The organism is Kitasatospora sp. NPDC094016 (genome assembly GCF_040304045.1).
GTDB lineage: Bacteria > Actinomycetota > Actinomycetes > Streptomycetales > Streptomycetaceae > Kitasatospora.
In genome coordinates, this window is sequence record NZ_JBEOUK010000022.1 from 1 (window position 1) to 57,671 (window position 57,671).

Annotated in this window: 42 protein-coding genes, 1 tRNA gene, 1 other RNA gene, 1 pseudogene and 1 riboswitch (1 of these 46 running past the window's edge); of the genes and pseudogenes, 37 read left to right on the forward strand and 8 right to left on the reverse strand. The window is 72.9% G+C overall.

Annotation, left to right across the window (positions count from 1 at the left end):
- Positions 1-90: 90 nt before the first annotated feature.
- Together ABT015_RS20710 and ABT015_RS20715 are read right to left on the reverse strand one after the other, a co-directional pair.
- Positions 91-1,314 (reverse strand): winged helix-turn-helix domain-containing protein, encoded by a 1,224-nt coding sequence (locus ABT015_RS20710; RefSeq protein WP_350881071.1) that lies wholly within the window; start codon positions 1,312-1,314, stop codon positions 91-93.
- Between the two features lie 56 nt (positions 1,315-1,370).
- Positions 1,371-1,943: a GNAT family N-acetyltransferase gene (locus ABT015_RS20715; RefSeq protein WP_350881073.1), complete on the reverse strand. Its 573-nt coding sequence runs from the start codon at positions 1,941-1,943 to the stop codon at positions 1,371-1,373.
- Positions 1,944-2,185: 242 nt separating this feature from the next.
- Here ABT015_RS20715 and secA point away from each other — a divergent pair, with 242 nt between their 5' ends.
- On the forward strand, positions 2,186-4,948 hold the full coding sequence (gene secA / locus ABT015_RS20720; RefSeq protein ID WP_350881075.1) for a preprotein translocase subunit SecA: 2,763 nt from the start codon (positions 2,186-2,188) through the stop codon (positions 4,946-4,948).
- A gap of 155 nt (positions 4,949-5,103) precedes the next feature.
- Here secA and ABT015_RS20725 read toward each other — a convergent pair whose 3' ends face one another.
- On the reverse strand, positions 5,104-5,544 hold the full coding sequence (locus ABT015_RS20725; protein ID WP_350881078.1) for an Rv3235 family protein: 441 nt from the start codon (positions 5,542-5,544) through the stop codon (positions 5,104-5,106).
- Between the two features lie 359 nt (positions 5,545-5,903).
- Here ABT015_RS20725 and ABT015_RS20730 point away from each other — a divergent pair, with 359 nt between their 5' ends.
- The 14 genes from ABT015_RS20730 to ABT015_RS20795 all read left to right on the forward strand — a co-directional run bounded on the left by ABT015_RS20730 (position 5,904) and on the right by ABT015_RS20795 (position 24,293).
- Entirely contained in the window at positions 5,904-7,067 is a 1,164-nt protein-coding gene (locus tag ABT015_RS20730; RefSeq protein ID WP_350881080.1) for a patatin-like phospholipase family protein, read from the forward strand.
- 90 nt (positions 7,068-7,157) lie between these two features.
- Positions 7,158-7,667: a DUF6912 family protein gene (locus tag ABT015_RS20735; RefSeq protein ID WP_350881082.1), complete on the forward strand. Its 510-nt coding sequence runs from the start codon at positions 7,158-7,160 to the stop codon at positions 7,665-7,667.
- Positions 7,668-7,752: 85 nt separating this feature from the next.
- Positions 7,753-8,412, forward strand: a complete 660-nt coding sequence (locus ABT015_RS20740; RefSeq protein WP_079135844.1) for an HAD family hydrolase — start codon at positions 7,753-7,755, stop codon at positions 8,410-8,412.
- A gap of 151 nt (positions 8,413-8,563) precedes the next feature.
- Positions 8,564-10,189 (forward strand): L-glutamate gamma-semialdehyde dehydrogenase, encoded by a 1,626-nt coding sequence (pruA, locus tag ABT015_RS20745; RefSeq protein WP_350881255.1) that lies wholly within the window; start codon positions 8,564-8,566, stop codon positions 10,187-10,189.
- Between the two features lie 283 nt (positions 10,190-10,472).
- A complete protein-coding gene (locus tag ABT015_RS20750) occupies positions 10,473-15,419 on the forward strand; it encodes an NAD-glutamate dehydrogenase (protein ID WP_350881084.1) in 4,947 nt (1,648 codons plus the stop codon).
- A gap of 434 nt (positions 15,420-15,853) precedes the next feature.
- Entirely contained in the window at positions 15,854-17,164 is a 1,311-nt protein-coding gene (locus ABT015_RS20755) for a histidine kinase (protein ID WP_350881086.1), read from the forward strand.
- Positions 17,161-17,571 carry a roadblock/LC7 domain-containing protein gene (locus ABT015_RS20760; protein WP_350881088.1) on the forward strand — a complete coding sequence of 137 codons (411 nt, stop codon included), beginning with the start codon at positions 17,161-17,163 and terminating at the stop codon, positions 17,569-17,571. The genes ABT015_RS20755 and ABT015_RS20760 overlap by 4 nt, the downstream gene beginning before the upstream one ends.
- Positions 17,568-17,942, forward strand: coding sequence for a DUF742 domain-containing protein (locus ABT015_RS20765; RefSeq protein WP_350881090.1), 375 nt, complete (start codon positions 17,568-17,570; stop codon positions 17,940-17,942). Before ABT015_RS20760 ends, ABT015_RS20765 begins: the two co-directional genes overlap by 4 nt.
- Positions 17,917-18,507, forward strand: coding sequence for a GTP-binding protein (locus ABT015_RS20770; protein WP_350881092.1), 591 nt, complete (start codon positions 17,917-17,919; stop codon positions 18,505-18,507). Before ABT015_RS20765 ends, ABT015_RS20770 begins: the two co-directional genes overlap by 26 nt.
- Positions 18,508-18,596: 89 nt before the next feature.
- Complete coding sequence (locus ABT015_RS20775) at positions 18,597-19,982, forward strand: cytochrome P450 family protein (protein ID WP_402454973.1); 1,386 nt, start codon at positions 18,597-18,599, stop codon at positions 19,980-19,982.
- Positions 19,983-20,305: 323 nt separating this feature from the next.
- On the forward strand, positions 20,306-21,439 hold the full coding sequence (locus tag ABT015_RS20780) for a cytochrome P450 (RefSeq protein ID WP_350881259.1): 1,134 nt from the start codon (positions 20,306-20,308) through the stop codon (positions 21,437-21,439).
- Positions 21,436-22,395 carry an enoyl-CoA hydratase/isomerase family protein gene (locus ABT015_RS20785; protein ID WP_350881094.1) on the forward strand — a complete coding sequence of 320 codons (960 nt, stop codon included), beginning with the start codon at positions 21,436-21,438 and terminating at the stop codon, positions 22,393-22,395. Before ABT015_RS20780 ends, ABT015_RS20785 begins: the two co-directional genes overlap by 4 nt.
- Positions 22,396-22,528: 133 nt before the next feature.
- Positions 22,529-23,368 carry a hypothetical protein gene (locus tag ABT015_RS20790; protein ID WP_350881096.1) on the forward strand — a complete coding sequence of 280 codons (840 nt, stop codon included), beginning with the start codon at positions 22,529-22,531 and terminating at the stop codon, positions 23,366-23,368.
- Between the two features lie 70 nt (positions 23,369-23,438).
- Positions 23,439-24,293 carry a hypothetical protein gene (locus ABT015_RS20795; RefSeq protein ID WP_350881098.1) on the forward strand — a complete coding sequence of 285 codons (855 nt, stop codon included), beginning with the start codon at positions 23,439-23,441 and terminating at the stop codon, positions 24,291-24,293.
- Positions 24,294-24,431: 138 nt separating this feature from the next.
- Here ABT015_RS20795 and ABT015_RS20800 read toward each other — a convergent pair whose 3' ends face one another.
- Positions 24,432-27,371: an FtsK/SpoIIIE domain-containing protein gene (locus tag ABT015_RS20800; protein ID WP_350881100.1), complete on the reverse strand. Its 2,940-nt coding sequence runs from the start codon at positions 27,369-27,371 to the stop codon at positions 24,432-24,434.
- Between the two features lie 320 nt (positions 27,372-27,691).
- Between ABT015_RS20800 and ABT015_RS20805 the strand changes: the two genes are divergently transcribed.
- The 3 genes from ABT015_RS20805 (at position 27,692) to prfB (ending at position 32,289) form a co-directional block, all read left to right on the forward strand.
- On the forward strand, positions 27,692-29,608 hold the full coding sequence (locus ABT015_RS20805) for a serine/threonine-protein kinase (protein ID WP_350881102.1): 1,917 nt from the start codon (positions 27,692-27,694) through the stop codon (positions 29,606-29,608).
- A gap of 228 nt (positions 29,609-29,836) precedes the next feature.
- On the forward strand, positions 29,837-31,096 hold the full coding sequence (locus ABT015_RS20810; RefSeq protein WP_350881105.1) for a serine/threonine-protein kinase: 1,260 nt from the start codon (positions 29,837-29,839) through the stop codon (positions 31,094-31,096).
- Positions 31,097-31,176: 80 nt separating this feature from the next.
- On the forward strand, positions 31,177-32,289 hold the full coding sequence (gene prfB, locus ABT015_RS20815) for a peptide chain release factor 2 (protein ID WP_350881107.1): 1,113 nt from the start codon (positions 31,177-31,179) through the stop codon (positions 32,287-32,289).
- A gap of 65 nt (positions 32,290-32,354) precedes the next feature.
- On the opposite strand, the gene ABT015_RS20820 is transcribed toward prfB, so the two are convergent.
- Positions 32,355-32,549, reverse strand: coding sequence for a hypothetical protein (locus tag ABT015_RS20820; protein ID WP_350881109.1), 195 nt, complete (start codon positions 32,547-32,549; stop codon positions 32,355-32,357).
- A 349-nt stretch (positions 32,550-32,898) separates the two neighbouring features.
- Between ABT015_RS20820 and ftsE the strand changes: the two genes are divergently transcribed.
- The 8 genes from ftsE to ABT015_RS20860 all read left to right on the forward strand — a co-directional run bounded on the left by ftsE (position 32,899) and on the right by ABT015_RS20860 (position 41,839).
- Positions 32,899-33,588 carry a cell division ATP-binding protein FtsE gene (gene ftsE, locus ABT015_RS20825; RefSeq protein WP_063349173.1) on the forward strand — a complete coding sequence of 230 codons (690 nt, stop codon included), beginning with the start codon at positions 32,899-32,901 and terminating at the stop codon, positions 33,586-33,588.
- Positions 33,589-33,674: 86 nt separating this feature from the next.
- Positions 33,675-34,586, forward strand: a complete 912-nt coding sequence (gene ftsX, locus ABT015_RS20830) for a permease-like cell division protein FtsX (protein ID WP_350881111.1) — start codon at positions 33,675-33,677, stop codon at positions 34,584-34,586.
- Positions 34,587-34,696: 110 nt separating this feature from the next.
- On the forward strand, positions 34,697-35,833 hold the full coding sequence (locus ABT015_RS20835; protein ID WP_350881113.1) for a S41 family peptidase: 1,137 nt from the start codon (positions 34,697-34,699) through the stop codon (positions 35,831-35,833).
- Between the two features lie 43 nt (positions 35,834-35,876).
- On the forward strand, positions 35,877-36,353 hold the full coding sequence (gene smpB / locus ABT015_RS20840; RefSeq protein WP_350881115.1) for an SsrA-binding protein SmpB: 477 nt from the start codon (positions 35,877-35,879) through the stop codon (positions 36,351-36,353).
- Positions 36,354-36,438: 85 nt separating this feature from the next.
- Positions 36,439-36,820: a transfer-messenger RNA gene (gene ssrA / locus ABT015_RS20845) on the forward strand.
- Positions 36,821-36,948: 128 nt separating this feature from the next.
- Positions 36,949-39,252 (forward strand): HelD family protein, encoded by a 2,304-nt coding sequence (locus ABT015_RS20850; RefSeq protein ID WP_350881117.1) that lies wholly within the window; start codon positions 36,949-36,951, stop codon positions 39,250-39,252.
- Between the two features lie 323 nt (positions 39,253-39,575).
- On the forward strand, positions 39,576-41,048 hold the full coding sequence (locus ABT015_RS20855; protein WP_350881119.1) for an NAD-dependent malic enzyme: 1,473 nt from the start codon (positions 39,576-39,578) through the stop codon (positions 41,046-41,048).
- A gap of 509 nt (positions 41,049-41,557) precedes the next feature.
- Positions 41,558-41,839: an HU family DNA-binding protein gene (locus ABT015_RS20860; protein WP_030059737.1), complete on the forward strand. Its 282-nt coding sequence runs from the start codon at positions 41,558-41,560 to the stop codon at positions 41,837-41,839.
- 120 nt (positions 41,840-41,959) lie between these two features.
- On the opposite strand, the gene murA is transcribed toward ABT015_RS20860, so the two are convergent.
- Positions 41,960-43,300, reverse strand: a complete 1,341-nt coding sequence (gene murA / locus ABT015_RS20865) for a UDP-N-acetylglucosamine 1-carboxyvinyltransferase (RefSeq protein WP_350881121.1) — start codon at positions 43,298-43,300, stop codon at positions 41,960-41,962.
- A 298-nt stretch (positions 43,301-43,598) separates the two neighbouring features.
- Between murA and ABT015_RS20870 the strand changes: the two genes are divergently transcribed.
- From ABT015_RS20870 to ABT015_RS20895, 6 genes and pseudogenes are all read left to right on the forward strand, one after another.
- Entirely contained in the window at positions 43,599-44,183 is a 585-nt protein-coding gene (locus ABT015_RS20870) for a YqgE/AlgH family protein (RefSeq protein WP_063349180.1), read from the forward strand.
- A gap of 61 nt (positions 44,184-44,244) precedes the next feature.
- Positions 44,245-44,529: a DUF3039 domain-containing protein gene (locus ABT015_RS20875; protein WP_063349181.1), complete on the forward strand. Its 285-nt coding sequence runs from the start codon at positions 44,245-44,247 to the stop codon at positions 44,527-44,529.
- Positions 44,530-44,661: 132 nt separating this feature from the next.
- On the forward strand, positions 44,662-46,272 hold the full coding sequence (locus ABT015_RS20880; protein ID WP_350881124.1) for a beta-N-acetylhexosaminidase: 1,611 nt from the start codon (positions 44,662-44,664) through the stop codon (positions 46,270-46,272).
- Positions 46,273-46,582: 310 nt separating this feature from the next.
- On the forward strand, positions 46,583-47,449 hold the full coding sequence (locus ABT015_RS20885) for an FAD binding domain-containing protein (protein ID WP_350881261.1): 867 nt from the start codon (positions 46,583-46,585) through the stop codon (positions 47,447-47,449).
- 71 nt (positions 47,450-47,520) lie between these two features.
- Positions 47,521-47,965 (forward strand): annotated as a pseudogene (locus tag ABT015_RS20890) ((2Fe-2S)-binding protein); the annotation flags it as partial.
- A 649-nt stretch (positions 47,966-48,614) separates the two neighbouring features.
- Positions 48,615-50,942, forward strand: a complete 2,328-nt coding sequence (locus ABT015_RS20895) for a xanthine dehydrogenase family protein molybdopterin-binding subunit (protein ID WP_079135849.1) — start codon at positions 48,615-48,617, stop codon at positions 50,940-50,942.
- A gap of 96 nt (positions 50,943-51,038) precedes the next feature.
- Here ABT015_RS20895 and ABT015_RS20900 read toward each other — a convergent pair.
- A tRNA-Cys gene (locus ABT015_RS20900) sits at positions 51,039-51,110 on the reverse strand.
- An 84-nt stretch (positions 51,111-51,194) separates the two neighbouring features.
- Positions 51,195-51,260: riboswitch (guanidine-III (ykkC-III) riboswitch) on the forward strand.
- A gap of 43 nt (positions 51,261-51,303) precedes the next feature.
- On the opposite strand from ABT015_RS20900, the gene ABT015_RS20905 reads away from it, so the two are divergent.
- Together ABT015_RS20905 and ABT015_RS20910 are read left to right on the forward strand one after the other, a co-directional pair.
- Positions 51,304-51,618 carry a DMT family transporter gene (locus tag ABT015_RS20905; RefSeq protein WP_350881126.1) on the forward strand — a complete coding sequence of 105 codons (315 nt, stop codon included), beginning with the start codon at positions 51,304-51,306 and terminating at the stop codon, positions 51,616-51,618.
- Between the two features lie 106 nt (positions 51,619-51,724).
- On the forward strand, positions 51,725-53,182 hold the full coding sequence (locus ABT015_RS20910; protein ID WP_350881128.1) for an MFS transporter: 1,458 nt from the start codon (positions 51,725-51,727) through the stop codon (positions 53,180-53,182).
- A gap of 3 nt (positions 53,183-53,185) precedes the next feature.
- On the opposite strand, the gene ABT015_RS20915 is transcribed toward ABT015_RS20910, so the two are convergent.
- Entirely contained in the window at positions 53,186-54,472 is a 1,287-nt protein-coding gene (locus ABT015_RS20915) for a polysaccharide deacetylase family protein (RefSeq protein WP_350881130.1), read from the reverse strand.
- A gap of 404 nt (positions 54,473-54,876) precedes the next feature.
- Between ABT015_RS20915 and ABT015_RS20920 the strand changes: the two genes are divergently transcribed.
- The 3 genes in view from ABT015_RS20920 to ABT015_RS20930 are tightly spaced (each overlapping or abutting the next) and all read left to right on the forward strand, a layout consistent with a single transcriptional unit that may run on beyond the window.
- A complete protein-coding gene (locus ABT015_RS20920; RefSeq protein WP_350881132.1) occupies positions 54,877-55,521 on the forward strand; it encodes a class F sortase in 645 nt (214 codons plus the stop codon).
- Entirely contained in the window at positions 55,518-56,834 is a 1,317-nt protein-coding gene (locus ABT015_RS20925; RefSeq protein WP_350881134.1) for an alpha/beta hydrolase, read from the forward strand. Before ABT015_RS20920 ends, ABT015_RS20925 begins: the two co-directional genes overlap by 4 nt.
- On the forward strand, positions 56,831-57,671 hold the 5' end (the start) of the coding sequence (locus ABT015_RS20930) for a phosphatidylglycerol lysyltransferase domain-containing protein (RefSeq protein ID WP_350881136.1). The gene runs 1,700 nt beyond the window's last position; only the first 841 of its 2,541 coding nucleotides appear in the window; the start codon lies at positions 56,831-56,833; its stop codon lies beyond the right edge, outside the window. The genes ABT015_RS20925 and ABT015_RS20930 overlap by 4 nt, the downstream gene beginning before the upstream one ends.

A 57,671-nucleotide genomic window follows, 5' to 3' on the forward strand; every position in this document is an offset into this window, starting at 1 on the left:
ACAGCTACCTCGCAGGCCTCCACCTCCGTGGCGCGATGATCTGGATCAAGGACCTCACCCGGACCCGTTGATCACGACCGAATACGCGCCCTAGCTCGCGAGGAGTTTTTCGAGGGCCGGGCGCAGCCGTTCGTCCGGCAGGGCCTCGACCCGGACGCCGTCGCAGCCCACCCAGGCGGCCGCCTCGCGCAGGGCCGCCGCCAGCGCCTCGACGTGCCGGGCGCCGTGCCCTCGCCCGCCGTCCAGCGAGACCTGACGGGCCACCAGGGTGCGCCCCTCCCGGGCCGGGTCGACCCGGCCCACCAGCCGGCCGCCGGCCAGCAGCGGCATCGCGAAGTAGCCGTGCACCCGCTTGTGCTTGGGCGTGTAGGCCTCCAGCCGGTGCGTCATGCCGAAGATCCGCTCGGTGCGCGCGCGGTCCCAGATCAGCGAGTCGAACGGCGAGAGCAGCGTGGTGCGGTGGCGCCCGCGCGGGGCGGTGGCCAGTGCGGCCGGGTCGGCCCAGGCCGCCGCCGAGGCACCGCCCGGGCCCCAGCCGGCCACCGCGACCGGGACGAGCCCGCAGTCCGCGAGGACCGGGTCCAGCTCCTCGGCGCGCAGCCGGTGGTAGTCCGACAGGTCGGCCCGGGTGGCCACGCCGAGCGCGGCCCCGGCCTGGGCGACCAGGGTGCGCACGCACTCCCGGTCGGTGCGGTCCTGCCCGAACAGCGCCTCGGGGATGGCCTGTTCGGCCACCGCGTAGACGCGCTTCCAGCTCCGGCGCTCGGTGCAGACCACGTCGCCGAAGGCCAGCGCCCGCTCCACCGCGATCTTGGTGTCCGACCAGTCCCACCACTCGGCGGTCTTCTTGGCGCCGCCCAGCTCCGTGGAGGTCAACGGGCCCTCGGCGCGCAGCTTGTCGAGTACGTGCCGGTACGTCTCGGGCGTCACCTGGTGGCCCCAGAGGTGGCCGCGCTCGCGGTAGCGGCGGCGCCGGAACGCGAACAGCGGCCACTCCTCGACCGGCAGGACGCAGGCCGCGTGCGACCAGTACTCGAAGCTCGTGCCCGCGCCCCAGTACGCCGCCTCGACGGCCGGACGGCCGACCGCGCCGAGTCGGGCGTACGGCACCAGTTCGTGCGAGCGGGCCAGCACCGAGATGGTGTCCAGCTGGACGGCGCCCAGGTGCCGCAGCACCCCGCGCACCCCGGCCCGGCGGTCCGGCGCGCCGAGCAGGCCCTGGGCGCGAAGGGCGATTCGGCGGGCTTCGTCGGCGCTCAGGACGGTGGCGGGCGGCGGGCCGGCGGGGGAGCCGGCGGCAGACAGGGCGGTCATGTCGGCGAGGGTAGTCCGGGGTACCGACAGCGGGTCGGGGTGCGCCGGGGCAGCGGTCAGGGCCGGAGGTCCGGGAGGTCCGGGAGGTCCGAGGCGAGCAGCGAGGCGATCCAGGCGTCGTGGAAGGTGCCGCGCTGCTCGGCGTACGAGCGCAGGGTGCCCTCGAAGCGGTAGCCGACCTTCTCGGCCACCGCGCGGGAGCCCTCGTTGCCCACGTAGGCCTGCCACTCCAGGCGGCGCAGGCCGAGCTCGACCAGGCCGTGGCGGGCGACCGCGCGGGCGGCCTCGACCGTGTAGCCGCGGCCGCGGAACTCCTTCGTCGCCCACCAGCCGACCTCGGCGGAGCCCGGGTCGCCGGGGCGCAGCACGAGGCCCTGGGTGCCGACCAGGGCGTCGGAGCCGCGCTCGAACACGCACCAGATCCGGTTCTCGCCGGTGCGCCAGCCCTGCGCGGCGAGGTCGCGGACGAAGTACTCGGCGTCCTCGCGCCGGTACGGGCTCGGGACGACCGTCCAGCGCTGGATCTCGGCGTCCTGGCAGGCGGCGAAGACGGCGTCGATGTCCGACTCCCGCGGGGCCCGCAGGACGAGGCGGTCCGTGGTGAGGGTGACGGTGCGGGGCTCTTCCATGGGCGGATTATTCCGTGGAAAGAGGAATTCGGGCATCCGAATATCGGGCCGACCCCTCGATCCGCTGACCGGTTTGTCCCGGTGGGCGGTGCTATCGGATCAAGTGCTCGCGCGGGTGACACGGGAATACCGTGCTGACGCACCTCCCGGGGCATTGGACTCCTCGCATACGATGGCCCGTGCGGTGGGGTGAACCCGCCGTGCAGTCGTCCAGTGCCAATACAGGCAAGGAGCCCGCCCAAGTGTCCGTCTTCGACAAGATCCTGCGCGCCGGCGAAGGCAAGATCCTTCGCAAGCTGCAGCGGATTGCTGCCCAGGTCAACTCCATCGAAGAGGACTTCGTCAACCTCACCGACGCCGAGCTGCGCGCGCTGACCGACGAGTACAAGCAGCGGCTCGCGGACGGCGAGACCCTGGACGACATCCTCCCCGAGGCGTTCGCCACGGTGCGCGAGGCCGCCAAGCGGGTGCTCGGCCAGCGGCACTACGACGTTCAGCTCATGGGTGGCGCGGCCCTGCACCACGGGTACGTCGCGGAGATGCGCACCGGTGAGGGCAAGACCCTCGTCGGCACCCTGCCCGCGTACCTGAACGCGCTCACCGGCAAGGGCGTCCACCTGATCACCGTCAACGACTACCTCGCCGAGCGCGACTCGGAGTGGATGGGCCGGGTGCACCGCTTCCTCGGCCTCGAAGTCGGCGTGATCCTCGGCAACATGACGCCCGCCGAGCGCAAGCACCAGTACTCGATGGACATCACGTACGGCACGAACAACGAGTTCGGCTTCGACTACCTGCGTGACAACATGGCCTGGTCGAAGGACGAACTCGTCCAGCGCGGCCACAACTTCGCGGTCGTCGACGAGGTCGACTCGATCCTCATCGACGAGGCCCGCACCCCGCTGATCATCTCCGGCCCGGCCGACCAGGCGACCAAGTGGTACGCCGACTTCGCCAAGCTGGTGCTGCGCCTGAAGATCGACCGCGACTACGAGGTCGACGAGAAGAAGCGCACCGTCGGCATCCTGGAGGAGGGCGTCACCCGGGTCGAGGACTACCTCGGCATCGACAACCTCTACGAGTCGGTGAACACCCCGCTGGTCGGCTTCCTGAACAACGCCATCAAGGCGAAGGAGCTGTACCGGGCGGACAAGGACTACGTCGTCATGAACGGCGAGGTCATGATCGTCGACGAGCACACCGGCCGCATCCTGGCCGGCCGCCGCTACAACGAGGGCATGCACCAGGCGATCGAGGCGAAGGAGGGGGTGGAGGTCCAGAACGAGAACCAGACGCTGGCCACCATCACCCTGCAGAACTTCTTCCGCCTGTACGACAAGCTCGCCGGCATGACCGGTACCGGCACCACCGAGGCCGCCGAGTTCCACCAGATCTACAAGCTCGGTGTGGTGCCGATCCCGACCAACAAGAACCCGCTGCGCATCGACCAGCCCGACCTGATCTACAAGTCGGAGCCGGCCAAGTTCGCCGCCGTGGTCGAGGACATCGCCGAGAAGCACGAGAAGGGCCAGCCGGTGCTGGTCGGCACCGTGTCGGTGGAGAAGTCCGAGTACCTGTCGCAGGAGCTGCGCAAGCGCGGCATCCCGCACGAGGTGCTGAACGCCAAGCACCACGAGCGCGAGGCGCAGATCGTCGCGCAGGCGGGCCGCAAGGGCGCCGTGACCGTCGCCACCAACATGGCCGGCCGCGGTACCGACATCATGCTCGGCGGAAACTCCGACCACCTCGCGGCGGCCGAGCTGGCGCAGCGCGGGCTCACCCCGACCGAGACCCCGGAGGAGTACGAGGCCGCGTTCCCCGCCGCCCTGGAGAAGGCCAAGGCCTCGGTCAAGGCGGAGCAGGACGAGGTCAAGGAGGCCGGCGGCCTCTACGTGCTGGGCACCGAGCGGCACGAGTCCCGCCGGATCGACAACCAGCTGCGCGGCCGCTCCGGCCGTCAGGGCGACCCGGGCGAGTCCCGCTTCTACCTGTCGCTGGGCGACGACCTGATGCGCCTGTTCAAGGCAGGCATGGTCGAGCGCGTGCTGTCGATGGCCAACGTGCCCGAGGACGTGCCGATCGAGTCCAAGATGGTCACCCGGGCGATCGCCTCCGCGCAGACCCAGGTCGAGCAGCAGAACTTCGAGATCCGCAAGAACGTCCTCAAGTACGACGAGGTGCTGAACCGCCAGCGCGAGGTCATCTACGGCGAGCGCCGCCGCGTGCTGGAGGGCGAGGACCTGCAGGAGCAGGTCGGCCACTTCATGGACGACACCGTCGAGGCCTACGTCAAGGCGGCCACCGGCGAGGGCTTCGAGGACGACTGGGACCTGGAGAAGCTCTGGACCGCGCTCAAGCAGCTCTACCCGGTCACCCTGGACCTGGAGGAGCTGGAGGAGGAGGCCGGCGGCCCCGCCGCGATGACCTCCGAGTTCCTGGTCAAGGTCGTCCAGGAGGACATCCAGGCGCAGTACGGCGCCCGCGAGGACCAGCTCGGCGCCGAGATCATGCGTGAGCTGGAGCGCCGGGTCGTGCTGTCGGTGCTGGACCGCCGCTGGCGCGAGCACCTCTACGAGATGGACTACCTCCAGGAGGGCATCGGCCTGCGGGCCATGGCGCAGCGCGACCCGCTGATCGAGTACCAGCGCGAGGGCTTCGACATGTTCACCGCGATGATGGAGGGCATCAAGGAGGAGTCCGTCGGCTACCTGTTCAACCTGGAGGTCCAGGTCGAGCAGCAGGTCGAGGAGGTCCCGGTCGCTGACGCCGAGGTGCTGCTCGACAAGCTGGAGAAGGACGCCGCCCGCCCGGAGATCAAGGCCAAGGGCCTGGAGGCCCCGAAGCCGCAGCGGCTGCACTACACGGCCCCCTCGGACGAGGTCGGCGGCGGTGTCATCGAGGGCGACTTCGAGGACCTCGCGCCGGAGGACGAGGGCGACGGGCTGACCCGCGCCGAGCGCCGCAAGGCCGCGAAGTCGGCCAAGGGCCGCCGCCGCAAGGGCTGAGCAGGCCGCAGGACGCCGCACAGGGCGCCGCTCCCGGACGGGGGCGGCGCCCTGTGCCGTTCCCGTCCTTCCCGTCCTTCCCGTCCGCCACGCGGCCGTGGGGGCCGCTGTGGCCGCCCTGGCCGCTGCGACGGCCGTGGTCGTGACGGCCGTGGTCATCGGGCCTCCACGGCGGTGCACTGCCACTGCCCGGCCTGGCCGCGCTGCTCCAGCCGGAAGGCCACCATGTGGTGCCGGCGGCCGAGGTCGACCCGGACGCAGGCCTCGACCGCGTCGGGCGAGGGCGACCGGTCGTGCACCGGGCCCAGCCGGGGCCGGTCGGCGGCGCCGCCGCGGCGCAGCGCGCCGGCCCGGACCAGGGAGGCGAGCTGCCCGTAGCCGTCCAGGCTGGTGTGCCGCATCAGCTGGCCGGAGGGCCGGGCGCCGGTGAGCACCTCGACCAGCTGGTGGGCGAAGCGGGAGGCCAGCGCCCGGGGGTCGTGGCCGGCCGGGCCGGTGCAGGCGGCGCGGGGGTGGCGCGGGCGGCGCCCGGCCGGGTCGTGGGCGGCGGTCGTGCGCGGCCGGCGGTGCGGGCGGGCGGTGAGCGGTGCGGTCACGGCGGGCTCCTCGACACGGTGGTGCGGGTGCGGACGGGTCCTTGCTAGCGGTGGGCCGCGTCGGGCGGCAAGGGCTTTTGCCGCTGCTCCCGGAGTGACCGGCAAGTTCACCTATCCGAGTGAATCGGGCAGTGCGGTGACGGGCCCGGCGCGCGGTCGTGCGGTGCCCGATTGACGTGCGTGGGCGGGCCGTACGGTCCGAAAGGGGACGGTTCGATGCGCCGGACCGGGTGGCCCGAATCGCCGCCCCCGTTGCGGTGCCCGGCCGTCGGCGCGCACCATCGGAGCCTGATCGGGAACCGCGCGGAGCGGGACGGGCCGAGCGGCCACGACCGCACCCACGACGACGGGCGGTCGCGATGACGACACGGGTAGCGGCGGTTCCGGCCCCGGCGGCCGCGGGCACCGCCCCGCCGACCGGGGACGGACCCCGGCGCGGCCTGGTGCTGGGCGGCGGCGGGATGCTCGGCGCGGCCTGGACGGTCGGCGCGCTCTGCGCCGTCGAGGAGGCCACCGGCTGGCGGCCGGGCCGCGCGGACGTGCTGCTCGGCACCTCGGCGGGCTCGATCCTCGGCGCGATGCTGGCCGGCGGGGTCCGCACCGAGCAACTGCGTGACCACCAGCGCGGCCTGCCGATCACCGACGGCCCGCTGGCCGGGGTGGACTTCGACTACGACACGGCCGCCGGCGGCGCGTTGCCGCCCCGCCCCGGGGCGGGCATCGGCTCGCCCGGCCTGCTGCGGGACGCCGTCCGGCACCCGCGCGAGTACCCGCTGCTGACCATGGTGTCGGCGATGGCGCCGCCCGGCCGCGGTTCGCTGGCCCCGGTCGGCGAGCTGGTGCGCGGCCTGCTCGGCCCGGGCGGCTGGCCGCCGCCGGGCGCCGACGGCGAGGCCGACGCCGATGCCGGGGCGGGGGCGCTGCGGGTGGCGGCCGTGGACTACCGCAGCGGCCGCCGGGTGGTCTTCGGGGACCCGGACGCCCCGGCGGTCGCGGTCGCCGACGCGGTGATGGCCTCCTGCTCGATCCCCGGCTGGTTCGCGCCGGTGCAACTGAACGGCTCGGCGTACGTGGACGGCGGCTGCTGGTCCGCCACCAACGCCGACCTGCTGCTCGGCCGCGGCCTGGACGAGGTGTACGTGCTCGCCCCGATGGCCCTGCGGCTGAGCCCCCGTGCCGACCGCGCCGACCGCGCCGACGGCACCGACCGCGCCGACGCCGGCGGGGTCGCCGGCACCAGCGGGCTCGCGGGCTCCCTCGCCGCGCTGCGCGAGTGGCGCGCCCGGGACCGCCCGCGCGGCGTGCTGGCCCAACTGGTCAGCCGCTACCGCCGGGCCGTCACCCGGCAGCTGCTGCGCGAGGCCGTGCTGCTGCGGGCCGAGGGCGTACGGGTGCGGCTGCTCGCGCCGACGCCGGCCGACCTGGCCGTGATGGGCCCGAACATGATGGACCCGGCCCGCCGCGACGCGGTGCTGGAGAGCGCCCTGCGCACGTGCGGTGAGGCCCTGCGGGCCGCCCGCTGAGTCGGGCCGAGGTGATCACGCCCGGCCCGGCGGCGCTTATTCTTGGGGCGCTGGAAGCTGTGCCGCTGGACGAACCGGAGAGTGCCACCGATGCGCGTGTACGTGCCCACCACCCTGAACGGCCTGGCGGCGGCGCACCCGGGTGGTGCCCTGGACCAGTCCGCGGCCTACGCCGTGACGCCCGCGCTGCGCGAGTGGTACGTCAGTGACGACCTGGAGGAGCTGGAGTACGCGGCGCTGAACCGGGCCGCGCAGTCCTCCCTGCGGCTGCTGGCCGCCGACCCGGACGCCCCGCGCCGCCGGGTCGTGGTGGCCCTGGACGTGGCCGACTCGGCCGTCCGGCCGTTCCCCGGCGACGAGTACCAGGACCAGGCCTCGCTCGGCCGGGTGGTGCTGGCCGGCCCGCTGCCGCTGGCGAAGGCGGCGGCGGTGCACGCGGACGTCGCCGACGGCGAGGTGGTCGAGGACGTCGCGGCGGCGGTGGCGGCGGTGGCCGCGGCCGACGCGGGCGACCAGGACGCCCAGTTCACCGTGGACGGGGCCGAGGACCACGACCTGCTCTGGTTCGCGACCCAGGAGATCTCCGCGCTGCTGGCCTGAACGGCCGGCCGCGCCCGAGCGGAGCGGCAGGGTGCGTGAGCCTCGTCCTACCGGCGTGTCGGTGGTCGGGGCTACCGTTTCGCGCGTGGCTACACACATCGTTTGGGACTGGAACGGCACGCTCTTCCACGACATGGAGGCGGTGCTCGGCGCGAGCAACGCCGCGTTCGCGACCATCGGCGTCGGGCCGATGACCATGCGGGAGTACCGCGAGCAGTACGAGATCCCGATCCCCCGGTTCTACGAGCGGCTGCTCGGCCGGATGCCGTCCCAGGAGGAGTGGCTCCGGCTGGACGAGGCCTTCCACGACCGCTACCGGGAGCTGAGCCCGGCCTGCGGGCTGACGGACGGCGTGCACGAGCTGATGGACGGCTGGCGGGAAGCCGGGCACAGCCAGTCGCTGCTGTCGATGTACGAGCACGAGAAGCTGCTGCCGCTGGTCGACGCCTTCGGCCTGACCGGCCGGTTCCTGCGGGTGGACGGCCGCAGCGGCCCGTCCGGCGGCCAGAAGGCGGAGCAGCTGGCCCGGCACCTGGCCGCGCTCGGCGAGCGGGTGGACCCGGCCCGTACGGTGCTGATCGGCGACGCCGCGGACGACGCCCGGGCGGCGCTGGGCGCGGGTGCGCGCGCGGTGCTGTACACCGGCGGCTCACACACCCGGGAGAAGCTGGAGCCGCTCGGGGTGCCGGTGGTGGACAGTCTGGCGGAGGCGGTCGAGCTGGCCGGGCGGCTGGGGCGGGGCTGACCGTCGGTGGTGGGCGTGGCGGGCGCCACGTCCGCCGTCCGCGTGTCTGAGCGGGCGGATCGTGCGGCCGCTGGTCAGGCTGGACCAGGGCCTGTCCGGTGGGATCGGGCCCTCCCACCGGAGCAGTCAGCAGGACGGAGCCGCCATGCCGATCGACGCAGTCACCGAGGTGCCCCTCCCGGTCAACGAGCCGGTGCTGGGGTACGCGCCCGGCAGCCCGGAGCGGGACCGGCTGGTCCGGCGGCTGGACGAGCTGGCGGCCGAGCAGATCCCGTTGCCGATGACCATCGGCGGCGAGCAGAGGTTCGGCGGCGGTGAGCGGATCGACGTCGTCCAGCCGCACCACCACGCCGCCAAGCTGGGGGTGCTGGGCAACGCCACCCGGGAGGACGCCCGCGCGGCGGTGGACTCGGCGCTCGCGGCGGGCCGGCAGTGGCGGTCGCTGTCCTTCGACGACCGGGCGGCGGTCTTCCTGCGGGCCGCCGACCTGCTGGCCGGGCCCTGGCGGGAGACCCTCAACGCGGCCACCATGCTCGGCCAGTCCAAGACCGCGCAGCAGGCCGAGATCGACTCCGCCTGCGAGCTGATCGACTTCTGGCGGTTCAACGTCCGGTTCGCCCGGCGGATCCTGGCCGAGCAGCCGATCTCCGCGCCGGGCGTCTGGAACCGGGTGGACCACCGCCCGCTGGAGGGCTTCGTCTACGCGATCACCCCGTTCAACTTCACCGCGATCGCCGGCAACCTGCCGACCGCCCCCGCGCTGATGGGCAACACCGTGGTCTGGAAGCCCGCGCCGACCCAGACCCTGGCCGCGCACTACCTGATGCGGCTGCTGGAGGCGGCCGGTCTGCCGCCCGGGGTGATCAACCTGGTCACCGGCGACGGCGTCCAGCTGTCCGCGGTCGCCCTCGCCGACCCGGCGCTCGCCGGGCTGCACTTCACCGGCTCCACAGCCACCTTCCAGTCGCTCTGGCAGACCATCGGCGCCAACATCGGCGGCTACCGGGCGTACCCGCGGATCGTCGGCGAGACCGGCGGCAAGGACTTCCTGCTGGCCCACCGCTCGGCCGACCCGGCGATCCTGAAGGCGGCGCTGGTCCGCGGCGCGTTCGAGTACCAGGGCCAGAAGTGCTCGGCGCTCTCCCGGGCCTACCTGCCGCGCAGCCTCTGGCAGAAGATCAAGGACGAGCTGGTGGCCGAGGTGGACGCGCTCACGGTGGGCGACGTCACCGACCTCTCCAACTTCATGGGCGCCCTCATCGACCGGCGCGCCTTCGAGAAGAACCGGGACGCCATCGAGCGGGCCAAGGCCGATCCGACGATCGAGCTGGCGGCGGGCGGCCAGTACGACGACGCGATCGGCTGGTTCGTCCGGCCGACCGTCCTGGTCTCCTCCGACTACCGCAACGAGATCTTCCGGACGGAGTACTTCGGTCCGATCCTGGCCGTCCACGTGTACGAGGACGCCCGCTGGGAGGACGTGCTGCGCCGGGTCGACTCCGGCGCTCCGTACGGCCTGACCGGTTCGGTGATCGCGCAGGATCGTTACGCCATCGCCCAGGCGGTCGAGGCGCTGCGGTTCACCGCCGGGAACTTCTACATCAACGACAAGCCGACCGGCGCGGTCGTCGGCCAGCAGCCCTTCGGCGGCGGCCGGGCCTCCGGGACCAACGACAAGGCGGGCGCCGCCCAGAACCTCCTGCGCTGGACGTCGGCCCGCGCGATCAAGGAGACCTTCGTTCCCCCCACGGACCTGCGGTACCCGCACATGGGCTGAGAGTGAACGGAAGGCTCCGGTTTGGACATGGTGTCCAGGACGGACCGATCATCCTGCGGGTTTGCGCCTCCCTGTCCCTGTCCACCTTCGATTGATCCGGTTAGGCTGGCTGGCGTCGTCGGGTGGCTCCGCAGGACGAATCGTCCTACCCGCTGTGAAGGCATTTCATGCGCGCCATGAAGCCTTTTCAGTTGGAAGGTGCGGCAGGATTGCGAGTGACCCGTCGGTGTACACCCACACACCACCGAGTCACGCAACGGCGCGCGACAGGAGCCAAGAAGTCATGCAGACCAAGCTGGACGCAGCCAAGGCCGACCTGCTCAAGAAGGCAGCAGCAGCCGCTGAGAACAGCCAGGTGGGGGGAGCGGCGCCGGGGGAAGGTCTGAGCAACGGCGCTCTGACCGCGTACCTGCACCACTACTACCTCCACACCGCGCCCGAGGACCTGGTCGACCGCGACCCGGTCGACGTCTACGGCGCGGCGGCCTCCCACTACCGGCTGGGCCTCAAGCGCCCGCAGGGCACCGCCGAGGTGCGGGTGTACACCCCCTCGGTCGAGGAGAACGGCTGGTCCTGCGGCCACACCGTGGTCGAGGTCGTCACCGACGACATGCCCTTCCTGGTCGACTCCGTCACCAACGAGCTGTCCCGCCAGGACCGCGCCATCCACGTCGTGATCCACCCCCAGCTGGTCGTCCGCCGTGACATCACCGGCAAGCTGCTGGAGATCCTGGACGTCGACGCCTGCTCCCGCAGCCAGGCCGCCGGCACCGAGTGGCCCGCCGACGCGACCGTCGAGTCGTGGATGCACATCGAGATCGACCGCGAGACCGACCGCGACGACCTGCGCGCGATCGAGACCGACCTGCGCCGGGTGCTCGGCGACGTCCGCGAGGTCGTCGAGGACTGGAGCAAGATGCGCCAGAGCGCGCTGCGCCTGGCCGACGAGCTCGCCGAGGAGCCCCCGACCGGCCTGGCCGAGCAGGAGGTCGGCGAAGCCTGGGAGCTGATGCGCTGGCTCGCCGACGACCACTTCACCTTCCTCGGCTACCGCGAGTACGACCTGGTCGAGCACGAGGGCGAGGAGGTCCTGAAGGCCGTCGCCGGGACCGGCCTCGGCATCCTGCGCTCCGACCCGCACGGCCACGACGACCACCACCACCCGGCCAGCGAGGCCTTCGGCCGCCTCTCCGCGCCGGTCCGCGCCAAGGCCCACGAGAAGAAGCTGCTCGTCCTCACCAAGGCCAACAGCCGCTCCACCGTGCACCGCCCGTCCTACCTGGACTACGTCGGCGTCAAGAAGTTCAACGCCGCCGGCGAGCCGATCGGCGAGCGCCGCTTCCTCGGCCTGTTCTCCTCCGCCGCCTACACCGAGTCGGTCACCCGCATCCCGGTCGTGCGCCGCAAGGTGCAGGAGGTGCTCGAAGGCTCCGGCTTCTCCAGCGAGAGCCACGACGGCCGCGACCTGCTGCAGATCATGGAGACCTTCCCGCGGGACGAGATGTTCCAGACCGCGGCCTCCGAGCTGATCTCCATCGCCACCAGCGTGCTGTACCTCCAGGAGCGCCGTAAGCTGCGGCTCTTCCTGCGCCAGGACGAGTACGGGCGCTACTTCTCCGCGTTCATCTACCTGCCGCGCGACCGCTACACCACCCGGATCCGGCTGCTGCTCACCGACATCCTCAAGGAAGAGCTGAACGGCGCGACCATCGACTACACGGTGTACGCCACCGAGTCGGTGCTGACCCGCCTGCACTTCGTGGTCCGCGTCGCCCCCGGCACCGAACTGCCGCAGCTCACCGACTCCGACATCGAGCGGATCGAGAACCGCCTCGCCGAGGCCGCCCGGTTCTGGATGGACGGCTTCCACGACCAGCTGCACACCGAACTGGGCGAGGAGAAGGCCGCCGAGCTCGGCCACAAGTACGCCAACGCCTTCCCCGACGGCTACCGCGCCGACTTCCCGCCGCGCACCGCCGTCGCCGACATCAAGCAGATCGAGTCGCTGCACGGCGAGGGCGACTTCCGCCTCAACCTGTACCAGCCGGTCGGCGCCGGCGACGACGAGCGCCGCTTCAAGGTCTACCGGGTCGGCGGCCCGATCTCGCTCACCGAGGTCCTGCCGGTGCTCCAGCGCCTGGGCGTCGAGGTGCTGGACGAGCACCCGTACGCGCTGCGCCGCTCCGACGACACCACCGCGTGGGTGTACGACTTCGGCCTGCGGCTGCGCGAGGCCACCGAGCTCACCGACGAGGCCCGCGAGCGCTTCCAGGAGACCTTCGCCGCCACCTGGACCGGCAAGGCCGAGAACGACGGCTTCAACGAGCTGGTCCTCACCGCCGGGCTGACCTGGCGCCAGGCGACGGTGCTGCGCGCGTACGCCAAGTACCTGCGCCAGGCGGGCTCCACGTTCTCCCAGGACTACATGGAGGACGCGCTCCGCAACAACACCCACACCACCCGGCTGCTGGTCAACCTGTTCGAGGCGCGGCTGAGCCCCAGCCACCAGCAGGGCGCCGCCGAGCTGACCGAGGGCATCCTGGAGGAGCTGTCCGGCGCGCTCGACGAGGTCGTCTCGCTGGACGAGGACCGCATCCTGCGCTCCTTCCTGCACCTCATCACGGCCACCCTGCGGACCAACTTCTTCCAGCACGACGGCTCCGGTGACTGGCACTCCTACGTGTCGATGAAGTTCGACCCGAAGGCCATCCCGGACCTGCCGGCCCCGCGTCCCGCGTTCGAGATCTGGGTGTACTCGCCGCAGGTCGAGGGCGTGCACCTGCGCTTCGGCAAGGTCGCCCGCGGCGGTCTGCGCTGGTCCGACCGGCGCGAGGACTTCCGCACCGAGATCCTCGGCCTGGTCAAGGCGCAGATGGTCAAGAACACCGTCATCGTGCCGGTCGGCGCCAAGGGCGGCTTCGTCGCCAAGCAGCTGCCGGACCCGTCGGTCGACCGGGACGCCTGGCTGGCCGAGGGCATCTCCTCGTACAAGACGTTCATCTCCGCGCTGCTCGACATCACCGACAACCTGGTCGCCGGCGAGGTCGTCCACCCGGCCGACGTCGTCCGCCACGACGAGGACGACACCTACCTCGTCGTCGCCGCCGACAAGGGCACCGCGACCTTCTCCGACATCGCCAACGGCGTCGCCGAGTCCTACGGCTTCTGGCTGGGCGACGCGTTCGCCTCCGGCGGCTCGGCCGGCTACGACCACAAGGGCATGGGCATCACGGCCCGCGGCGCCTGGGAGTCGGTCAAGCGCAACTTCCGCGAGCTCGGCGTCGACACCCAGACCGAGGACTTCAAGGTCATCGGCATCGGCGACATGTCCGGCGACGTCTTCGGCAACGGCATGCTGCTCAGCGAGCACATCCGCCTGGTCGCCGCCTTCGACCACCGCCACATCTTCCTCGACCCGAACCCGGACGCCGCCGCCTCCTACGCCGAGCGGCGCCGGCTCTTCGAGCTGCCCCGCAGCTCCTGGGACGACTACGACAAGTCGCTGATCTCGGCCGGCGGCGGCGTCTTCCCGCGCACCGCCAAGTCGATCCAGCTCAGCACGCAGGTCCGGGCCGCCCTCGGCGTCCAGGACACCCGGCTCACCCCGGCCGAGCTGATGAAGGCGATCCTCCAGGCGCCGGTCGACCTGTTCTGGAACGGCGGCATCGGCACCTACGTCAAGGCCTCCACCGAGACCAACGCCGAGGTCGGCGACAAGGCCAACGACGCCATCCGCGTCAACGGCGACCAGGTCCGGGCCCGCGTCATCGGCGAGGGCGGCAACCTCGGCTGCACCCAGCTCGGCCGCATCGAGTACGCCGCGGTCGGCGGCCCCGAGAGCACCGGCGGCTGGATCAACACCGACGCCATCGACAACTCGGCCGGCGTGGACACCTCGGACCACGAGGTCAACATCAAGATCCTGCTCAACCAGGTCGTCGCCGACGGCGACATGACGGTCAAGCAGCGCAACGTCCTGCTCGCCGAGATGACCGACGAGGTCGGCCACCTGGTGCTGCGCAACAACTACGCGCAGAACGTGGTGCTGGCCAACGCCGTCGCCCAGGCGCACAGCATGGTCAACGTCCACTCCCGGATGATCAACCGGCTGGAGTCGGCCGGCCAGCTCGACCGGGGCCTGGAGTTCCTGCCCACCGAGCGCCAGATCCGCGAGCGCCAGCAGAACGGCCGCGGCCTCTCGCAGCCCGAGATGTCCGTCCTGCTCGCGTACACCAAGATCACGCTGGCCGAGGAACTGCTCGCCACCCCGCTGCCCGACGACCCGTACTTCCACACCGCGCTGCACGACTACTTCCCGAGCGCGCTGCGGGCCCGGTTCGCCGACGCGATCGACAACCACGCGCTGCGCCGCGAGATCATCACCACCCTGATCGTCAACGACACGATCAACCGCGGTGGCTGCACCTTCGCCTTCCGGCTGAAGGAGGAGACCGGCGCGACCTACGAGGAGATCGCCCGGACCCACACCGCCGCCAGGGCCGTGTTCGACCTGGAGGACATCTGGGCCGAGATCGAGGGCCTGGACAACGAGGTCACGGCCCGGGTCCAGACCAAGATGCGGCTGCACTCGCGGCGCCTGGTCGAGCGCGCCACCCGGTGGATGCTCAACAACCGCCGCCAGCCGCTCGACATCGCCGGCACCATCGAGTTCTTCCACGACCGGGTCGACCAGGTCTGGGGCTCGCTGCCCAAGCCGCTGCGCGGCGACGACCTGGTCTGGTTCGAGGCCGTCTACAACGAGCTCGCCTCGGCCGGGGTGCCGGAGGAGCTGGCCACCCGGATCGCCGGCCTCTCCTCGACCTTCCCGACCCTGGACATCAGCGAGGTCGCGGACCGCTCCGACAAGGACGTCGCCGAGGTCGCCGAGCTCTACTACGACCTCGCCGACCGCCTCCAGATCACCCACCTGCTCGACCGCATCATCGAGCTGCCCCGCACCGACCGCTGGTCGTCGATGGCCCGGGCCGCGATCCGCGAGGACCTCTTCGCGGCGCACGCGGCGCTGACCGCCGACATCCTCGCCTGCGGCCCCGAGGGCGCCACCCCGGAGGAGCGCTACGGCGCCTGGGCGGACCTCAACGCCACCCTGCTGAACCGCGCCAAGAGCACCCTCGACGACATAAGGGGTTCGGACAACTACGAGCTGTCCAGCCTCTCGGTCGCGATGCGCGTCATCCGCACCCTCCTGCGCACGGGTTCCATGCGCTGACGGCAGGCGGCACGGCAAGGCGGCGGGCCCGCGTCCACGGACGCGGGCCCGCCGCCTTTCGTGTCCGCCTTTCGTGTCCGGCCGACGGGCGGTGGATTCCGGACGGTGACGGAATCGTCACGCTGCGCACTGGTCGGGGCTTGGCCGGGATATGTCCCCGCGATTAACGTCGCGCTACGAAGTCCGCCGAGCCCCAACGGAGTTCCCGGTCGACCGTGGAACTTCGCCCCAACTGCCCTTTTTGGTAGCTGTTCTGACCTGCCAGGAGTTGCAGTAGGCTGACCCCGCGATAGGCGTCGCCGCAGGTCCCGTGCCGGAAAGCACCGCGATGTGATGTGACATCAGGTGTCTTTCGGAGGGGGTTCAGGCCGCCAGTCCCATTCGCGCCTCGGGGCCCGGACCGGCTCCACACGGTGCCACCTGAAGAGAGTTTCATGACGTCATTTGTGCAGGAACCCTTTTTCTGGGTCTTCATCGTGGTGATGCTCGTAGCCGTCGGAGCGGCCCTCCAGGCCCGCAGGACGAACCTCGCCCTGCGGCGGCGAAACGTTTCCCTGGAGGAGGCCGGCGCCCTGGCGCAGCGGCAGCGCGACGAGTTCGCCGTGCTGCACGACCACCTGCGGAACCAGCACGCTTCCGAGCTGACGGACGTCCGCCGCGACGCCGAGGAGGACACCAAGGCCGTCCTCAAGGCGGCGATGCGGACGCTGCAGGGCCTGGCCGACGAACAGCAGGTCGTCATCGACAAGGTGCAGCGGAAGTACGGCGACAGCCCGCAGATCCTGGCCGACCTGATGACGATCGACCACACCAACAGCCAGTTCGGCCGGCGCGCCCAGGGCATCGCGGTGCTCTGCGGCGGCTGGCTGGGCCGCCGGGAGAGCGTCGCCTCGGTCTACGACGTGGTTCGCAGCGCCCAGGGCCGGATCCGGCACTTCGACCGGGTACGGATCCACTCCCAGGTCAGCGTCGCGCTCGTCAGCAAGGTCGTCGAGCCGGTCGCCGTCGTGCTGTCCGAGCTGCTCGCCAACGCGACCAACTACTCCGCCCCGGACACCCCGGTGGAGGTCAGCGTCCAGGCCGTCCCCACCGGGGTCTGCCTGATCGTCGACGACGCCGGCCTCGGCATGGGCCAGGAGGAGAAGGACCGCGCGGCGGTGCTCCTGAACCCGGGCGCGCCGATCGGCCTCACCAGCCTGGGCAACCCCCCGAAGTTCGGCTTCGCCGTCTCCGGCATGCTGGCCGCCCGCTACGGCTTCCGGGTCTCCGTCGACTCGGTCTCCCCGTACGGGGGCGTGCGGGCCGTGGTGCTGCTGCCGGCCGAGCTGCTCAGCAGCGAGGTCGCGGCCCCGGCCCCGGCCACCGCCGTGCACGGCGACCACCAGACCGCGCACGGCGACCACCAGGGCGCGCGCGGCGACTATCAGGCCCCGCCGGCGGAGCAGCCCGCGCAGGCCTGGGCGCAGGCCCCCGGTCAGCGGCTCGTGTCGCTGCCCGAACCGGCGACGCCCCTGGCCCCGGTGCCGGCGGCGGTGACGGAACCGGAGATGACCGCGGACGGGCAGCTGCCCCGCCGCCGCCGCCACCGCCCGGTGTCGGTCCTCCCCTCCCCGCAGGACCCCGGCCGGGCCGAGGCGCCGGTGCGGAGCCCCGGCCAGAACACGCCGTCCCGCCTCGGCGCGTTCCAGCGCGGCACGCTGTCCGGGCGTAACACCACGAACACGGAAGGAACCGAGATCCAGTGAGCCGCGATCTGTCCTGGGTGCTCAACGACGTACTCCAGGTACCCGGCGCCCGGCACGCCATCCTCGTCTCCGCCGACGGCCTCCTGCTCGAACGGTCCAGCGAGATAGGCCGTGACGAGGCGGAGACCAACGCCGCCGCGATGAGCTCGATGCAGTCGCTGAGCCGCGCGGTCGCCCCGTTCGTCGGCGGAGACGGCGCAGGCGCCGGGGTCTGGCGCCAGACCCTGCTGGAGTACGACCACGGCTGGATCTTCCTGATCGCGGCCGGCAGCGGTGCGTACCTGGCCGCCTCCACCGCCCCCGACGTCGACATGGAGGCGATGTCCTTCCGGATGCAGCAGCAGGTGGGCGCGCTCGGACGGGCGATGTCGGCGGCGCCGCGCCAGAGCACGCTCAGCGGCTCATGACGGCCGGCGGCGAGGAACAGCGGGTCACCGGCGGCTTCATCCGCTCCTACGTGATCACCGGCGGGCGCGAGTTACCGAGTGCGGAAGCCCTGTCTCTGATCACCTTGGTCACCGTCGCGCCCGAGCAGGACCTCCCTGCCCTGCCGAGCCCGGAGACCCGGGCGATCTGGGAGCTGTGCTCCGGCGGCTACCTCTCGGTGGCCGAGGTCGCGGCCCGGCTGGAGCTGCCGGTGGGAGTCGTGAGGCTGCTGCTGACGGACCTGATCCATGAGGGACGGCTGCTGTGCCGGTCGGCCCCGCCCCCGGCCCAGGCCCCGGATCCGAGACTTCTAGAGAAGGTACTGCATGGACTTCAACGCCGGTTCGCCTGAGGACATCTACGTCCCGGGCGCGGTGACGACCGCGGTCAAGATCCTGGTCGTGGGGCACTTCGCGGTCGGCAAGACCACGCTCATCGGGGCCTTGTCGGAGATCGCCCCGCTGAGCACCGAGGAGAGCATGACGCAGGCGTCCATCCGCGTCGACGACCTCCGCGGCGTACCGGACAAGAAGACCACGACCGTCGCCCTGGACTTCGGCCGGCTGACCCTCGGCGACGACCTGGTGCTGTACCTGTTCGGCACGCCGGGGCAGCAACGGTTCATGCAGCTCTGGGAGGACATGGCGCGGGGCGCGCTGGGAGCGCTGCTGCTGGCCGACCCGACCCGCCTCGCGGACACCTTCCCCGTCATCGACCTGATCGAGCAGTACGGCCTGGAGTACGCCGTGGCGGTCAACAGCTTCGACCGGCAGGACGAGTACACCGAGGACCAGCTGCGCGAGGCACTCGACCTGCTGCCGCACACACCGGTGGTGTTCTGCGACGCGCGGGACCAGCGTTCCTCGGCCAACGCCCTGCTGACGCTCGTCCGGCACCTGCTCGACCGCGCCTCCTGACCCCCGCGCCTCCTGACCTCCCCCACGCCTCCCTCCCCTCACGCCTCCCGGGTCCGCACCCGCCCGGGGCCACCTCCAAGGAACGACCCATGGATTCTCCGCAGCGCCCCGGCCCGCAGTCGCCTCCGCAGGGCTGCCCGATGCACGTCGGCGTGAGCACACCGCTCTACGGGGAGATGTTCTCGTCCGACCCCGGCGCGGTCTACGACAAGCTGCGCGCCAACGGCCCCGCCGCGCCGGTGGAGTTGGCCCCGGGGGTCGAGGCCACCCTGGTCACCTCGCACGAGGCCGCCCTGCGGGTGCTGCAGAACCCGGGGATGTTCGCCCGGGACTCGCGGCGCTGGGCGGCGCTCAACGAAGGACGGGTGCCGCTGGACAGCCCCGTCCTGCCGATGATGTTCTACCGGCCCAACTGCCTCTTCACGGACGGCGCCGAGCACCTGCGGCTGCGCAAGGCCGTCACCGAGAGCCTGGGTCGGCTCAACGACAACCGGCTCAACCGGCACGTCGAGCGGATCGCCGGCTACCTGATCGACCAGTTCAGTCCGCTGGGCCGGGCCGACCTGCTCAACGACTACGCCAAGCTGCTGCCGCTGCTGCTGTTCAACCAGTTGTTCGGCTGCCCGGCCGACATCGGCGACCGGCTGACCCGCAGCATGTCCGCGCTCTTCGACGGCCTCGACGTGATCCAGGCCAACGAGGAACTGACCGCCTGCCTGATGGACCTGGTCGCGCTGAAGCGCCGCCAGCCCGGCGACGACATCACCTCGTGGCTCATCCAGCACCCGGCCGGCCTGCGGGACGAGGAGCTCAAGGACCAGCTGGTCATGCTGATGGGCGCCGGCGTCGAGCCCGAGCGCAACCTGATCGGCAACGCGCTGCTCCTGCTGCTGTCCGGCGAGGGCCGCTCCGGACTGCGCATCGAGGACGCCCTCGACGACGTGCTGTGGAACAACCCGCCGATCGCCAACTACGCCACCCACTACCCGATGCAGGACCTCGACGTGGGCGGGGTGCCGATGGACGCGGGCAGCCCGGTGGTGATCAGCTTCGCCGCCGCCAACAGCGACCCCGCGCTGACGGACGCCCGGCTGACCCTCAGCAAGGGGGCCCACCTGGCCTGGGGCGCCGGTCCGCACGCGTGCCCGGCCAAGTCCCCGGCCCAGCTGATCGCCCTGAGCGCGATCGAGTGCCTGCTCAACGCCCTCCCGGACGTCACGCTCGCGGTGCCCGCGGAGAGCGTGGAGTGGCGGCCGGGCCCGTTCCAGCGCGGCCTGGTCTCGCTGCCGGTGCGGTTCAGCCCGGCGCCCGCCCGGACCACGCGGCCGGCCGCGGGAGCGGACACCGCGCCGGGCGGATCGCCGGTCGGCGCCGAGGCGACGCAGGCGTACCCGCAGGCCGGCGCCCCCGCGCCGGGCCGGGCCGGGCAGAAGAAGGGGTGGTGGAGCTCCTTCCTGGACGTCTTCCGGGTCTGACACGCCCCGGGCTCCGATCCGACGCGCCGTCGGAAGCCGTTCCGCCACCGCGGCGTGAACGGAGTCCGACGGCGGTGCGGGTACGTGACGGGGGCAACACGGATCGACGCTTGAGCGCGCTGTTGCTGGGTAGATCGCCGCCGTACTGCCCGCCCGCGCGTTAGGAGCCCCGTGTGACCGCCATGTTGGAAGCCCGCCCCGCGGAACCGGTGAGCCCGGACGGAAGGGTGGTCGACCGCCGCGCCGCCGTGCCGCTCCTGCGCAGGCTGCGGTCGGCCGAGGGACTCGCCGACCCGAGCCCGGTCTACGACGGGCTGCGGGCGCTGGGAGACCTCGTCCCGGCACCCTGGGGCGGCTACCTCGTCACCGGGTACGACGCGTGCGACCAGGTCCTGCGCGGCCGGACCTGGCTCGTCCCCGACTTCGCCTGGCAGGAACGGCAGACCGGGACGGAGCGCTGGGAGGCCGTCGCCACCCAGGAGATGAGCCGGACCCTCTCCCGGCTCAACGCCCCCGAGCACACCCGGCAGCGGCGCAGCCTCGGAAACCTCTTCAACCACGCCACCCTGCGGGACATGCAGCCGGAGATCGAGGCCGACGTCACCGGGCTGCTCGACCGCCTGGCCGAGCGAATACGGACGGACGGCGAGGCGGACCTCTCCGCCCTGGTCAGCGAGCAGCTGCCGATCGGCACCGTCGGGCGCTGGCTGGACATCGCCCCGGCGGACCACCCGCACATCCTGACGATGACCCACAACCAGGTGCACGCCCAGGAGCTGCTGCCCACCAAGAGCCAGCTGGCGGTCTCCGAGCAGGCCACCATGGACCTGCGCGAGTACTTCACCCGCCTCGTCCGGGAGCGCCGCGACAACGACGGCGACGACGTGATCGCCGGTTGGATCCGCACCTGGGACGCGCTGGAGTCCGACCGCGAGGCCACCGACCGGATGGTCTACCAGCTCACCATGTTCGTCACCATCGCCTCGCTGGAGACCACGGCGACGCTGCTCTCCTCGCTGGTGTGGTCGCTGCTGCGGTCGCCCGGCCGGTGGGAGTGGCTGCGGGAGCGGCCGGAGCACATCGACGACGCGATCGACGAGGCGCTGCGCCACGACCCGCCGATCCGCGTCAACAGCCGCGTCGCGGGCGAGGACACCGAGCTGGCCGGGGTGTTCCTGCCCAAGGACACCATGGTCCACGTGATGTACGGCGCGGCGAACCGCGATCCGCGCCGCAACCCGGACCCGCACACCTTCGACGTGCTCCGCCGGGGCACCCACCTCACCTTCGGCGGCGGCGCCCACTACTGCCTCGGCGCGGGCCTGGCCAGGCTGGAGGCGCGCGCCCTGCTCGGCCAGTTGCTGCGGCGCTTCCCGACCCTGCGGGCGGTGAGCCCGCCCGAGTACGCACCCCGGATGGTCTTCCACCGGGTGACGTCCCTGAGAGTGGCCGCATGAACGTGTCCCCGCAGGTTCCCCAGGTTCCCCAGGTTCCCCAGGTCCCGCAGTACCCGCCGCACGCGGCGCAGCCGTCGTACCTCCCGTACCCGTACCCGCACCCCGAGCCCGTCGCGTCGAACGCCTCGCCGCCCGGCGCATCACCCGGCGCATCGCCCGCCCCGGAGCCCGTTCCCGCGCCCGCGGCGGCCCGTACGGTCCGTACCGAGCGCCAGGGCCCCGTGCTCCACATCGAGCTGGACAGCCCGGCGACCGGGAACGCCGTCACCTCGGCCATGCTGGACGAACTCCTCGCCGTGCTGGCCGTACCCGACCCGGCCGTGCGCGTGATCGTGCTGTCCGGGGCCGGCCGGGACTTCTGCCTCGGCGGCGACCGCGACGAACTCTTCGCGGGCCTGGACCAGGACCCGACCGGCGGCGGCATACGGAGCTACGGGGAGAAGGCCCGCAGGGTCTGCGACGCCCTCACCAACAGCTCCGCCGTGACCGTCGCCCGGGTCCAGGGCCGGGCCACCGGCGCCGGCTTCGCCCTGGCGCTCGCCTGCGACCTGCGGGTCGGCGCCGACAACGCCGTCTTCCGGCTGCCCGAGCTGGCCCTGGGCCTGCCCGTCGCCTGGGGCGGCCTGCTGCCCCGGCTGCTCCACGAGGTCGGTGCGGCCAGGGTCCGCGAGATCATCCTCACCAGCCGCCCGGTCGGCGCGGTGGAGGCGCGGGAGCTCGCCATCCTGCAACGCGTCGTCCCCGAGCAGGACCTGGACGGGGCGGTGGCCGAGTGGGTCAGGCCCGTCACCCGCCGCCCCGAGGCCGCACTGCGAGTCACCAAGACGCTGCTCGCCTCCCACGCGGCGGCCACCCGGCTGGCCGACGCCTCCGTGCTCGACGCCGAGTTGATGGCCTCGGTCCTCGCCGCCGCCCACTACACCCGCGGCCTCGCCGCCCAGCCCCCGGCCCACTGACCGGCAGCTGCCGTCCGCCGCCTTCGGACGGCGGCGGACGGCGGGGTGACCAGTCGTCGGCCGTTCACGGCGACGTCCCTTCCGCCGGTGTGGAAACCGATTGTGGATCATGCCCGCATATTCGCTACCGTGTGTGATCGACATAGGGGAGGGGATCACCGTGGGGATGCGCAGCGCGCGCACGGCGGGGGCCGTACTGACGGTGGCTCTGGTCGTGGCCGGAGCGGCGGCCTGCGAGGGCCGCAAGGACGCGGGGCGGAAGACCGGCGCGACCGCAGCGGTCAGTACGCCGCCGCAGCCGTTCGGCACCGGCGGCTACCGCGGACTGCAGCTGTCGATGACCAAGGACGAGGCGCTCGCCTCCGGAGCCCTGGAGCCGTCGCCGGTCTCGCTGTTCAACGGCTGCACCGACTACGCGTACAAGGGCGGCCCGGCGCCGGACCAGGCCCGGATGGCGGCCGAGACGGAGGCCCGCGCGAAGTCCGACAAGGCGATTGCCAGGATCGACGAGATGCGGGCGAACCGGAAGCCGTTCGAGACCCTGGCGCCCGGGGCCTCGCTGGAGGAGATGGTGAAGCACAGCGAGCGCCTCCAGGAGCGGCTGAAGCAGGAGGCCGCCGAACGGCAGGAGTCCGACGCGCTGTTCAAGGAGGCGGACGTCATCGTGACCGCCCGTAAGAACCGGGACCAGGCCTTCCTGGCCACCGGCCGGGTCAACTTCGGCACCGAGGGCCTGCGCCAGCTGGTCGCCCCGGCGGACGCCCGCACCGCGGAGGGAGTCGGCGCCGGTTCGACGGAGGACGAGCTCAAGCGAGCCTACGAGGGCAAGGCCCTCAAGCCGACCGAGGACGGCACGTACGAACTCCCGGCCGAGGGCGGCAACGGCGGCCCGGACTGGTTCTACGAGTTCACCATGGCCGAGGGCAAGGTCGCCGGCCTCGCCCTGGTCAAGCACAACACGTACTGCTCCTGAGAAACCGCCGGTAGACCGTGGTCGCACTCTCGATACGGCGACCATCGAATGATCAAGTGAAGGTTGTGGCATGAGGAAGAACCGAGCCTCGGTCCGCGCAGTGGGCGTGGGCATCTCGGTGGCACTGCTGGTCGCGGGTGCGGCGGCCTGTACGTCCGATGACAAGAAGGACGAGAAGGACACCGCGAAGGCTCAGGCCGCCACCGGGGCGCCCGCGGCGACGCCCGCGCCCGCGTCCACGTCGAAGGGTCCGGAGGCCTTCGCGGCGGCCGGGTACCGGGGGCTGAAGCCGGGAATGGCCAAGGACACCGGGCTGGCCACCGGCGCCCTGGAGAGCGTGCCGGTCTCGCTGCTCGACGGCTGCACGGACTTCGTCTACAAGGGCGGTCCGGCGCCGGACCAGGCCCGGATGGCGGCCGAGGCGGCCACCGAGGCCCGCTACAAGGACCTGAACGCCAAGGCCGACGCGGCCTCGGGCAAGGCGCCCGCCCCGGGGGGCACCCTGCCGCCGAACGCCTCCGCCAAGGACGCGGCCGCCGCCGCCGCGGGCTCCGCCGCCGGGGCCAAGGGCTTGGCCGACGCCGCCAAGGCGATCGCGGACGCGACGATGGCCCTGGTCGACCTGCGGTTCGCCCAGGAGGCCAAGGACAAGGCGTACCTGGCCACCGGCCGGGTCTCCTTCGCGGCGACGGGCCTGCGCGAACTGGTCGCCCCGGCCGAGGCGAAGACGGCCGAGGGCGTCGGGGCCGGTTCCACCGTGGAGGCGCTCCAGCAGGCGTACGGCGCCAAGGGCCTCCAGCTCGCCAAGGGCGGCACGTACGTGATGCCGGTCGAGGGGCAGCAGGGCTGGCAGTACGAGTTCACCGTGGACGGCGACAAGGTCGCCGGGATGGCCGTGGTGAACCGCGAGATCAAGTGCGCCTGACCGCCTGACCGCCTGACGGTTGGCTGAAGGGCCGCCCGTGGTGATGAGCCGTCGAACGCCACCACGGGCGGCCCGTACGCGCGCCGCCCCCGCCACGATGGTGATCGCGGCGGGGGCGGTGGACGTCGTTCCGCCCGATCAGTGGGCGGCCGCGCGCTGGAGGGCGCTGGCGAGGAGGGCGAGGTCGGTGGGGCCGTTGCCGAGTTCGCGGACCGGGCGGCGGGCGGGCGGGGCGCCGAGTTGGAGCGGGTCGATCGCGACGACGGTGGGGCGCAGGGTGGCGGTGCGCGGGATGCGGCCGCTGATCCGGGCGGCCTGGAAGGCGGTGACGCCGCCGTCCGGCAGGCGCAGGTAGCCGCGGCCGGGGGTGTCCTCGGGCAGGGCGGCCGCGTCGCCGAGGTGGATCAGCAGGTCGGAGTCGGCCGGGTCCTCGGTGCGCAGCGCGATGCGGAGCAGGGCGGCCTCGTCGACCTCGGTGCCGGCGCTCTCCTCCGGGTGTCCGGTGGTGACCGCGAGGTGGACGCCGAGCGGGCCGCCGTGGCGGGCGACGGCGGCGAGGGCGCGGGCGAGCGGGCGGCCGGCCGGGGAGGTGGGGGAGAGCAGGGCGTCGTAGTCGTCCACGACGACGACCAGGCGGGCGGGGCAGGGGGCGGCGGCGGGGGAGGCGACCGGCCGGGCGCCGTCGCCGCTGCGCGGGTGGATGATCTTCGGGGTGGCGGCGGAGGCCGCGCCGACGACGGCCGGTACCGGGACGGCCGGGTGTCCGGCGAGGTTCTGCCCGGCCAGGCCCTGTTCGTCCAGGCTCTGCCCGTCCAGGATGCGGGCGGCGTGCCAGGAGGCGAAGTCCAGTCCGTCGAACAGCCGCTCGCGCAGGGCGAGTTCGTCCTCCAGGGCCTCCGCGGCGAGCAGCGCGGCCCGCGGGTCGTCGGCGGCGTTCACCAGGCCGGTGACGTGCGGCAGTTCGGTGCAGCCGTCCAGGCCGTCCTCGGTGGACCGGCCCTCGACGAGGGTGACGGTGAGGCGCTCGGGGCGTTCGGAGACGGCGAGCGAGGCGACCAGGGTGCGCAGCAGCTCGGTCTTGCCGGAGCCGCGGGCGCCGCCGATGAGCAGGTGCGGGCCGCCCGGGTCGGGGGAGGGGAGGGCGAGTTCGGGGTCGGCCAGGTCGAGCGTGCAGAGTTCGTCCCGGGTGGTGCCGAGCAGCGCGGTGGCGGCGCCGATGCCGCCGGCGTGTGCCGCCCAGCGGGCGGACAGCTTGGCCGGGGTGACGGTGTCGAGCTGGAGCAGTTCGAGCAGCCGCAGCGCGTCGGGCAGCGGGCCGCGGGCGGCCGGGGCGGCCTCGCGCAGCGGGGCGAGTACGCGGGCGAGCCGTTCGGCCCAGGCGTCGGAGACGGCGTCCAGGGAGACCTCGTGCAAGGTCTCCCGGCCGCGGGCGACGGGGCGGTCGAGGGAGAGCTGGGTGCCGACCTCGCCGGTGATCAGGGCGGTGGCGCCGAGGCCGCGGGGGAGCAGTTCGGGCTGCTCGGCGAGGCAGATCGGGAAGATGCCGACGGCCGGGCCCTGGCGCAGCAGCAGGTCGACGGCCTGCCGGGCGGTCTCGGTGGTCGGGCGGCCGTCCACCACGACGACGGTCGCGGGGTGGCCGCCGAGGCCGGCCGGGCCGCTGAGCCGGGTGGTCAGTTCGGTCAGCCGGGCGGTGGCCTGTTCGTCGTCGAGGCCGAGCAGCAGGCGGCAGTCCTGGCCGTCGGCGGGGCGCAGGTGGGGCAGCCAGAGGGCCCAGGCCCAGGTGTCCGCGCGTTCTTCGGGGGTGCGGGCCTGGTCGGCGTCGACGACGACCAGGCTCAGGCCGGTCGGCGGGTGCAGGGCGGCGAGCTGGGCGACGACGGCGCGGGTGAGCGCGTCCAGGCGTTCGCGCGGGCCGCTGAGGCCGAGGCTGCCGGCGGTCTGCAGGTCGAGGGTGACGGGGACGGCGGGCAGCATGGTGCCGGGCGCGGTGCCGGGGCCGCCGGGGCGGTCGGCGGTGCCCAGGCGCAGGGTGAGCGCGTCGGGGTGGCCGGGACCGCGCTCCCAGAGCCGGGGGCCGGGACCGACGGCGTTGAGCAGCAGGGTGGCGAGATCCGGCCATCGTTCGCGCTGGGCGGCGGCCTGGCGCAGCCGTACGGCGGTGTGGTGGCGTTCGGCGCTCTCCTGGCCGGGCGGTTCGGCGGTGCGGCCGAGTCGCAGCGAGAGCAGACCGCGGCCGCGACCGGGGGCGGGTTCGGGGGCCGCCGGCGGTTCGGCCACCGGCGGGGCGGGGCGGACCGGGCCGGGGGCGGCGAGCTGGAGGTGGCCGTGGCCGTCGGGCAGGGCGGCGCGGCCGGTGCCGTCGGCCGGGTCGGGGGCGGCCACGTGCAGGGTGGATTCGCCGATGCGCAGCAGGGCGCCGGCCTCCAGCGGGACGGCTTCCTCGGGGGCTCCGGGCGGGACGAGCCGACCGTCCAGGGTGGTGCCGTTGGTGGAGCCGAGGTCGCGGACGGTGATCCTGCCGTCGTCGGCGAGGTGCAGGGCCAGGTGCAGCCGGGAGACGTCGGGGTCGTCGAGCGGGACGTCGGCTTCGCCGGAGCGGCCGATCCGGATCTCCCGGCCGTGCAGCCGGTGCACTCCGCCGGCGTCCGGGCCGCCGACCACGCGCAGTTCGGCGGCGGCGGGGGTGTCGTCGGGGTCGTCGGCGGTCGGGTCGGGCTCGTTGAGGCTGAGGACGGCCCCGTCGAGGAGCGGGGGGTGGCCGAGCAGCGTGTGCTCGTCGACCCGGTGCGCCCCGGCGTACAGGTGCACGTGGGTGGCGGCCCGGGGCCCGCGCACGCCGACGGCGCCCGCGAGGGCGCCCGCGAGGGAGCCGAGCGCGGTGCCGACGGGTGCGGTGACCAGCACGTCCACGTAGGGGATGGCGGAGCCGGCGGCGGTCGGGCCGCTGCGCGGTCGGAGGACGGTCAGCCGGATCTGCATCTCGCCCGCGGGTCCCTTCTGCTGGTGTGGAGCCTGGTACCGCTGCCCGGTGTCGTCGCGGGCGCGCGGGGCGGCCGCGGCGACCCTTTGGGCCACACGAGTGGCGAGTGTCCATCCTGCCATCCGTCACGGACAGTCCGCGCACCGTACCGGATTTGACGATCTTGCGATCATCGCCATGGTGGAGGCGACGGAGGGTCAGGTCAACCGGTGCGGCGGGGGCCCCGTCGGCGGGCCCGCCGAACCGGTCCGGGAACTCCCCTAGGGGATGTCCCCCAACCCCTCCGGGATGGCCTGCCGGTCGCCCCAAAAACCTGAACGGACACCGTTAGAGTGGCCGCAGACACGGGCCCGGCAGGCTCACCGCACCGGCGGAGGAGCGCCCCGCGCGGGCGGCACGACGAGGAGTGCGACAGGTGCGGCCAGTCGGCAGCAAGTATCTGCTTGAGGAGACCCTCGGACGGGGTGCCACCGGGACGGTCTGGCGCGGCCGGGTGCGTCCCGACGTCCAGGTGCCCGGCAGCGAGCCCGGGCAGCTGGTGGCGATCAAGGTGCTGCGCGAGGAACTGGCGGCTGACCCGGACGTCGTGATGCGCTTCCTGCGCGAGCGCTCGCTGCTGCTGCGACTGACCCACCCGAACATCGTCCGGGTCCGCGACCTGGTGGTGGAGGGCGAGCTGCTGGCCCTGGTGATGGACCTGATCGACGGCCCCGACCTGGCCCGCTACCTGCGTTCCAACGGCCCGTTCAGCCCGATCGCCGGCGCCCTGCTGATGGCCCAGGTCGCGGACGCGCTGGCGGCCAGCCACGAGGACGGGATCGTCCACCGCGACCTCAAGCCGGCCAACGTGCTGCTCGCCTCCACGGTGCTGGACGGCACCGAGCAGATGCACCCGATGCTGACCGACTTCGGCATCGCCCGCCTCGCCGACTCCCCGGGCATCACCCGCACCCACGAGTTCGTCGGCACCCCCGCCTACATCGCGCCGGAGTCCGCCGAGGGCCGCCCGCAGACCTCCGCGGTGGACGTCTACGGCGCCGGGATCATGCTGTACGAGCTGGTCACCGGCCGCCAGCCGTTCCAGGGCGACAGCGCGATCGCGCTCCTCCACGCCCACCTGGCGCAGGAGCCGCAGCGGCCCAGCACCATGCCCGAGCCGCTGTGGACGGTGATCGAGCGCTGCCTGCGCAAGGACCCGGCGCAGCGGCCGTCCGCGACCTCGCTGGCCGGCGCGCTGCGGGTGGTGGCGGCCGGCGTCGGGGTGCACGCCTCCCCGGCGGCGGTGGACGAGGCGCTCGCGGTCGGCTCGCTGCTGCTGCCGGACCCGCGCCCGACCTCCGTCCCGGGCCCCGGCGCGGGCGTCCCCGGCCTGTCGCCGACGGGCCCGGCCGCCCCGCCGGCCCCGCAGTACGACCCGGCGGGGGCGACCCAGGTGATGGGCACCCAGCCGCCGCCCGCCCCGCCGTTCGGGGCCCCGGACCGCACCCAGGTGATGCCGCCCACCGTCGTGCCGCCGCCCCCGCCGGGCGCTCCGGGTGTTCCGGGGGCTCCGGGGGAGGAGACGCCGCACCCGTGGCAGACGCAGCTGCGGGCGGCCCGGGACCGCAACCAGCAGACCCAGGTCGGCTACTTCGGCCCGGAGGACTTCGAGGACCCGCAGGTCGCCCCGCGGCCCTTCCAGGCCGGGCCGGCCGGCCGCCCCGGCTACCAGCCGCAGCCGCCGCCCGGCTACCACCCGGACCAGCGGCGCCAGAGCCCGCCGCCGCCCGGGTACGCCCAGCGGCCGCCGGTGGCCCCGCCGCCGTACCAGGGCGGTCAGGGCGGCCAGGGTTACCAGGCCGGGCAGACCGGTCACGGCGGCCGGCAGCAGCCAGGGCCCGGTGGACGTCCGCAGCCGCCCGGCGGCTACCGGCCGGCCCCGGCCGCGTACGGGCAGTCGCAGGGCGGCTACCCGCCGCCGCCTCCGCCCACCCCGGTCCCGCGCCGGGCCGAGCCGCCGCAGCACCGTGAATCCCCGCAGCACCGCGAGCCCGCGCAGCGTCGGGAGGAGCCGCAGCACCGCGAGCCCGCGCAGCGCCGGGAGGAGCCGCGCGAGCAGGACCGCCGCGAGCCCGCCCCGCCGCGCGAGCGGCGCCAGCGCAGCCGCAACCGGATGTACATCCCCGGGCTCGGCTGCCTCAAGGGGTGCCTGCTGGTGCTGGTGGTGCTGGTGGTGGCCGGGTTCGCGCTGTGGAACTTCACGCCGCTGCCGCACTACTGGGACAACATCCAGGGCTGGTTCAACACGGTGCGCGACTGGGCGGACGCCCTGTTCGGCAGCTCGAAGAACTGACGCCGGGCCAGGACCCGCCGCGCGGGCCCGCCCGGTCCAGGACCGGTCCCACGCGGCGGGATTGACGCTTTGTCGACAATTCATGAGATTTCTCGCCCGAGACTGCCCGCCCAGGGCCCTCGGGCGGCCCGCGCGGGGCGCCGGGGCGCGTAGGTTGGTCGCTGTTGTCCCGCCCCACCGAGCGCACCGGACCCCCGGGCGCGCTCCCGCGCCGCCCACGGAGCAGCATTGGCACGCAAGATCGGCAGCCGGTACACCGTCCACCAGGTGATCGGCCGGGGTTCGGCCGGGACGGTCTGGCTCGGTGAGGGGCCCGACGGCCCGGTGGCGGTCAAGCTGCTGCGCGAGGACCTGGCCGCCGACCAGGTGCTGGTCGGCCGCTTCGTCCAGGAGCGCGCCGCGCTGACCAGCCTCGACCACCCCCGGGTGGTCGGCGTGCGCGACATGGTCGTGGACGGCAGCGACCTCGCCCTGGTGATGGAGCTGGTCCAGGGCACCGACCTGCGCTCCCGGCTGGAGCGCGACGGCGCGCTCCCGCCGCAGACCGCCGCCTCGGTCATCGCGGACGTCGCCGACGGCCTGGCCGCCGCGCACGCCGCCGGCATCGTCCACCGCGACGTCAAGCCGGAGAACGTCCTGCTCGACCTCGCCGCGGCCCCGGGCCCCGGCGGCGCCCCGCGCGCCAAGCTCACCGACTTCGGCGTGGCCCGCCTGGTCGACGCCCCGCGCCGCACCCGGGCCACCCGGATCATCGGCACCCCCGACTACCTCGCCCCGGAGATCATCGAGGGCCTGGAGCCGCGCGCCGCCGTCGACATCTACGCCCTCGCCACCGTGCTGTACGAGCTGCTGGCCGGGTTCACCCCGTTCGGCGGCGGCCACACCGGCGCGGTGCTGCGCCGGCACGTCACCGAGCAGGTGCCGCCGATCCCCGGCCTGCCGGACGGGCTGTGGCGGATCATCTCCGAGTGCCTGGCCAAGGCCCCGGCCTCCCGGCTGCGGGCCGCCGAGCTGGCCGCCCGGCTGCGCGAGCAGCTGCCCTCGCTGGCCGGCCTGCCGGTGCTGGCCGTCCCCTCCCAGGGCCGCGCCCCGGCGGAGGAGGCGCTGACCCCCGGCGAGGCCGTGTACGCCGAGGTGGACGGCGGCCCCGGCATCCACAAGCGCCGCCGGGGCCCGGCCGTCCCGCTGGTGCCCGGCGTCGCCCCCGACTCCACCCGGGACACCCACACCAGCCTGCGCCGTCCCTCCGCGGACCAGCTGGCCGCGTACGCCGCGGAGTCCCGCGCCCAGCGCACCGCCCCGGGCACCGGGCACCGCCGGGACCGGCAGGCGCTGCTGCGCCGCCGCCGGGTCCTGGCCGTCCTGCTGGCCACCGTCCTGCTGCTGGCGGGCGCCGCCGCGGCCTGGACGGCCTTCGCGGCCACCGCCCCGGACGCCGGCCACCCGGCCCGCCCGACGGTGTCCGGCACGGCCCCGCGGGCGCCGTAGAACGCCGTCGGGCGGGTACCGCGAGAGCCGGAGGACCCCGGTGTCGTCATGACCACCCCCGGAACCATTACCCTGGGGGCGTGGCAGCCGTCGATCCTTCCGAAGAGCTCAAGAACCTCGAAACGACCATGGGGTCGATCGAGGCCGTCCTCGACCTGGACAAGATCCGGGCCGACATCGCTGTCCTGGAGGAGGCGGCAGGCGCCCCCAACCTGTGGGACGACATCGCGAACGCGCAGAAGGTGACCAGCCGGCTCTCCTTCCTCCAGGGCGAACTGCGCAAGGTCGAGGGCCTGCGCAGCCGTATCGACGACCTGGGCGTGCTCTTCGAGCTGGCCGAGGCCGAGGACGACGCGGACACCCGGGTCGAGGCCGAGGCCGAGCTCGTCTCCCTCCAGAAGGCGGTCGAGGAGCTGGAGGTCCGCACCCTCCTGTCCGGCGAGTACGACGCCCGCGAGGCGCTGATCAACATCCGCGCCGAGGCCGGTGGCGTCGACGCCGCCGACTTCGCCGAGCAGCTGATGCGCATGTACCTGCGCTGGGCCGAGCGGCACGGGTACCCCACCGAGGTGTACGACACCTCGTACGCCGAGGAGGCCGGCATCAAGTCCGCGACCTTCACGGTCAAGGCGCCGTACGCCTACGGCACCCTGTCGGTCGAGCAGGGCACCCACCGCCTGGTCCGCATCTCGCCCTTCGACAACCAGGGCCGCCGGCAGACCTCCTTCGCCGGTGTCGAGGTGCTCCCGGTCGTCGAGCAGGCCGACCACGTCGACATCGACGAGGGCGACCTGCGGATCGACGTCTACCGTGCCTCCGGCCCCGGCGGCCAGGGCGTCAACACCACCGACTCGGCGGTGCGCATCACGCACCTCCCGACCGGTGTCGTGGTCTCCTGCCAGAACGAGCGCTCGCAGATCCAGAACAAGGCGTCCGCGATGAACGTCCTCCAGGCGAAGCTGCTGGAGCGGCGCCGCCAGGAGGAGCGGGCGGCGATGGACGCGCTCAAGGACAGCGGCAGCTCCTGGGGCAACCAGATGCGCTCCTACGTGCTGCACCCGTACCAGATGGTCAAGGACGTCCGGACGGAGTACGAGGTCGGCAACCCGCAGGGCGTGCTGGACGGCGACATCGACGGCTTCATCGAGGCGGGCATCCGCTGGCGCAAGCAGCGCGAGACCGCCGCGCAGTAGGCGGACATACGGAACAGGGCCCCCGACCGCAGTGGTCGGGGGCCCTTTCGTGTGCCTCGGTGGGCTCAGGCCAGTGCCTGCCGGGCGATCAGTGCCACCGCGAGCAGGCCGGCCAGCATGGCCAGCAGCATCGCGGGGGAGAGCGCCGCGAACGGACCCTGCTGCTCCTGCAGCCGGGCCCGGTTGGCGCGGCAGACCGCGCAGCGCCCGTCACTCACGCGGCCGTTGCAGTTGGCGCACACCAGATGGTCGCAGGTCATGCGATCTCCTCCTCGCTGCTACAGCCAACGCACCGGACGGGGCTTTGGTTCCTCTTCTTGCCCTGTGCGGGGGAGCGCCCGAACACGGACGCCACCTCCACTCTGCCAGGTTCTGACCGTTCCGGCTCCCGGGCTGTGAGATGCCTCCCAATTTTCGGGGCATAACCAGACATTCTCCCCCAGGTTTCGACGGCTGTCCTGGGCGGGCCCTGCGCGCCGACCTCCGATTCGCGTATGGTCCCAGACCGGGAGCGGCCCTTTCCGCTCCCGCCACCCGCCCCAGGGCCGGGCGCCCGGGGTGGACCGACCGAGGACTGGCGCCGCCTAGGATGGCCTCCGTGATGCAGCCGTGATCAGATTCGACAACGTCTCCAAGACCTATCCCAAGCAGAACCGTCCCGCCCTGGACAACGTCTCGCTGGAGATCGAGAAGGGCGAGTTCGTCTTCCTGGTCGGCTCGTCCGGCTCGGGCAAGTCCACCTTCCTGCGCCTGTGCCTGCGCGAGGAGCGCCCCTCCACGGGCGAGGTGCACGTGCTGGGCAAGGACCTCGGCAAGCTGTCCAACTGGAAGGTGCCGCACATGCGCCGCCAGCTGGGCACCGTCTTCCAGGACTTCCGCCTGCTGCCCAACAAGACGGTCGCGCAGAACGTCGCCTTCGCCCTCGAAGTGATCGGCAAGCCCAAGAGCGCCATCAACAAGGTGGTGCCCGAGGTGCTGGAGCTGGTCGGCCTCGGCGGCAAGGAGGACCGCATGCCGGGCGAGCTCTCCGGTGGTGAGCAGCAGCGCGTGGCGATCGCCCGCGCGTTCGTGAACCGTCCGATGCTGCTGATCGCGGACGAGCCCACCGGCAACCTCGACCCGCAGAACTCGGTCGGCATCATGAAGCTGCTCGACCGCATCAACCGCACCGGCACCACGGTGCTGATGGCCACCCACGACCAGGCCATCGTCGACCAGATGCGCAAGCGCGTCATCGAGCTCGACAAGGGGCTGCTCGTCCGCGACCAGGCCCGCGGCGTCTACGGATACCAGCACTGACCGACCGGCGCAGCCGGCGCTGAACCCGTAGGGCCGTCCACCCGCGTCGCCAGACCAGCAGTACCGACCCTGGAGTTGTTACCCGCATGCGTGCCCAGTTCGTCCTGTCGGAGATCGGTGTGGGTCTCCGCCGCAACCTGACGATGACCATCGCGGTCGTGGTCAGTGTCGCGCTCTCCCTCGCCCTGGCCGGTTCCTCGCTCCTGGTCCGCGACCAGGTGAACTCCATGAAGGGGTACTGGTACGACAAGGTCGAGGTGAGCATCTACTTCTGCACCAAGTCGGACGCGCGCAACTCGCCGCAGTGCGACAAGGGTGCGGCCACCGACCAGCAGGTGCAGGACATCAAGGCCCAGCTGGACAAGATGGACTCGGTGGTCCAGTCGTCGACCTTCGAGAGCTCCGCCGAGGCGTACAAGCACTGGAAGGAGATGAACCCGGACAACCCGCTCATCTCCGTCCTGGGCCCGGACGCGATGCCGCAGTCCTGGCGGGTCAAGCTGAACGACCCGACCAAGTACGACGTCATCCAGAGCGCCTTCGCCGGCAAACCCGGCGTCAAGTCGGTGGAGGACCAGCGGAAGATCCTGGAGAACCTGTTCGGCCTGCTCAACGGCCTCCAGACGGCGGCCTTCGTGATCATGGTGCTGATGCTGTTCGTCGCCCTGCTGCTGATCGTCAACACCGTCCGGGTGTCGGCGTACAGCAGGCGGCGCGAAACCGGCATCATGCGCCTGGTCGGTGCCTCGAACTTCTACGTCCAGATGCCGTTCATCGCCGAGGCCGCGTTCTCCGCGCTGCTCGGCGCGGCCATGGCCTCCGGACTGCTGGTCGGCGGGCACTTCTTCGTCCAGAACTGGCTGGCCGACCGGGTGCAGTTCATCCACTTCATCGGCCTCGGCTCGGTGCTCGCGGTGATACCGCTGCTGATCGTGGTCGGTATGGGCATGGCCGGCGTGGCGGCGTTCTTCACCCTGCGCAAGTACCTCAAGGTCTGACCACCTCCGGCCCCGGCGGCCCCGGACGGCACTGCGCCGTCCGGGGCCGCCGTCGTTTCGCCCGCCGTTGTGGCCCGTCGCGCCCGACGCGGTGTCTACACTCCGATGCCATGCTGGAAACTCCGCGCAGGGCACGTCAGGTGGCCACCCTCAGCCTGGTGTTCGGCGTCGTGCTGATCGCCGGGGCCGCCACCGGCGCCTGGGGCGACCCGCCGCGGCACCCGGCCGCCGGCGCCGCCCCGGTCGCGGGCACGGCCCCGGGCCTCCCGGCGGACCCGGCCGGCACCGCCCTGTCCGAGCAGCAGGCCGAGCACCTGCTCGGGGCCAACGGCGACCGCTGGGGCGCCTACTACAGCGCCCAGGAGTACGCCGCGTTCAGCCGGGGACTGGACGGCCGCTACCTGGGTGTCGGGCTCTCGGTGGGCCGCGGCGAGGACGGCGTCACCGCGATCTCCCAGGTCGCGCCCGCGGGGCCCGCCGCCACGGCCGGGATCGAGGTGGGCGACCGGCTGCTGCGGATCGACCAGGACCAGGCCGACCACCTGCCGGTCACCGAGGTGGTGGCCCGGCTGCGCGGGCGCGACGGCGAGCGCGGGGTGGGCTCCGAGGTCACCCTCGCGGTGCGGCGCGGTGCCGGCGAGGTCCGCGAACTGCGGCTGCGGCGAGCCCTGCTGGACAGCCGGCAGGTCACCGCCGAGCAACTGGAGAAGGGCGCGCTGCGGATCGCCGTGCGGGCCTTCACCAGCGGCGTGACCGATCAGGTGCGCGCCGCGCTGCGCGCCCCGCACGCCGGTGTGGTGCTCGATCTGCGCGGCAACTCGGGCGGGTTGGTCGAGGAGGCCGCCGGCACCGCCGGGATCTTCCTGGACGGCGGAGCGGTCGGCTCGTACCAGGAGCGCGGCGAGACCCGGGAGTTGACCGCCCCGCCCGGGGGCGACCAGCGCACCCCGCTGGTGGTGCTGGTCGACGGCGGCACGATGAGCGCCGCCGAACTGCTCACCGGCGCGCTCCAGGACCGCAGCCGTGCCGTGGTGGTGGGCTCCCGGACCTTCGGCAAGGGCACCGTCCAGCAGCCCAGCCGGCTCGCCGACGGCGCCGTGCTGGAGCTGACCGTCGGCCGCTACTACACCCCGGCCGGCCGCTCCCCGGAGGGCACCGGCCTGACCCCGGACGTTCCGGCGGCGGCCGGCGAGGACGCCGACGCGCTCGCCCTGCGGGTGCTGGCCGGGCTCGGCACCCGGGCCTAAAGGGGCTGCCCCGAACCGGCCGAAGTGCGAGAATGGCCGCGCTATGGCAAAGGAAACCGGACAGAAGCTGATCGCGCAGAACAAGAAGGCGCGACATGAGTACACGATCCTCGACACCTACGAGTGCGGCCTCGTGCTCACCGGTACGGAGGTGAAGTCACTGCGCGAGGGGCGGGCCAACCTGGTCGACGGCTACGCCTACATCCAGAACCACGAGGCCTGGATCGACAACGTGTTCATCCCCGAGTACACCCAGGGGACGTGGACCAACCACGCGGCCCGGCGCAAGCGCAAGCTGCTGCTGCACCGGCTGGAGATCCGCAAGATCGAGAGCACGGTCCGCGACGCGGGCCACACGCTCGTCCCGCTCTCGCTGTACTTCAAGGACGGCCGGGTGAAGCTCGAACTGGCGCTCGCGGTCGGCAAGAAGCTGTACGACAAGCGGCAGACGCTGCGCGAGAAGCAGGACACCCGCGAGACGGCCCGTGCGGTGGCGGCCGCCCGGCGGCGCCAGCGTTAATCCGCTGGACCCTCACCCGCCGCCTCGCGTACTATGGCGGCAGCAACACGGACGGTCACCGTCCGGCTGTTTCTCAACAAAACATGGGGATGATCGGTTTCGACAGGGGATGTTGAAACAGGGGAAGCGAGCCGAGGAACGCGGCAATGATCTCGTTAACCACGTGTCGCAAAAAAATAATCGCCAACTCTAAGCGCGATTCCCAGCAGTTCGCTCTCGCTGCCTAATAAGCACCGATAGCGCTTGGGTGTCAGACCGGGGAGTTCCCGACCCGGACCCTGGCATAATCTAGGGAACTCAACCGTCCGCCCGGGCTGCGAGGGTGGATGGGAAATCAAACAGCAGCTGGGCCTGTTGGCGGCTTGTCCGTGTGACTGCCAGGGCCGAGAAAATCACAGCGGACTGCGCTCGGAGAAGCCCTGAATTAACTCCACTGGACCCGGGTTCGATTCCCGGCATCTCCACCACCCCATGTTGACAGTGAAGGCCGTCCACCGCTTTGCGGTGGGCGGCCTTCACGTTTACCCCGGTTGGGGCGTAGGATCATCCGTCCGCTCGTTTTCCGGAGCCGGATTCCGCCGCTACCACCGAGGCCATGCAGAGCAACACTGACACCACCGCCGCCACCGACCGCGAGACCGTACGCGAGCGCGAGATCGCCGGTGAGCAGCAGCACCTCGACACCGTCTACCGCCGGCTGGAGGAGAAGCTCGCCGAGGCCGAGTACATCCTGGAGGACGCCGCCAAGCGGGTCCACGTCGGCACCCCCGGCGCGCTCGCCGAGCGCGACGCCCAGGTCTACCGGGCCGGCGCCCACCTCCAGCGCCTGAACAACGAGTTCGAGGACTTCCTGTTCGGCCGGATCGACCTCCAGCGGGCGGACGCCCCGGAGGAACACGGCATCCCCTCCGACACGCCGCTCGACCCGGCCGACCCGGCCGTCGCCGAGACGCTGCACATCGGCCGTCTCGGCGTGCTGGACGCCGAGTACGGTCCGCTGGTGATCGACTGGCGGGCGCCCGCCGCCGCGCCGTTCTACCGCGCCACCCCGGTCGAGCCGGGCCGGGTGGTCCGCCGCCGGGTGATCCGGTCCAAGGGGCGCAGGGTGATCGGCGTCGAGGACGACCTGCTGCGTCCCGACCTCACCCCGACCCTGAACGGCCGGGAGCTGGCGGTGGTCGGCGACGGCGCACTGATGGCCTCGCTCGGCCGCGCCCGCAGCCACTCGATGCGCGACATCGTCTCCTCCATCCAGAAGGAGCAGGACGAGGTGATCCGGGCGGCCGCCGCCGGCGCCACGCTCGTCACCGGCGGCCCGGGCACCGGCAAGACCGCCGTCGCCCTGCACCGCGCCGCGTACCTGCTGTACCAGGACCGCCGCCGCTACGCCGGGGGCATCCTGGTGGTCTCGCCGACCCCGCTGCTGGTCTCCTACACCGAGGGCGTGCTGCCCTCGCTCGGTGAGGAGGGGCAGGTCGCCATCCGCGCGGTCGGCTCGCTGGTGGACGGCATCGAGGCGGGCACCTACGACAGTCCGGAGGCGGCCCGGGTCAAGGGCTCGGGCCGGATGGTGCAGCTGCTGCGCCGGGCCGCCCGGGCCGCCCTGGAGCTGGGCGCGCCGCAGGAGCTGAAGGTGGTCGCCCGCGGCGAGGTGCTCAAGCTGGACGCGGGCCGGCTCAAGGCCGTGCGCGGCAACGTGATCGGCTCCGGTGGCACCCCGCTGAACCTGCTGCGCCCGCGTGCCCGCCGCCTGCTGCTGGACGCCCTGTGGCAGGAGGTCACCCGGCATCTGCCGAAGCCGACCGACCACTACGCCCGCGAGCAGCGCCAGGAGGAGAAGGAGTCCTTCGACGAGTACGTCTCGGACGAGGCGTCGTTCCTGGACTTCCTGGACGCCTGGTGGCCCGCCGTGACCCCGCGCCGGGTGCTCGGCACGCTCAAGCAGCACCGGCACATCAACCGGATCGCCCGCCGTGCCGTCTCCCCGGACGAGGCGAGGCTGCTGGCGGCGTCCTGGCGCCAGCTGTCCCCGGTCGGCGAGGGCGCGCTGTCCGCGCACGACGTCGCGCTGGTGGACGAGCTCCAGGTGCTGCTCGGCGAGGCGGCCCGGCCGAAGGTGCGCGAGGTGGACGCGGTGGACCTGCTGAGCGGGCTGGAGGAGGTCACCACCTTCGCTGACCGCAGCTCCCGCCAGCGCGAGCGCGTCCCCGTCGAGCGCACCGAGTACGCGCACGTGATCGTGGACGAGGCGCAGGACCTCACCCCGATGCAGTGGCGGATGATCGGCCGCCGGGCCCGGATGGCGACCTGGACGATCGTCGGCGACCCGGCGCAGTCCTCCTGGCCGTTCCCGCAGGAGGCGCAGGCCGCGCTGGACGAGGTGCTGTCCGGCAAGCCGCGCCGCCGCTTCACGCTGACCGTCAACTACCGCAACCCGGCGGAGATCGCCGAGGTCGCGGCCAAGGTGCTGGCGCTCGCCGCGCCGGGCACCCCGTCGCCGACCGCGGTGCGCCGGGTCGGCGTCGAGCCGCGCTTCGCGGCCGTCGTGGATCCCGCCCCGGAGGCCTTCGGCGCGGCGGCCCGGGCGGAGCTGGAGCGGCTGCTGTCCGAGGTGGACGGCACCGTGGCGATCGTGGTGCCGATGGACCGCCGGGCCGAGGCGGCCGGCTGGGCCGAGGGCCTGGGCGAGCGGGCGGTGGTGCTGGGCAGCCTGGAGGCGAAGGGCCTGGAGTACGACGCGACCGTGGTGGCCGACCCGACCGGCATCGCCGGCGAGTCGGAGGCCGGCCTGCGGGTGCTGTACGTGGCGCTCACCCGGGCGACCCAGCGGCTGACCGTGCTGTCCGGTCCGGACGACCTCCCGGACGCGGCCGGCGTGCCCGCGCTGCTGCACGGCTGACGGCCGGTCCGCCGGACGAAGAAGGCCCCTCACCGGATGGTGAGGGGCCTTCAGACGTTAGTGACACCGACCCGCCATGCTCGCCTCGCGGCAAGTGGTCCCTCGAAGGGACGAAGGTTGGGCCCGGGGGCTTGGATCGAGCCGGTGTCCCGTCCAATGTAACGCATCGGCCCGGAGAGGCAAGAAGTTGTCGGGTCCGCACACTCAATGAACGTTATTTCTGGCTACCCCTTGGAAGGTGCGACGATCGAGGTCTAGCATGCGCAGGCGATGCCTTCAACAAAATGTTGAACCTGCCGCACGGACGGAAGAAGGAAGCGTCGATGGCGACGGTGCCCAGTGTCTCCAACTCGATCACGGTGCGGCTGGAGGTCCCGGCCCGGGGCAACGCCGTCAGTGCGATCACCACGGCCGTGGAGTCCTCCGGCGGTTCGGTGACCGGTCTCGACGTCACCGCCTCCGGCCTGGAGGCGCTGCGGATCGACGTCACGGTGGCGGCCTCCTCGGTCGCGCACGGCGAGGAGATCGTCGAGAAGCTGCGGGCGATCGACGGCGTGTCGATCGGCAAGGTCTCGGACCGTACCTTCCTGATGCACCTCGGCGGCAAGATCGAGATGTCGTCCAAGCTCCCGATCCGCAACCGTGACGACCTCAGCATGATCTACACCCCGGGCGTCGCCCGGGTCTGCATGGCGATCGCCGAGAACCCCGAGGACGCCCGCCGCCTCACCATCAAGCGCAACAGCGTCGCCGTGGTCACCGACGGCTCGGCGGTGCTGGGCCTGGGCAACATCGGCCCGGCCGCCGCGCTGCCGGTCATGGAGGGCAAGGCGGCCCTGTTCAAGCGCTTCGCCGGGATCGACGCCTGGCCGATCTGCCTGGACACCCAGGACACCGACGAGATCGTGGCCATCGTCAAGGCGATCGCCCCCGGCTTCGCGGGCATCAACCTGGAGGACATCTCCGCGCCGCGCTGCTTCGAGATCGAGGCCCGGCTGCGCGAGGCCCTGGACATCCCGGTCTTCCACGACGACCAGCACGGCACCGCGATCGTGGTGCTGGCCGCCCTCACCAACGCGCTGAAGGTGGTCGGCAAGGAGATCGGCGACATCCGGGTGGTGATGTCGGGCGCCGGCGCCGCCGGTACCGCGATCCTCAAGCTGCTGCTGGCGGCCGGTGTCGAGCACGCCACCGTGGCGGACGTGCGCGGTGTGGTCCACCAGGGCCGGGAGGACCTCAACGACAGCCTGCGCTGGATCGCCGAGCACACCAACCGCTCGGGCCGCACCGGCAGCCTCAAGGAGGCCGTGGCGGACGCCGACGTCTTCATCGGCGTCTCGGCCCCGAACGTCCTGGACGGCGACGACCTGGCCACCATGGCCGAGGACTCGATCGTCTTCGCGCTGGCCAACCCGGACCCGGAGGTCGACCCGGCCATCGCCCGGCAGACCGCCGCGGTGGTCGCCACCGGCCGCAGCGACTTCCCCAACCAGATCAACAACGTGCTGGTCTTCCCGGGTGTCTTCCGCGGCCTCCTGGACGCCCAGAGCCGCACCGTCAACACCGAGATGATGATCGCCGCCGCCCGGGCGCTGGCCACCACCGTCGCCGCCGACGAGCTGAACGCCAACTACATCATCCCGAGCGTCTTCCACAAGGACGTCGCCAAGACGGTCGCCTCGGCGGTGCGCGAGGCGGCGCTGGCGGGCGTCCAGGAGAGCACGGAACCGGCCCGTCCGACCCCGGGCATCGTCGGCACGCTCGACGCCTCCTCCTTCCCCACCGTCAAGCTCTGACCGGTGAGGCGGCCGACGTGTCGCTGATCGGTCAAATGTCCGAATAGCGGCCCCGCGTGCCCGAGCTCGCCCCGAACCCTTGCGACACAAGGGCGAGGGGCGTGTTTGGGCTTGTCGTGCCTAGGGCGTACGGTAGCCCTGCACGGGGCAGGCGTGTCCGACAAGTACGGAACGTCCCCCTGGTCTTCCGGCGCGTCGTCCCGACCGCCGCCCTGGCCCGGTCCGCCGGAGCCGACGGAGCGTCACACCTCCAACGGGCGGGGTTCGTTCGGGTGTCGTGGCCGGGGCCCGATTGGCTTTCTCGGGGCCGGTCGGGGCAGGATTCGTATCCAGGCAGGCGGACGGGCCTTCGACGGCACCGGCGCGCGGCATCGGGTACGGACCCGGCCTGCGACCACGCATTGCCTGCATGAGCACAGTGTGCGGACCTGCGGCCTATCCGGGTGCCCCCCGGTGGGAGTACCGATGGGCCCCCGCACACCGCAAGCGAACAGACCACAGGAGTACACATGAACCGCAGTGAGCTGGTGGCCGCGCTGTCCGAGCGCGCCGAGGTGACCCGCAAGGACGCCGACGCCGTTCTGGCCGCCTTCGCCGAGATCGTCGGCGAGGTCGTCGCCAAGGGCGACGAGAAGGTCACCATCCCCGGTTTCCTGACCTTCGAGCGCACCCACCGCGCCGCCCGCACCGCCCGCAACCCGCAGACCGGTGAGCCGATCCAGATCGCGGCCGGCTACAGCGCCAAGGTGAGCGCCGGCTCCAAGCTGAAGGAAGCCGCCAAGGGCGCCTGAACCACCCCTTGAACGCCCGAGAGGCCGGGCTCCCCTTCGGGGGAGCCCGGCCTCTCGTCGTGGCCTGCGGGCCTACGGGCCTGCGGGCTTACGGTCCCGTAGGCCCGCAGGCCCTGCGGATCAGGCGTCGACCAGCTGCTCGGACGGCAGCTCGACGTGCGCGCCCAGGTCGCGCAGCTTGTCCATGAAGTTCTCGTAGCCGCGGTTGATCAGGTCGATGCCGTGCACGGTCGAGGTGCCCTCGGCCGCCAGCGCCGCGATCAGGTACGAGAAGCCGCCGCGCAGGTCGGGGATGACCAGCTCGGCGCCCATCAGCTTGGACGGGCCGGAGACGACCGCCGAGTGCAGGAAGTTGCGCGCGCCGAAGCGGCACGGGGTGGCGCCCAGGCACTCGCGGTACAGCTGGATGTGTGCACCCATCTGGTTGAGCGCGCCGGTGAATCCGAGCCGCGACTCGTACACCGTCTCGTGGACGATGGACAGGCCGGTGGCCTGGGTCAGGGCGACGACCAGCGGCTGCTGCCAGTCGGTCTGGAAGCCCGGGTGCACGTCGGTCTCCAGGGCGATCGCCTTGAGCTCGCCGCCCGGGTGCCAGAAGCGGATGCCCTCGTCCTCCACCTCGAAGGCGCCGCCGACCTTCCGGAAGGTGTTCAGGAAGGTCATCATCTCCAGCTGGCGGGCGCCGCGGACGTAGATGTCGCCCTTGGTGGCCAGCGCCGCGCAGGCCCAGGAGGCGGCCTCCAGGCGGTCCGGCAGCGCGCGGTGGGTGTAGCCGCCCAGCTCGTCGACGCCGGTGATCAGGATGGTCCGGTCGGTGCCCAGGGTGATGATCGCGCCCATCTTCTGCAGCACGCAGATCAGGTCGACGATCTCCGGCTCGATGGCCGCGTTGCGCAGCTCGGTGACGCCCTCGGCGAGGACGGCGGTGAGCAGCACCTGCTCGGTCGCGCCGACCGAGGGGTAGGGCAGCTCGATCTTGGTGCCGCGCAGGCGCTGCTGGGCGACCAGGTAGGTGCCCTGGGGGTGCTTCTCGATGGTGGCGCCGAACTGGCGCAGCACCTCGAAGTGGAAGTCGACCGGGCGTCCGCCGATGTCGCAGCCGCCCAGGCCCGGGATGAAGGCGTGGCCGAGGCGGTGCAGCAGCGGGCCGCAGAACAGGATCGGGATCCGCGAGGAGCCCGCGTGCGCGTCGATGTCGGCGACGTTCGCACTTTCCACGTGCGACGGGTCGAGGATCAGCTCGCCGTCCTCGTCGCCGGTCCGCACGGTGACCCCGTGCAGCTGGAGCAGTCCGCGGACCACCTTGACGTCGCGGATGTCCGGGACGTTGCGCAGTCTGCTGGGGCCCTGGCCGAGGAGGGCGGCGACCATGGCCTTGGGCACCAGGTTCTTCGCACCGCGGACGCGGATCTCGCCTTCGAGCGGGTTTCCGCCGTGGACCAGCAGGACGTCGTCGGTCATCGTTCTCGCAATCCGGGGTGCCAGAGGGGTGGGAAGGCTCCGGTAGAGAGCCGGTGGTGGACCGGTTGGTACGGGCGCGCTCGGGCCCCCGGCGAAACCGAGTCGGCACCGTAAAGGGCGTCCACCATCCGTAGATGGTAGTGGGCGTGCCGATGGTTCCCGTGAGCCTCTCCCGTGATGGTCCTCTCTCCGGGCTCGCTCCCGCCCGCCGGAGGGGCCGTTCGGGTGTTTGTCCGGCGTGGCGGGGTTTCGATCGTTGAGGTGTCCGACCCCGGCCGTTCTGCGGGATCATGTGGGCATGACGGCGGCCCACTCGCACGCAGGACGGTCCCACACCGGCCGTCTGCTCGTCGCGACGCCCCTGCTCACCGACCCGAACTTCGCCCGGGCGGTGGTGCTGCTCCTCGACCACGACGTCGAGGGGGCGCTCGGCGTGGTCCTCAACCGGCCGACGCCGGTCGAGGTGGGCAGCGTGCTGGACGGCTGGGGCCGGCTGGTCGGGCAGCCCGCCGTGGTGTTCCAGGGCGGACCGGTGGCGCTGGACTCGGCGCTCGGCCTGGCCGTGGCGCCGGGGGAGCCGGGCACCGGCGAGCCGCTCGGCTGGCGGCGGGTGCACGGCGCGATCGGCCTGGTGGACCTGGAGGCGCCGCCCGAGGTGCTGGCCGGCGAGCTGGGCGCGCTGCGGATCTTCGCCGGGTACGCCGGCTGGTCGCCGGGCCAGCTGGAGACGGAGCTGGGGAGCGGCGCCTGGTACCTGGTGGACTGCGAGCCGGGGGACATCTCCAGCCCGGAACCGGAGCGGCTGTGGCGCTCGGTGCTGCGCCGCCAGCGCGGCCCGCTGGCGCTGCTCGCGACCTATCCGGACGACCCGACACTGAACTGACGTACGGGCCGCCGTCGCGATACTGGCCGGGTTTCGCGGGGCGCCCATAGACTTGGCACCTATGAGCACTCTTGAGCCCGAGCGCGGCCTCGGCACCGGCACCCTGGTCGAGCCCGTCCCCCAGGTGTCCCACGGGGACGGCGACCACGAGCGCTTCGCGCACTACGTCCAGAAGGACAAGATCATGGAGAGCGCGCTCTCCGGCTCGCCCGTGGTGGCGCTCTGCGGCAAGGTCTGGGTGCCCGGGCGCGACCCGAAGAAGTACCCGGTCTGCCCGATGTGCAAGGAGATCTACGACGGCATCGGCAAGCCGCAGGGCGGCGACGACAACAACGGCGGCAAGTAGCACCGACCGCCGCGGGCCGGTGCCCGGTGCCGTTGTGCACGGTGTCGCCGTTGTGCACAGCGCCGTTTTGCATAGTGCCGCGTTTCCGAAGTGGTCTATGCCAGTCGTCCGGGGCGGGGGCAGGATGTCGGAATGGACCTCATTCCCGTGCCTTCGAGTGCCGTCCGCCGCCCGGACGAGGACTTCCCCCTCGACGACGCCACCACGCTGACCGCCCCGCCCGGGCTGGCCGACGCCGAGCGGTGGCTGCGCACCGCGCTGTCCTCGGCCACCGGGCTGCCGCTCGGCCCGGGCCGGCCGGGCACGGGCATCGAACTGGTCGAGGACGACGCGCTGGCCGCCGAGGCGTACCGGATCACGGTGCGCCCCGGCCACGCCCTGATAGCCGCGGGCGGGCCGGCCGGTGCGCTGTGGGGCGCGCAGACCCTGCGGCAGCTGCTCGGCCCGGACGCCTTCCGCCGTTCCCCGCTTCGCGGCACCGGCTGGGTGCTGCCCGGCGCGGACATCGAGGACGCCCCCCGGTTCGGCTGGCGCGGTGCGCTGCTCGACGTCGCCCGGCACTTCCTGCCCAAGGCGGACGTGCTGCGCTTCGTCGACCTGCTGGCCGCGCACAAGCTCAACGTGCTGCACCTGCACCTGACCGACGACCAGGGCTGGCGGGTGGAGATCAAGCGCTACCCCGGCCTGACCGAGCGCGGCGCCTGGCGGGACCGCTCGATGGTCGGCTACCGGGCCGGCCAGCGCCGCGACGACCGCCCGCACGGCGGCTACTACACCCAGGACGACCTGCGCGAGATCGTCGCCTACGCGGCCGCGCGCGGCGTCACCGTCGTCCCGGAGGTCGACCTGCCCGGGCACACCCAGGCCGCCGTCGCGGCCTACCCCGAGCTGGGCAACACCGACGTGGTGGACACCTCGGCGCTCGGCGTCTGGACGGACTGGGGCGTCAGCCACAACGTGCTCAACGCCTCCGAGGACACCCTGCGCTTCTTCGAGGGCGTGCTGGAGGAGGTCCTGGAACTCTTCCCGTCCGAGTTCATCCACCTCGGCGGCGACGAGTGCCCCAAGGAGCAGTGGAAGGACAGCGCGGCCGCCCAGGCACGGATCCGCGAGCTCGGCCTGGCCAACGAGGACGAGCTGCAGAGCTTCGTGATCCGGCACTTCGACCGCTGGCTGGCCGAGCGCGGCCGACGGCTGATCGGCTGGGACGAGATCCTGGAGGGCGGGCTCGCCCCGGGCGCCGCCGTCTCCTCCTGGCGCGGGTTCGGCGGCGGGATCGCCGCGGCCAAGGCCGGGCACGACGTGGTGATGTGCCCCGAGCAGCACGTCTACTTCGACCACCGGCAGGCCGACGGCCCGGACGAGCCGATCCCGGTCGGCTTCGTGCGCACGCTGGAGGACGTGTACCGCTTCGAGCCGGTGCCCGGGCAGCTGGACGAGACCGCCGCCCGGCACGTGATCGGCACCCAGGCCAACCTGTGGAGCGAGTTCATGGACAGCGCCCGGGACATCGACTACCGGGCCTTCCCCCGGTTGGTGGCCTTCGCCGAGGTCGCCTGGTCCGACCTGCCCACCGATCCGGCCGAGCGCGACTACGCCGGCTTCCAGGACCGGCTGGAGACGCACCTGAAGGTGCTGGACGCGCTCGGCGTGGAGTACCGCCCGGCGGACGGCCCGCACCCCTGGCAGCGCTGGCCCGGGGTGGCCGGCCGACCGATCGAGGGCCCGCCGCCGGTGCGCTGAGCGCGACGGACTCGCCCCTGCGGGAACTTCTGAGTGGTCATCTGACGTCAAGAACAGATGAACATCTGCCCTGGTCCGGTTCGGACCGGGGCAGATACCGCCCGGTATCCGTCCCAATCGGGCAGTCCCGTTCACCTGCCCCGAAATGATCATCGAGCATTGTGTGCCAGAGTTGCCCAACCCGGCCCGATCGCCCGTACCCTACGGGCCAGGCCGGGCTGCTGACGCGGACACCACGGCCGAAGGCCGCGGGCGGCAGCCGATCGATGAGCAAGTGGAGCACGGTGGGACCCAGGTGAACCGGACGATCATGCTGCCGGCCTCCCTCGACGAGGCCGTCGACGCGCTGGCCGCCACCCCGGCCGCGGTACCGGTGGCCGGAGCCACCGACCTGATGGAAGCCGTCAACGCCGGACGGCTACGCCCCGCCGCCCTGGTCGGCCTCGGCCGGATCACCGAACTGCGCGGCTGGCGCTACGAGGACGGCGGCACCGCCGTCCTCGGCGCCGGACTCACCCACGCCCGGATGGACCGCCCCGACTTCGCCGCGCTCATCCCCGCGCTCGCGGACGCCGCGCGCACCGCCGGCCCGCCGCAGGTCCGCAACGTCGGCACCCTCGGCGGCAACATCGTCACCGCCGCCCCGGCCGGCGACACCCTCCCGGTGCTCACCGCCCTGGAGGCCAGCGTCACCCTCGCCCGGGCCGGCGCCAGCCGCGAGGTGCCGGTCAGTCACCTGCTCACCGGCCTCGACCCGGTGCGCCCCGGCGAACTCCTCACCTGGGTGCGCGTCCCGCTGCTGCACGCCCCGCAGGTCTTCCTCAAGGCCACCGGCCGCAGCGGCCCGGCCCGTGCCACCGCCTCCGTCGCTCTGGTCCTCGACCCCGCCCGGCGCGCCGTGCGCTGCGCGGTCGGCGCCGTCGCACCGGTGCCGCTGCGCCCGCTGGAGGCCGAGGCCTGGGTCGCCGGCTGCATCGACTGGGACGGCAGCCGGGAGATCGACCCGGCCGCGACCGCCGCCTTCGGCGAGTACGTGGCCACCGCCTGCGTCCCCGACGGCTACGGCGCCGAAGGCGCCTGGGAGGCCGTGACCGAGGGGCCGAGCGCGGCCGCCGTTCGGCTGCGGCGTACCGTATCGGTGCTGGCCCGACGGGCACTGGGAAGGGCGCTGAAGTGACCACAGACCCCATCGAGACCCTCGACGCCGACCCGCTCGGCCTCACCCCGCAGGTCAGCCGCGAGCTGCGCCCGTGCGCCTCGTACACCTTGCGGGTCAACGGTTTCGAACGGCCCGTCACCGACGCCTGGATCGGCGAGAGCCTGCTCTACGTGCTGCGCGAGCGGCTCGGCCTGGCCGGCGCCAAGGACGGCTGCGAGCAGGGCGAGTGCGGGGCCTGCTCGGTGCAGGTGGACGGCCAGCTGGTGGCCGGCTGCCTGGTGCCCGCCGCGCTGGCCGCCGACAGCGAGATCAACACCGTCGAGGGCCTGTCGGCCGCCGGCGGCGCGAGCGACGTCCAGCAGGCGCTGGCCGAGTCCGGCGCGGTGCAGTGCGGCTACTGCACCCCCGGCATGGCGATGGCGGTGCACGACCTGCTCCAGCGCAACCACCGCCCGACCGAGGTCGAGGCCCGCCAGGCGCTCTGCGGCAACCTCTGCCGCTGCACCGGCTACCGCGGCGTGCTGGCCGCCGTCCAGAGCATCGCCGACGCGCGCGCCGAGGACGTCGAGGAGGCGGAGGAGGCGGCCTCTCCGGCCGCCGCCCAGACCGCCGCCCCGGCCGCGGGACAGCCCGCGGGACAGCCCGCCAGGGATGGGGAAACGGCCGCCGGACCGGAGCCGGCCGCCGAACCGCCGGTCTACGCCGACGCCGACGCCTGGATCGAGCACGTCCCGCAGCCGCCCGCCGAGCAGCCCCCGGCCGGCACCGACCAGCCGTACGGCGACGGCCAGGGCGGCTACGACACCGGCGTGTACGACACCGCCGTCCTGACGCCGGTCCAGGGCATCCCCGCCCAGACCGCCGACGACCAGGTGTACTACCCGCCCCAGGGCTACCCCGAGCAGCCGTACCAGGGCACCCCCGCCCACGGCACCTACGTGCCCGGCGGCTACCCGCAGCACAACGGCTACGACGCCGGGTACGACGCCCCGGTCTACGAACCCACCCCCGCGCACGGCACGCCGCTGCCCGGGGCCGCCTTCGACGGCACGCCCCCGCACGGCACGCCGTACGTCGCCACGCCCCCGCACGGCGCTCCGGCCGGCGGCACCGCCCCGGCCGGCGTCCCGTACGGCGCCACCCCCGCCCACGGCATCCGGCTCACCGAGGACGACCACGCATCATGACGTCGCCTACCGACATCGGCGCAGCACTCCAGCAGGACGGCGGCGAGGGCGGCGCACCGGAGCCGTTCGGCCTGGGCAGCTCACCGCTGCGCAGCGACGCGTTGCCCAAGGCGCTCGGCATCTACCCGTACGCGGCCGACCTGTGGGCCGAGGGGCTGCTCTGGGGCGCGGTGCTGCGCTCGCCGCACCCGCACGCCCGGATCAGGGGCATCGACACCGCGGCCGCGCTCGCGCTGCCCGGCGTGCACGCCGTGGTCACCGCCGCCGACCTGCCGCCCGGCCCGGACGGCACCCCGGACGGCGCCCCGGCCGGCCCGATCGTCGCCGACCGGCCGGTGCTGGCCGCGGGCGTGGTGCGCCACCACGGCGAGCCGATCGCCGCGGTGGCCGCCGACCACCCGGACACCGCCCGGCTGGCGGTCGGTCTGATCGCGGTCGACTACGAGCCGCTGGAGGCCGTCACCGACCCCGAGCAGGCCTTCACCGCCCCGTCGCTGCACCCGGACGGCAACCTGTTCCGCCACCTGCCGCTGCGCACCGGGGACCCGGACGCGGCCGGCGAGATCATCATCGAGGGCCTCTACCAGGTCGGCCGTCAGGACCCGGCCCCGCTCGGCGCCGAGGCCGGGCTGGCCGTGCCGCGCCCGGACGGCGGCGTCGAACTGCACCTGTCCTCCACCGACCCGCACGGCGACCGCGACCGCACCGCCGCCTGCCTCGGCCTGGAGCCCGACCGGGTCCGACTGGTGGTCACCGGCGTGCCCGGGGCCACCACCGACCGCGAGGACCTCTCCTTCCAGGTCACCCTGGCGCTGCTGGCGCTGCGCACCGGCCGCCCGGTGAAGATGACCCTCACCCGCGAGGAGTCCTTCCACACCCACCCCTCGCGCCACCCCGCGCTGCTGCGCTACCGCCACCACGCCGACGCCGAGGGCACCCTGGTGAAGGTCGAGGCGCAGATCCTGCTGGACGGCGGCGCGTACGCGGACGTCTCCGCCGAGGCGCTGGCCGCCGCCACCGCGTTCTCGGTCGGCCCGTACGTCTGCCCGAACGTCTTCGTGGACGCCTGGGCGGTGCGCACCAACAACCCGCCGGCCGGGCGTATGCGCGGCGAGGGCGCGTTGCAGGCCTGCTTCGCCTACGAGTCGCAGCTGGACCAGCTGGCCGCCCGGATCGGCGTGGACCCGGTGGAGATCCGCCGCCGCAACGCGATGGCCACCGGCGACCCGATGCCCACCGGACAGGCCGTCACCTGCCCGGCGCCGGTCGGCGCGCTGCTGGAGGCCGTCGCGGCCGAGCCGCTGCCGGCCCTGCCGGTGGACGACCCGGACGCCGAGTGGCTGCTGCCGGGCGGGCCCGGTGGCGCCGGTGACCCGGCGGCGGTGCGGCGCGGGATCGGCTACGCCGTCGGCATGGTGCACATGCTCGGCGCCGAGGGCGAGGACGAGGTCTCCACCGCCACCGTGCGGGTCAGCGGCGACCACGCCACGGTGATCTGCGCGGCCGTCGACTCCGGACAGGGCTTCGCCACGCTGGCCCGGCAGATCGTGCAGACCGTGCTGGGCGTCAGCGAGGTGTACATCGCGCCGGCCGACAGCGACCAGTCCATCGCCGGTCCCTCCGCCCGCGGCCGGCACACCTGGGTCTCCGGCGGCGCCGTCGAGCGCGCCGCGCTGATGGTCCGCCACCAGCTGCTCCAGCCGATCGCCGCCAACTTCGGGATGTCGGTGGAACTGCTGCAGATCGCCGACGGCAAGATCACTTCGTACGACGGGGTGCTCGGCATGCCGGTCGCCGAGGCGTTGGAGGGCAAGGAGCTCTGGGCGACGGCCCAGTGCCGCCCGCACCCCACCGAGCCGCTGGACGAGTCCGGGCAGGGCGACGCCTTCGTGTCGATCGCGTTCTGCGCGATGCGCGCGGTGGTGGACGTGGACATCGAGCTGGGCGCCGTCCGGGTGGTCGAGATGACGGTCGCCCAGGACGTCGGCCGGGCGCTGAACCCGCGGCAGATCGAGGACCGGATCGAGGCGGGCGTGGCCCAGGGAGTCGGCCTGGCGCTGCTGGAGGACCTGCGCACGGAGGGCGGCGTGCTGCTGAACCCCTCGCTCACCGGCTACCGGCTGCCCACCGCGCTGGACACCCCGCAGGTGCGGATCGCCGCCCTGCTGGAGGAGCGGGATGTGGTCGCCACCTTCGGGGCCAAGGCGGTCAGCGCCGCCCCCGCGGTGGTCGCCCCGGCGGCCGTGGCCGCCGCCGTCCGGGCGGCCACCGGGCTGCCGGTCGGCCGGCTGCCGATCCGGCCGGAGGACGCGGTCGCGGTCTGACGGCGGGGGGCGGCGGCTTCGGCCGACCGCCCCGGAAATACCGGAAACGGGAATTGCCGGTCGACGGAATGTCGACCGGCAATTCCATTTCCGGCGAGGCCATGACGGGAATCGAACCCGTGTACACCGCTTTGCAGACGGTTCCCTAAGCCACTCGGGCACACGGCCAGTGAATTCATAGTGGCGGAATGCGCGGGGGCCGTCAACGGCGGAATGTAAATTCTGCATGGCGGCTTGTGCTACGGTCGGAACCAGGTGGTCGGTGCCCGGCCACCCCGGACGAGCGCGTCGTACCCGGTGACGACAAGACGGCGCAGTTCAGCGGCAATCCGGCCGCTGTGGACTGCGGAGGTAGGCCGTCATGGCATGGCTCGTCCTGATCATCTCGGGTGTCCTGGAGACCGTGTGGGCGGTGGCCCTGGAGTCGTCCAAGGGCTTTTCCCGACTCACCCCCAGCCTCGTCTTCGGTGTGGCCCTGCTGCTGAGCATGGGCGGCCTGGCGTACGCGATGCGCACCATTCCGATCGGTACCGGCTACGCGGTCTGGGTCGGCATCGGCGCGGTCGGCACCGCGCTCTACGGCATGGCCGTCCTGGGGGACGCGGTGACGGCGGCCCGGATCGGCTGCCTGTTGCTCATCGTCTCCGGCGTGGTCGGCCTGAAGGTGCTCCACTGACCGCCGCCTGAGCTTCCCCCTGACCCTGGTCCTAAGCCCTGCGGACTAGCTGATCACCGACTCGGGTCAGGGGTCATGAAGGCAGACGGCCCTTACGATGTTACGTATGACCACTGCCTCCCCCACCTCGGTCGACTCCGCCTCGATACCCTCCGAACCCGACCCCGGTGGCGGGGTCCTCAGCGGCCGCTACCGCGCTCTGACCCTGGGGATCGTGTCGGTGGTCCTGGTGATCGCCTTCGAGGCGACCGCCGTCAACACCGCGATGCCGACCGCGGCCCGCCAGCTGAACGGCATCGGGCTGTACGCCTTCGCCTTCTCCGGCTACTTCACCACCACGCTGTTCGCGCTGGTCGTCTCCGGACAGTGGTGCGACCGGCGCGGCCCGATGCAGCCGCTGTTCACCGGCATCGCGGTGTTCGGTGTGGGCCTGGTGGTGGCCGGGACGGCGCCGGGCATGTGGGTGTTCGTGGCCGGGCGGGCGATCCAGGGCCTGGGCGGCGGGCTGGTGATCGTCGCGCTGTACGTGGTGGTCGGCCGGGCCTTCCCGGAGCGGCTGCGGCCGGCGGTGTTCGCGGCCTTCTCCTCGGCCTGGGTGCTGCCCTCGATCATCGGGCCGCTGGTCTCCGGCGCGATCACCCAGCACCTCGGCTGGCGCTGGGTGTTCCTGGCCGTGCCGGTGCTGATCCTGCTGCCGCTGGCCGTGATGGGCCCCGCGCTGGCCCGCTCCGAGCGGGAGCACCCGGTGGCCAGGGGCGCGGACTTCGACCGCCGGCGCACCCTGCTGGCCGCGATGGCGGCGCTCGGTGCCGGCCTGCTGCAGTACGCGGGCGGGCGGCACGACCTGATCGGGCTGCTCCCCGGGGTCGTCGGGGCGGCGCTGCTGGTGCCGGCCGTCCTGGGGCTGCTGCCCCAGCGGACCCTGCGGGCCGGGCGGGGGCTGCCGGCGGTGATCCTGCTGCGCGGACTGGCGGCCGGGGCGTTCCTCGGGGCCGAGGCCTTCGTCCCGCTGATGATGACCACCGAGCGCGGCCTCTCGCCGACGATGTCGGGGCTCACCCTGACCAGCGGCGGGCTCACCTGGGCGCTGGGCTCGTGGCTGCAGGGGCGGCCGGGGGCCGAGCGCTACCGCGAGGCGATGATCCGGGGCGGGTTCGTGCTGACCGCGGTGGCGATCGCGGGCGCCGCGCTGGTGCTGGTTCCGGCGGTGCCGGCCTGGGTGGCGGCGGTGGCCTGGGGCGTCGGCGGCATCGGGATGGGACTGACGGTCGCGAGCGTCAGCGTGCTGATGATGAAGCTCTCCGCGCCGGAGGACGCCGGGGTGAACTCGGCGGCCCTGCAGATGAGCGACGCGCTGGGCAACGTCCTGCTGACGGGCCTGGCGGGGGTGATGTTCGCGGTGCTGGGCGGCGGCTCGCTCGCCGCCGCCCACGAGGGCGCCGGGGCCACCGCCTCATCCGGGGCCGCCGGCTCGCCCGTGGCGTTCGCGGTGATCCTGCTGGCCATGGCCGGCGTGGCGCTGCTGGGGGCGCTGCTCGCCGGCCGGGTCCGGGCCAGGTCCTGAGGGTCAGCCGGCAGCGGCGGCGGAGGGCACCGGCGGTGCCCCGGGGGTGCCGAGGAAGGCCTCCCAGCCGCCGGTCGGCGCCTGGCCCGGGGCGAGGCCCTGGAGCTTGCGCAGGACCGCCTGGTCCTGGGCGTCCAGCCAGTCCACCAGTTGGCGGAACGAGACCAGCCGGACCTCCGGCTTGTCCGCGATCGTCCGGAGCGCGTCCTCGACGGCGTTCATGTAGATGCCGCCGTTCCACTCCTCGAAGTGGTTGCCGATGACGTACGGCGCCCGGTTGCCGTTGTAGGTGCGGTCGAATCCCAGCAGGTAGGAGTCGCGGGCCTGGGCCTGGAAGCCCGGGTAGAGCGCCGGATCGGCCTTGGTGTTGGGGCCGCACTGGTTGTACATGATGTTGTAGTCCATCGACAGCACCTGGAAGGTGTGCCCGGGGAAGGGGATGGACTGCAGCGGGAGGTCCCAGAGCGCGCCGCCCTGGATCTTCTGCGGCCACACCTGGGTGCCGTTGCCGCTGCTGTCGTAGCGCCAGCCGCGCTTGACCGCGGTGGGCAGCAGGTTGCGCTGGCCCTCCAGGCAGGGCGTGCGGCTGCCGATCAGCTCCCTGCGGTAGTCGAAGGGCAGCGCCGGCAGGTCGGTGAAGCCGGTGTTGGTGCGCCAGTTCGTCACGAAGTCCATGGCCTGCTGGATCTCGCTGTCCCACTCCTCCGGGGACCACCTGCCGACGCCGGTGTCGCCGCAGAAGTGGCCGTTGAAGTGGGTGCCGATCTCGTGGCCCTCCAGCCAGGCCGCGTGCACGTTCTCCAGGGTGTCGTGGATGTGCTGGTCGGTGAGGTAGCCGATCTCGGAGGCGCCGACCTTGTGCTGCGGGGGGCGGTAGAGGTCCTTCTTGGACTCGGGCAGCAGGTAGAGGCCGCTGAGGAAGAAGGTCATCGAGGCGTTGTGCTCCTGCGCCAGCCGGCGGAAGCGGGCGAACAGGCCGTTGTCGAGTTCGCCGGCGCCGTCCCAGGAGAAGACCACGAACTGCGGTGGCCGTTCGCCGGCCTTGAGCCGCTCGGGGGTGGGCTGGTGGGGCTGGGCCCCGGTGTCGGAGGTGGAGCCGTCGCCGATCAGGACGGCCTGCTGCTCGGTGGCGTCGGTGGGGTCGGGACTCTGGTCGACGGCCGCGCTGCTGGGGGGAACGGCCGAACCGATCATCGGCTTGTCGGCGCTGTTGCTTCCGCAGCCGGTCGCCAGGGTGGCGGCGGAGGCCGCACCGGCGGCCAGCAGGGTGCGGCGTGAGAGAGCGGCCATGGTCACTCCGTTCATGAGGCGTTCGGCAGGCGTTCAGGCGTGCGGAAATCCGGTCGGACAAGTGGGGTGATAGAACCCGTGACCGGGTCAGCATGGCAGCCGGGCTCGAACGGTCGGCGAGGCGCCACCGGCGGTCGGCATCGATCGCCCGATTGACGCAACCGGACCGGCCCCCCGCGCCGTCGAAGCTCGTACCGAGGCGTTCCGGTGGCGCCGTCACCTGGGAAACGGCCGTCGCTTTCCGTCACCGGATGCCCACGGGGAGCGCGGATTCGGGCGGTTGCCCTGCCGATCGGGGGGTGTCATTACGCCCATCGTGTGGACGTGCTTTAAGGTCCGATCCGATTGAATTGTTTCCCAGGAAACTCCCAGGATCGGGAATCCGTCGGTAGAGGGGAGCGCCCGTGGGCGTCCAGCAGAGCAGGAGCCCGTGGCCGGGCACCCTGGCGGCCGGTGCCGCGCTGGTGCTCGGCGCCTGGCTGCTGCACGACGGCGGGCAGGGCGCGCTGCCGCCCGCCCCCGGCGGCACCCAGACGCTGTCCGGCTTCGCCCCGGTCTCCGTCGTCCCGCCGCTGGGCCCGTCCGACCCCACCCGCATCCGCATCCCGGCCGTCCGGCTGGACGCCCCGGTCACCGCGCTCGGGCTCGACCCCGACGGCCACCTCCAGGCCCCGCCGGAGGCGGACCGCAACCTGGCGGGCTGGTACCGCGGCGGGGCCAGCCCCGGGCAGCGCGGCACCGCCATCCTGGACGGGCACGTCGACAACAAGGCCGGCCCGGCCGTCTTCTACAACCTGGGGGCGCTCCGGCGCGGAGACCGGATCGAGATCGCCCGCGCGGACGGCGCCGTCGCCGTCTACCAGCTGTACGCCATCGAAGTGCACGACCGAAAGGACTTCCCGGACGACCGGGTCTACCGCCAGGCCGCCGACGCTCAGCTGCGGGTCATCACCTGCGGCGGCGCGTACAGCGCCGAGCACGGCTACGAGGGCAACGTCGTCGCCTACGGCTTCCTGGCCGACACCACCCGGCCGGGCAAAGCCGCATGACCACGCTGACCCTCGCCACCCGCTGGAACCCGATCGACTGGCCGCTCACCCACGGCCCGATCCCGTACGCCGTGCTCGCCGCGGGCTGGGGGTCGCTGGTCCTGCTCGCGTTCTCCCGCCACGAACGCTGGCGGGCGCCGCGCCTCTTCGGCGCCCTGATGCTGGCCGGAACGCTCACCGCCCTGGTGAAGCTCGGCGTCGACGGCTGGTGGCACCCCTTCCCGGAGGGAACCCCGGACTTCGTCCTGCGCTGGATAGCCGTCGCGCTGTTCGCGATATCCCTGGTCTGCTTCCGCGCGCCGCTGCTCGCCGTCCGCCGCCGGCTGCTGGCGACCGGCGCCGCCGTCCTGGTGCTGCTGATGGCCGCCTCGCAGGTCAACCGGGGCTTCGACCAGTACCCGACCGCCCGGGCCATGCTGGTGCCCGGGGTCCAGGCGCTGACCACGGGCAAGGTGGCCAGCACCGTCGCCGCCACGCCCGGCAAGCCCGTCGAGGAGCTCTGGCACGCGCCGCCCGGCCTGCCCGCGAAGGGCACCCTCTCCACGGTGACCATCCCCGGCACCAAGTCCGGCTTCACGGCCCGCGACGGGTACGTCTACCTGCCGCCCGCCTACCAGGCCAACCCCCGGCCGCTGCTGCCCGTCGTGGTGCTGCTGCCCGGCCAGCCCGGCGCCCCGGTGGACTGGATCACCTCCGGGGCCATCCAGGAGACCCTGGACGCCTTCGCCGCCGACCACCAGGGCCTCGCCCCGATCGTGGTGGTCGCCGACCCCACCGGCAGCCCGTTCACCAACACACTCTGCATGGACTCCCGGATCGCCAAGGCGCACACCTACCTGGCCGATGACGTCCCGGACTGGATCCACCACAACCTGCAGACCGCCACCGGCCGGGGCGCCTTCGCCATCGGCGGGCTCTCGCTCGGCGGCACCTGCTCGCTCCAGCTGGCCGTCAACGCGCCCGGGGTCTACGGCACCTTCCTGGACATCTCCGGCCAGGACGAGCCCACCCTGGGCGAACGCGGCGAGACCGTCGACAAGGCCTTCGGCGGCGACGAGGCCGCGTTCGACGCCGTCGACCCGGTGCACGTCATGGCCCGGCAGAAGTTCCCCGACACCGCAGGCATGTTCGTGGTCGGCGCCAACGACCCGGACTTCCGACCCATGCAGGAGAAGGCCTATGCGGCGGCACAGGCGGCCGGAATGAAGGTCGGCTACCAGACCATCCCCGGCTGGCACAGCTGGGTCGTGTTCCGCCAGGCCTTCGAACAGAACCTGGCCTGGCTCTCCCAGCAGACCGGGCTGATCCGGTGATCCGGCTCCCCGCGGCCCCCGCGCCGGCCAAGGAGCAGGAGTGGCCGTCGGACCGCGCGCCGGTCGCCGGGACGCCGGAGCCGCGCCCGCAGCGGGCCTGGCGGGCGACCCGCACGTTCGGCGTCTGGCTGCGCTCGGCGCCGCTCACCCTGGTGCTGCTGGCCGGGCTCTGGGCGCTCGGCGCGGCCACCGGCAGCCTGGCCCACGGGCCGTCCGAGCGGCTGCTCGACCGGGTCGGGGTCGGCGTGCCCACGCTCGCCGAGGGCCACTGGTGGACGCCGTTCACCTCGCTGTTCTGGTGCTCCGGCCTGGGCTCGTACGTCTTCACCAGCCTGCTGCTGGTCCTGGTCGGCCCGGCCGCCGAGCACCGGCTCGGGTGGCTGCGCACGCTCGCGGTGCTGGTCGGCGGACAGCTGGCGGGCACCCTGCTCGGCACCGGGCTGATCGCGGTCGGCTCCCGGGTCGGCGAGCAGTGGACCGTCTCGGTGGCCGACCAGACCTCGGTCGGCCCCGGCGTCGGCCTGTTCGCGCTGGCCGGGGTGCTCGGCTACCGGCTCACCGTGCTCTGGCGCCGCCGGCTGCACCTGCTGGTGCTGCTCGCCCCGCTGGTCATGACGCTGTACGTGGGCCACCTGCAGAGCGTCCAGCGGTGCGCCGCCGCGTTCGTCGGGCTGGGCGCCGGCGCGCTGCTCGCCCGGGGCGGGCTGCACCTGCGCACCCACCGCTCCTCGCACTCCGAGACCCGGGTGCTGGTGGCGCTCTGCCTGGTCGCCGCCGCCCTCGGGCCGCTGATCGCCTCGCTGTACGACAACGCCAGCGGGCCGTTCAACACCTTCT

What these genes read in the sequence shown, in the direction of transcription:
- ABT015_RS20770 (WP_350881092.1), top strand. Translation starts at nt 17,917, where the DNA reads ATGGACTTCAACGCCGGTTCGCCTGAGGACATCTACGTCCCGGGCGCG.
- ABT015_RS20835 (WP_350881113.1), top strand. Translation starts at nt 34,697, where the DNA reads ATGCTGGAAACTCCGCGCAGGGCACGTCAGGTGGCCACCCTCAGCCTG.
- smpB (WP_350881115.1), top strand. Translation starts at nt 35,877, where the DNA reads ATGGCAAAGGAAACCGGACAGAAGCTGATCGCGCAGAACAAGAAGGCG.
- ABT015_RS20880 (WP_350881124.1), top strand. Translation starts at nt 44,662, where the DNA reads ATGGACCTCATTCCCGTGCCTTCGAGTGCCGTCCGCCGCCCGGACGAG.
- ABT015_RS20850 (WP_350881117.1), top strand. Translation starts at nt 36,949, where the DNA reads ATGCAGAGCAACACTGACACCACCGCCGCCACCGACCGCGAGACCGTA.
- ABT015_RS20755 (WP_350881086.1), top strand. Translation starts at nt 15,854, where the DNA reads ATGACGTCATTTGTGCAGGAACCCTTTTTCTGGGTCTTCATCGTGGTG.
- ABT015_RS20870 (WP_063349180.1), top strand. Translation starts at nt 43,599, where the DNA reads ATGACGGCGGCCCACTCGCACGCAGGACGGTCCCACACCGGCCGTCTG.
- ABT015_RS20715 (WP_350881073.1), bottom strand. Translation starts at nt 1,943, where the DNA reads ATGGAAGAGCCCCGCACCGTCACCCTCACCACGGACCGCCTCGTCCTG.
- ABT015_RS20855 (WP_350881119.1), top strand. Translation starts at nt 39,576, where the DNA reads ATGGCGACGGTGCCCAGTGTCTCCAACTCGATCACGGTGCGGCTGGAG.
- ABT015_RS20795 (WP_350881098.1), top strand. Translation starts at nt 23,439, where the DNA reads ATGAGGAAGAACCGAGCCTCGGTCCGCGCAGTGGGCGTGGGCATCTCG.
- ABT015_RS20925 (WP_350881134.1), top strand. Translation starts at nt 55,518, where the DNA reads ATGACCACGCTGACCCTCGCCACCCGCTGGAACCCGATCGACTGGCCG.
- ABT015_RS20710 (WP_350881071.1), bottom strand. Translation starts at nt 1,314, where the DNA reads ATGACCGCCCTGTCTGCCGCCGGCTCCCCCGCCGGCCCGCCGCCCGCC.
- ABT015_RS20735 (WP_350881082.1), top strand. Translation starts at nt 7,158, where the DNA reads ATGCGCGTGTACGTGCCCACCACCCTGAACGGCCTGGCGGCGGCGCAC.
- ABT015_RS20905 (WP_350881126.1), top strand. Translation starts at nt 51,304, where the DNA reads ATGGCATGGCTCGTCCTGATCATCTCGGGTGTCCTGGAGACCGTGTGG.
- ABT015_RS20915 (WP_350881130.1), bottom strand. Translation starts at nt 54,472, where the DNA reads ATGGCCGCTCTCTCACGCCGCACCCTGCTGGCCGCCGGTGCGGCCTCC.
- ABT015_RS20885 (WP_350881261.1), top strand. Translation starts at nt 46,583, where the DNA reads ATGCTGCCGGCCTCCCTCGACGAGGCCGTCGACGCGCTGGCCGCCACC.
- ABT015_RS20860 (WP_030059737.1), top strand. Translation starts at nt 41,558, where the DNA reads ATGAACCGCAGTGAGCTGGTGGCCGCGCTGTCCGAGCGCGCCGAGGTG.
- ABT015_RS20820 (WP_350881109.1), bottom strand. Translation starts at nt 32,549, where the DNA reads ATGACCTGCGACCATCTGGTGTGCGCCAACTGCAACGGCCGCGTGAGT.
- ABT015_RS20785 (WP_350881094.1), top strand. Translation starts at nt 21,436, where the DNA reads ATGAACGTGTCCCCGCAGGTTCCCCAGGTTCCCCAGGTTCCCCAGGTC.
- ABT015_RS20765 (WP_350881090.1), top strand. Translation starts at nt 17,568, where the DNA reads ATGACGGCCGGCGGCGAGGAACAGCGGGTCACCGGCGGCTTCATCCGC.
- ABT015_RS20775 (WP_402454973.1), top strand. Translation starts at nt 18,597, where the DNA reads ATGGATTCTCCGCAGCGCCCCGGCCCGCAGTCGCCTCCGCAGGGCTGC.
- ftsX (WP_350881111.1), top strand. Translation starts at nt 33,675, where the DNA reads ATGCGTGCCCAGTTCGTCCTGTCGGAGATCGGTGTGGGTCTCCGCCGC.
- ABT015_RS20875 (WP_063349181.1), top strand. Translation starts at nt 44,245, where the DNA reads ATGAGCACTCTTGAGCCCGAGCGCGGCCTCGGCACCGGCACCCTGGTC.
- ABT015_RS20730 (WP_350881080.1), top strand. Translation starts at nt 5,904, where the DNA reads ATGACGACACGGGTAGCGGCGGTTCCGGCCCCGGCGGCCGCGGGCACC.
- ABT015_RS20895 (WP_079135849.1), top strand. Translation starts at nt 48,615, where the DNA reads ATGACGTCGCCTACCGACATCGGCGCAGCACTCCAGCAGGACGGCGGC.
- ABT015_RS20750 (WP_350881084.1), top strand. Translation starts at nt 10,473, where the DNA reads ATGCAGACCAAGCTGGACGCAGCCAAGGCCGACCTGCTCAAGAAGGCA.
- ABT015_RS20910 (WP_350881128.1), top strand. Translation starts at nt 51,725, where the DNA reads ATGACCACTGCCTCCCCCACCTCGGTCGACTCCGCCTCGATACCCTCC.
- murA (WP_350881121.1), bottom strand. Translation starts at nt 43,300, where the DNA reads ATGACCGACGACGTCCTGCTGGTCCACGGCGGAAACCCGCTCGAAGGC.